The 57,671-nt window shown below is 65.4% G+C and carries 45 protein-coding genes and 1 pseudogene (2 of these 46 only partly in view); 26 read left to right on the top strand and 20 right to left on the bottom strand.

Translation table 11 applies throughout. The annotated features are described in order from the left end of the window. Nucleotides 1-934, top strand: the 3' portion of a protein-coding gene (locus ACQR07_RS12610; protein WP_434902597.1) for a putative DNA modification/repair radical SAM protein. The gene continues 305 nt to the left of window position 1, outside the view; 934 of the gene's 1,239 nt are visible here — the last part of the coding sequence; the start codon falls outside the window, past its left edge; it ends in the stop codon at nucleotides 932-934. Between the two features lie 127 nt (nucleotides 935-1,061). Beyond that, nucleotides 1,062-2,546, top strand: coding sequence for a UdgX family uracil-DNA binding protein (locus ACQR07_RS12615; protein WP_434902598.1), 1,485 nt, complete (start codon nucleotides 1,062-1,064; stop codon nucleotides 2,544-2,546). A 67-nt stretch (nucleotides 2,547-2,613) separates the two neighbouring features. On the opposite strand, the gene ACQR07_RS12620 is transcribed toward ACQR07_RS12615, so the two are convergent. Further along, complete coding sequence (locus ACQR07_RS12620) at nucleotides 2,614-3,783, bottom strand: M20 aminoacylase family protein (protein WP_434902599.1); 1,170 nt, start codon at nucleotides 3,781-3,783, stop codon at nucleotides 2,614-2,616. A 175-nt stretch (nucleotides 3,784-3,958) separates the two neighbouring features. Here ACQR07_RS12620 and ACQR07_RS12625 point away from each other — a divergent pair, with 175 nt between their 5' ends. Continuing rightward, on the top strand, nucleotides 3,959-5,578 hold the full coding sequence (locus ACQR07_RS12625; RefSeq protein WP_434902600.1) for a GMC family oxidoreductase: 1,620 nt from the start codon (nucleotides 3,959-3,961) through the stop codon (nucleotides 5,576-5,578). A 471-nt stretch (nucleotides 5,579-6,049) separates the two neighbouring features. Here ACQR07_RS12625 and ACQR07_RS12630 read toward each other — a convergent pair whose 3' ends face one another. After that, a complete protein-coding gene (locus tag ACQR07_RS12630) occupies nucleotides 6,050-7,312 on the bottom strand; it encodes an acyltransferase family protein (protein ID WP_434902601.1) in 1,263 nt (420 codons plus the stop codon). A gap of 131 nt (nucleotides 7,313-7,443) precedes the next feature. Here ACQR07_RS12630 and ACQR07_RS12635 point away from each other — a divergent pair, with 131 nt between their 5' ends. From ACQR07_RS12635 to ACQR07_RS12650, 4 genes are all read left to right on the top strand, one after another. Next, a complete protein-coding gene (locus ACQR07_RS12635; RefSeq protein WP_434902602.1) occupies nucleotides 7,444-8,388 on the top strand; it encodes a metallophosphoesterase family protein in 945 nt (314 codons plus the stop codon). Nucleotides 8,389-8,399: 11 nt separating this feature from the next. After that, entirely contained in the window at nucleotides 8,400-8,735 is a 336-nt protein-coding gene (locus ACQR07_RS12640) for a cupredoxin domain-containing protein (RefSeq protein WP_434902603.1), read from the top strand. Nucleotides 8,736-8,832: 97 nt separating this feature from the next. Next, nucleotides 8,833-9,387 carry a sigma-70 family RNA polymerase sigma factor gene (locus tag ACQR07_RS12645; RefSeq protein ID WP_434902678.1) on the top strand — a complete coding sequence of 185 codons (555 nt, stop codon included), beginning with the start codon at nucleotides 8,833-8,835 and terminating at the stop codon, nucleotides 9,385-9,387. Continuing rightward, on the top strand, nucleotides 9,384-10,169 hold the full coding sequence (locus ACQR07_RS12650; protein ID WP_434902604.1) for an anti-sigma factor family protein: 786 nt from the start codon (nucleotides 9,384-9,386) through the stop codon (nucleotides 10,167-10,169). The genes ACQR07_RS12645 and ACQR07_RS12650 overlap by 4 nt, the downstream gene beginning before the upstream one ends. Before the next feature lie 398 nt (nucleotides 10,170-10,567). Here the strand turns inward: ACQR07_RS12650 and hpnO are convergent, their stop codons facing one another. Beyond that, the gene (hpnO, locus tag ACQR07_RS12655) at nucleotides 10,568-11,959 is read right to left on the bottom strand and encodes an aminobacteriohopanetriol synthase HpnO (protein ID WP_434902605.1); all 1,392 of its coding nucleotides are present in this window, start codon (nucleotides 11,957-11,959) and stop codon (nucleotides 10,568-10,570) included. Between the two features lie 101 nt (nucleotides 11,960-12,060). Here hpnO and ACQR07_RS12660 point away from each other — a divergent pair, with 101 nt between their 5' ends. After that, entirely contained in the window at nucleotides 12,061-12,678 is a 618-nt protein-coding gene (locus tag ACQR07_RS12660; protein ID WP_434902606.1) for a DUF2147 domain-containing protein, read from the top strand. Between the two features lie 106 nt (nucleotides 12,679-12,784). On the opposite strand, the gene ACQR07_RS12665 is transcribed toward ACQR07_RS12660, so the two are convergent. Beyond that, the gene (locus tag ACQR07_RS12665; RefSeq protein ID WP_434902607.1) at nucleotides 12,785-15,373 is read right to left on the bottom strand and encodes an MMPL family transporter; all 2,589 of its coding nucleotides are present in this window, start codon (nucleotides 15,371-15,373) and stop codon (nucleotides 12,785-12,787) included. 493 nt (nucleotides 15,374-15,866) lie between these two features. On the opposite strand from ACQR07_RS12665, the gene ispH reads away from it, so the two are divergent. Together ispH and hpnH are read left to right on the top strand one after the other, a co-directional pair. After that, complete coding sequence (gene ispH, locus ACQR07_RS12670; RefSeq protein ID WP_434902608.1) at nucleotides 15,867-16,793, top strand: 4-hydroxy-3-methylbut-2-enyl diphosphate reductase; 927 nt, start codon at nucleotides 15,867-15,869, stop codon at nucleotides 16,791-16,793. A 34-nt stretch (nucleotides 16,794-16,827) separates the two neighbouring features. After that, the gene (gene hpnH, locus ACQR07_RS12675) at nucleotides 16,828-17,976 is read left to right on the top strand and encodes an adenosyl-hopene transferase HpnH (protein ID WP_434902609.1); all 1,149 of its coding nucleotides are present in this window, start codon (nucleotides 16,828-16,830) and stop codon (nucleotides 17,974-17,976) included. A gap of 246 nt (nucleotides 17,977-18,222) precedes the next feature. Here the strand turns inward: hpnH and ACQR07_RS12680 are convergent, their stop codons facing one another. The 5 genes from ACQR07_RS12680 to ACQR07_RS12700 all read right to left on the bottom strand — a co-directional run bounded on the left by ACQR07_RS12680 (nucleotide 18,223) and on the right by ACQR07_RS12700 (nucleotide 22,712). Continuing rightward, nucleotides 18,223-18,987 (bottom strand): phosphorylase, encoded by a 765-nt coding sequence (locus tag ACQR07_RS12680; protein ID WP_434868327.1) that lies wholly within the window; start codon nucleotides 18,985-18,987, stop codon nucleotides 18,223-18,225. A 308-nt stretch (nucleotides 18,988-19,295) separates the two neighbouring features. Further along, nucleotides 19,296-20,543: a hydroxysqualene dehydroxylase HpnE gene (hpnE, locus tag ACQR07_RS12685; protein ID WP_434902610.1), complete on the bottom strand. Its 1,248-nt coding sequence runs from the start codon at nucleotides 20,541-20,543 to the stop codon at nucleotides 19,296-19,298. Then, the gene (gene hpnD, locus ACQR07_RS12690; protein ID WP_434902611.1) at nucleotides 20,543-21,382 is read right to left on the bottom strand and encodes a presqualene diphosphate synthase HpnD; all 840 of its coding nucleotides are present in this window, start codon (nucleotides 21,380-21,382) and stop codon (nucleotides 20,543-20,545) included. The genes hpnE and hpnD overlap by 1 nt, the downstream gene beginning before the upstream one ends. Beyond that, nucleotides 21,379-22,257 (bottom strand): squalene synthase HpnC, encoded by an 879-nt coding sequence (gene hpnC / locus ACQR07_RS12695; RefSeq protein WP_434902612.1) that lies wholly within the window; start codon nucleotides 22,255-22,257, stop codon nucleotides 21,379-21,381. The genes hpnD and hpnC overlap by 4 nt, the downstream gene beginning before the upstream one ends. A gap of 221 nt (nucleotides 22,258-22,478) precedes the next feature. Continuing rightward, nucleotides 22,479-22,712 carry a hypothetical protein gene (locus ACQR07_RS12700; protein ID WP_015668062.1) on the bottom strand — a complete coding sequence of 78 codons (234 nt, stop codon included), beginning with the start codon at nucleotides 22,710-22,712 and terminating at the stop codon, nucleotides 22,479-22,481. A 489-nt stretch (nucleotides 22,713-23,201) separates the two neighbouring features. Between ACQR07_RS12700 and ACQR07_RS12705 the strand changes: the two genes are divergently transcribed. Further along, complete coding sequence (locus tag ACQR07_RS12705; protein ID WP_434902613.1) at nucleotides 23,202-23,696, top strand: hypothetical protein; 495 nt, start codon at nucleotides 23,202-23,204, stop codon at nucleotides 23,694-23,696. A 241-nt stretch (nucleotides 23,697-23,937) separates the two neighbouring features. Here the strand turns inward: ACQR07_RS12705 and ACQR07_RS12710 are convergent, their stop codons facing one another. Next, complete coding sequence (locus tag ACQR07_RS12710; protein WP_434902614.1) at nucleotides 23,938-26,295, bottom strand: efflux RND transporter permease subunit; 2,358 nt, start codon at nucleotides 26,293-26,295, stop codon at nucleotides 23,938-23,940. 406 nt (nucleotides 26,296-26,701) lie between these two features. Then, nucleotides 26,702-28,288: a B12-binding domain-containing radical SAM protein gene (locus ACQR07_RS12715; protein ID WP_434902615.1), complete on the bottom strand. Its 1,587-nt coding sequence runs from the start codon at nucleotides 28,286-28,288 to the stop codon at nucleotides 26,702-26,704. Between the two features lie 624 nt (nucleotides 28,289-28,912). Here ACQR07_RS12715 and ACQR07_RS12720 point away from each other — a divergent pair. From ACQR07_RS12720 to ACQR07_RS12760, 9 genes and pseudogenes are all read left to right on the top strand, one after another. Continuing rightward, nucleotides 28,913-30,649: pseudogene (locus ACQR07_RS12720) on the top strand (methyl-accepting chemotaxis protein). A 115-nt stretch (nucleotides 30,650-30,764) separates the two neighbouring features. After that, on the top strand, nucleotides 30,765-31,382 hold the full coding sequence (gene folE / locus ACQR07_RS12725; RefSeq protein WP_434902616.1) for a GTP cyclohydrolase I FolE: 618 nt from the start codon (nucleotides 30,765-30,767) through the stop codon (nucleotides 31,380-31,382). Between the two features lie 263 nt (nucleotides 31,383-31,645). Further along, complete coding sequence (locus ACQR07_RS12730) at nucleotides 31,646-32,191, top strand: sigma-70 family RNA polymerase sigma factor (RefSeq protein WP_434902679.1); 546 nt, start codon at nucleotides 31,646-31,648, stop codon at nucleotides 32,189-32,191. After that, complete coding sequence (locus ACQR07_RS12735) at nucleotides 32,188-32,838, top strand: ChrR family anti-sigma-E factor (protein ID WP_434902617.1); 651 nt, start codon at nucleotides 32,188-32,190, stop codon at nucleotides 32,836-32,838. Before ACQR07_RS12730 ends, ACQR07_RS12735 begins: the two co-directional genes overlap by 4 nt. Nucleotides 32,839-32,977: 139 nt before the next feature. Continuing rightward, entirely contained in the window at nucleotides 32,978-33,571 is a 594-nt protein-coding gene (locus tag ACQR07_RS12740; RefSeq protein WP_434902618.1) for an RNA polymerase sigma factor, read from the top strand. A gap of 22 nt (nucleotides 33,572-33,593) precedes the next feature. Then, entirely contained in the window at nucleotides 33,594-35,120 is a 1,527-nt protein-coding gene (locus tag ACQR07_RS12745; protein ID WP_434902619.1) for a cryptochrome/photolyase family protein, read from the top strand. Between the two features lie 108 nt (nucleotides 35,121-35,228). Next, the gene (gene nhaD / locus ACQR07_RS12750) at nucleotides 35,229-36,512 is read left to right on the top strand and encodes a sodium:proton antiporter NhaD (RefSeq protein ID WP_434902620.1); all 1,284 of its coding nucleotides are present in this window, start codon (nucleotides 35,229-35,231) and stop codon (nucleotides 36,510-36,512) included. A gap of 14 nt (nucleotides 36,513-36,526) precedes the next feature. Continuing rightward, complete coding sequence (locus ACQR07_RS12755) at nucleotides 36,527-38,566, top strand: PQQ-dependent sugar dehydrogenase (RefSeq protein ID WP_434902621.1); 2,040 nt, start codon at nucleotides 36,527-36,529, stop codon at nucleotides 38,564-38,566. A 142-nt stretch (nucleotides 38,567-38,708) separates the two neighbouring features. Then, nucleotides 38,709-39,638, top strand: a complete 930-nt coding sequence (locus tag ACQR07_RS12760) for an SMP-30/gluconolactonase/LRE family protein (protein ID WP_434902622.1) — start codon at nucleotides 38,709-38,711, stop codon at nucleotides 39,636-39,638. Nucleotides 39,639-39,669: 31 nt separating this feature from the next. Here the strand turns inward: ACQR07_RS12760 and ACQR07_RS12765 are convergent, their stop codons facing one another. The 5 genes from ACQR07_RS12765 to ACQR07_RS12785 all read right to left on the bottom strand — a co-directional run bounded on the left by ACQR07_RS12765 (nucleotide 39,670) and on the right by ACQR07_RS12785 (nucleotide 48,492). After that, nucleotides 39,670-40,341, bottom strand: coding sequence for a DUF2867 domain-containing protein (locus ACQR07_RS12765; RefSeq protein WP_434902623.1), 672 nt, complete (start codon nucleotides 40,339-40,341; stop codon nucleotides 39,670-39,672). Between the two features lie 913 nt (nucleotides 40,342-41,254). Continuing rightward, nucleotides 41,255-41,635: a hypothetical protein gene (locus ACQR07_RS12770; protein WP_434902624.1), complete on the bottom strand. Its 381-nt coding sequence runs from the start codon at nucleotides 41,633-41,635 to the stop codon at nucleotides 41,255-41,257. Between the two features lie 102 nt (nucleotides 41,636-41,737). After that, complete coding sequence (locus ACQR07_RS12775; protein ID WP_434902625.1) at nucleotides 41,738-42,616, bottom strand: transglutaminase family protein; 879 nt, start codon at nucleotides 42,614-42,616, stop codon at nucleotides 41,738-41,740. Then, entirely contained in the window at nucleotides 42,613-45,147 is a 2,535-nt protein-coding gene (locus ACQR07_RS12780) for a circularly permuted type 2 ATP-grasp protein (protein WP_434902626.1), read from the bottom strand. The genes ACQR07_RS12775 and ACQR07_RS12780 overlap by 4 nt, the downstream gene beginning before the upstream one ends. A 30-nt stretch (nucleotides 45,148-45,177) precedes the next feature. Beyond that, nucleotides 45,178-48,492 carry a DUF2126 domain-containing protein gene (locus tag ACQR07_RS12785; protein ID WP_434902627.1) on the bottom strand — a complete coding sequence of 1,105 codons (3,315 nt, stop codon included), beginning with the start codon at nucleotides 48,490-48,492 and terminating at the stop codon, nucleotides 45,178-45,180. 433 nt (nucleotides 48,493-48,925) lie between these two features. Between ACQR07_RS12785 and ACQR07_RS12790 the strand changes: the two genes are divergently transcribed. Then, nucleotides 48,926-49,123, top strand: coding sequence for a hypothetical protein (locus ACQR07_RS12790; protein WP_008964013.1), 198 nt, complete (start codon nucleotides 48,926-48,928; stop codon nucleotides 49,121-49,123). 182 nt (nucleotides 49,124-49,305) lie between these two features. On the opposite strand, the gene ACQR07_RS12795 is transcribed toward ACQR07_RS12790, so the two are convergent. The 4 genes from ACQR07_RS12795 to hpaR form a co-directional block, all read right to left on the bottom strand. After that, on the bottom strand, nucleotides 49,306-50,829 hold the full coding sequence (locus ACQR07_RS12795) for a UxaA family hydrolase (protein ID WP_434902628.1): 1,524 nt from the start codon (nucleotides 50,827-50,829) through the stop codon (nucleotides 49,306-49,308). A gap of 106 nt (nucleotides 50,830-50,935) precedes the next feature. Then, nucleotides 50,936-51,715: an HpcH/HpaI aldolase family protein gene (locus ACQR07_RS12800; protein WP_434902629.1), complete on the bottom strand. Its 780-nt coding sequence runs from the start codon at nucleotides 51,713-51,715 to the stop codon at nucleotides 50,936-50,938. Between the two features lie 133 nt (nucleotides 51,716-51,848). After that, nucleotides 51,849-52,934: a malate/lactate/ureidoglycolate dehydrogenase gene (locus ACQR07_RS12805; protein ID WP_434902630.1), complete on the bottom strand. Its 1,086-nt coding sequence runs from the start codon at nucleotides 52,932-52,934 to the stop codon at nucleotides 51,849-51,851. 168 nt (nucleotides 52,935-53,102) lie between these two features. Beyond that, nucleotides 53,103-53,618, bottom strand: coding sequence for a homoprotocatechuate degradation operon regulator HpaR (gene hpaR, locus ACQR07_RS12810; RefSeq protein WP_434902631.1), 516 nt, complete (start codon nucleotides 53,616-53,618; stop codon nucleotides 53,103-53,105). A 120-nt stretch (nucleotides 53,619-53,738) separates the two neighbouring features. On the opposite strand from hpaR, the gene hpaH reads away from it, so the two are divergent. The 5 genes in view from hpaH to ACQR07_RS12835 are tightly spaced (at most 21 nt apart) and all read left to right on the top strand, a layout consistent with a single transcriptional unit that may run on beyond the window. Next, nucleotides 53,739-54,545: a 2-oxo-hept-4-ene-1,7-dioate hydratase gene (gene hpaH / locus ACQR07_RS12815; protein ID WP_434902632.1), complete on the top strand. Its 807-nt coding sequence runs from the start codon at nucleotides 53,739-53,741 to the stop codon at nucleotides 54,543-54,545. 21 nt (nucleotides 54,546-54,566) lie between these two features. Further along, nucleotides 54,567-54,959 (top strand): 5-carboxymethyl-2-hydroxymuconate Delta-isomerase, encoded by a 393-nt coding sequence (locus ACQR07_RS12820; RefSeq protein WP_434902633.1) that lies wholly within the window; start codon nucleotides 54,567-54,569, stop codon nucleotides 54,957-54,959. A 15-nt stretch (nucleotides 54,960-54,974) separates the two neighbouring features. Continuing rightward, a complete protein-coding gene (gene hpaE / locus ACQR07_RS12825) occupies nucleotides 54,975-56,513 on the top strand; it encodes a 5-carboxymethyl-2-hydroxymuconate semialdehyde dehydrogenase (protein ID WP_434902634.1) in 1,539 nt (512 codons plus the stop codon). Nucleotides 56,514-56,525: 12 nt separating this feature from the next. Next, nucleotides 56,526-57,395: a fumarylacetoacetate hydrolase family protein gene (locus ACQR07_RS12830; protein ID WP_434902635.1), complete on the top strand. Its 870-nt coding sequence runs from the start codon at nucleotides 56,526-56,528 to the stop codon at nucleotides 57,393-57,395. Between the two features lie 18 nt (nucleotides 57,396-57,413). Further along, nucleotides 57,414-57,671: the 5' portion of a thiamine pyrophosphate-dependent enzyme gene (locus ACQR07_RS12835; protein ID WP_434902636.1), read on the top strand. It continues 1,368 nt past the right edge of the window; the window shows 258 of its 1,626 coding nt (coding positions 1-258); its start codon is at nucleotides 57,414-57,416; the stop codon falls past the right edge of the window.

A 57,671-nucleotide genomic window follows, 5' to 3' on the forward strand; every position in this document is an offset into this window, starting at 1 on the left:
CAACTACATCGAAGGGCTGTTCCTGTCGTCGGGCATCATCCGCAGCCCGGACTACACGATGGAGCAGGTCGTCTCAGTCGCGCGCAAGCTGCGCGAGGAGCATCGCTTCCGCGGCTACATCCACCTGAAGACGATTCCCGAAGCCGACGAGGCGCTGATCGCGGAAGCCGGCAAATATGCGGACAGGCTCAGCATCAACATCGAGACGCCGCTGGAGGAGAGCCTGACGCAGCTCGCCCCGGAAAAGGACCAGCGCGCGATCAGGCGCACCATGGGCCGGCTCCGGCTCAAGCTCGACGAGACGGCGGAAGCCAAGAAGACGGTGCGCCGGGCGAAGCCGCCGCGCTTCGCGCCGGCCGGCCAGAGCACGCAGATGATCGTCGGTGCAGACAGCGCGAACGACCGCGTCATCCTGTCGACCTCGGCCAATCTGTACGGCGCCTACAAGCTCAAGCGGGTCTATTACTCCGCCTTCAGCCCAATCCCCGATGCCAGCCGCGCGCTGCCGCTGCAGGCCCCGCCCCTCGTGCGCGAGCACCGGCTGTACCAGGCCGACTGGCTGATGCGGTTCTACGGCTTCGATGCCGACGAGATCGTCGAGGAGAGCGAAGGCATGCTGCCGCTCGACATCGACCCCAAGCTCGCCTGGGCGCTGCGTCACCGCGACCGCTTCCCGCTCGACATCAACACAGCGAGCCGCGAGGAGCTGCTGCGCGTTCCCGGCTTCGGCACCCGCACCGTGCAGCGCATCCTCGCCACCCGCCGCAGCACCACGATCCGCTTCGCGGATCTCGCGCAGCTCAACGTCATCAGGAACAAGGCGCTGCCGTTCATCGTTCTCTCCGACCACCGGCCATCGCCGTCCCTGCTCGACGGCACCAGCCTCAGAGCCCGGCTGCGGCCCAAGCCGCAGCAGCTGGGATTTGGATTCTAACGGAAGCCGTCATCGCGAGCGCAGCGACTTGTCCGTCATAGCCCGAAGGACGACGGCGGAAGCGATCCAGGGGCAGCACGAAAAGTCTGGATTGCGTCGCTTCGCTCGCAATGACGTGAGGAGACAGATGCACGTCGTAACCCTCGACAGCGACACCGATTTCGATGGTTGGCGCCAGGCAGCGCGGGCGCTGGCGATGGACGATGTCAGGCCGGCCGATGTCTCCTGGCGTGTGAAGGGCGCAGCGCCCGATCTGTTCGACGACCAGGCCGACACGACGCTGCCCGAGGTGCCCAAGGGCGCATTCTCGGTGCCGGCGAGTTTTGTCGAGCTGGCCGAGAGCGCGATCCTGCACAGCGATGCCAACCGCTTCACCTTGCTCTACCGGCTGCTGTGGCGCCTGCGGACCAACCACGATCTGATGGACATCGCGACCGATCCCGATGTCGCCCAGGCCAATGCGCTGGCGCGCGCCGTCCGCCGCGACGTTCACAAGATGCACGCCTTTGTCCGCTTCCGCGAGGTCGGCCGCGAGCGCGAGGCGCGCTACGTCGCCTGGTTCGAGCCCGAGCACCACATCGTGGAGCGCGCAGCGCCGTTCTTCGCCCGCCGCTTCGCCGACATGCCCTGGTCGATCCTGACGCCCGAACTCTGTGCGCATTGGGACGGCAGCCGCGTGTCGTTCACACCGGGTGTGAGCAAGGCTGAAGCGCCGACTGAAGACCGGCTCGAAGAGGTCTGGCTGCGCTATTACGCCAGCATTTTCAATCCGGCGCGGCTGAAAGTGAAGGCGATGGAAAAGGAGATGCCGAAGAAATATTGGCAGAACCTGCCCGAGGCCAAGCTGATCCAGCCGCTGATCGCGGCCGCCAGCCGGCGCACATCGATGATGATCGCCGATGAAGGCACCGAGCCGCACAAGCCGCAGAAACGCGTCGAGGAGACCGCGATGACCCGCAAGCCGAAAGCGCATGCGCCCGCCGCCGTTGAGACCTCACGTGATGTCGCGGCCGTCGATCTTCAGACCTTGCGTGAAGAGGCCGCCGCCTGCCGCGCCTGCCCGTTGTGGAAGGACGCCACGCAGACCGTGTTCGGCGAGGGTCCGGAGCATGCGCCGCTGATGCTGGTCGGCGAGCAGCCCGGCGACAAGGAGGACCTCGCCGGCCACCCCTTCGTCGGCCCCGCCGGCCAGATGCTCGACCGCGCGCTGGAGGAGGCCGGCATCGACCGGACCAAGGTCTACGTCACCAACGCGGTGAAGCATTTCAAGTTCGTGCCACGCGGCAAGATCAGGCTGCACCAGAAGCCGGCGACGCCGGAGATCAAGGCCTGCCGCCCCTGGTACGCGCGCGAGCTTGCCGCCGTCCGCCCTGCCCTGGTCGTCGCAATGGGCGCGACCGCCGCGCAGGCGGTGTTCGGAAAGATCACCCAGGTCACCAAGAACCGCGGCCACCTCGTCGACCTGCCGGAGGGTCCCCAGGCGATGATCACGGTGCACCCGTCCTATCTGCTGCGGCTGCCCGATGCGGAGGCCAAGGCACGGGAGTACGAGCTGTTCGTCAAGGACCTCAAGATCGCTGCGGCCGCGCTGAAGCGCGCCCACGCGGCCTGACACCGGCGTCCAAAATGCAAATGGCCGGGATCGAGCCCCGGCCATTCGACAGAAGGATGCCGCCGCCTCACGCCGCCAGCGTGTTCTCCACCACCTTGATGAAGAACGACGTGCCGTAGACGATCGCCTCGTCGTTGAAATTGTAGGCGGGGTGATGCAGGCCGGCCGAGTCGCCGTTGCCGACGAAGATGAAGGCGCCGGGGCGGGCTTCGAGCATGTAGGCAAAATCCTCGCCGCCCATCATCGGCGGCATCTCGTGCACGTTGGCATCGCCCGCAACCTCCTTGGCGGCACGGATGGCGATGTCGGTCTGCTCGGCGTGGTTCATGACCACCGGATAGCCGCGCGCATAATTCAGGTCGATCCTGGCGCCGGTCATCTGCGCGACGCCGGTGACGACCTCGCGCACCCGCCTCTCCATCAGCTCGCGCACCTTCGGCGTCAGCGTCCGCACCGTGCCGCGCAGCACCGCGCTCTGCGGGATGACGTTGCGGGCATTGCCGGCGTGGAATTCGCAGATCGAGAGCACCGCCGCCTCCAGCGGATCGACGCTGCGCGACACGATCTGCTGCAGCGCCGTGACCAGCTGGGCGCCGACCAGCAGCGAGTCGATGCAATTGTGCGGCTTGGCGGCATGGCCGCCATGGCCCTCGATGGTGATGTCGACGGCGTCGGTCGAGGCCATCAGCGGCCCCTGGCGGATCGCGAAGGCGCCGACCGGCAGGCCCGGGCCGTTGTGCATGCCGTAGACCTGGTCGATCTTGAAGCGGTCGATCAAGCCGTCCTTGATCATCGCCTCGGCACCCGCGCCGCCCTCCTCGGCCGGCTGGAAGATCACGGCGACCTCGCCGGCGAAATTGCGGGTCTCGGCGAAATAGCGCGCGGCGCCGAGCAGCATCGCGGTGTGGCCGTCATGGCCGCAGGCATGCATCATGCCCGGGGTCTTCGAGGCATAGGGCAGCCCGGTCGCCTCCTCGATCGGCAGCGCGTCCATGTCGGCGCGCAAGCCCAGCACCTTCACGTCGCCATGGCCAGGCTTGTTGCCCTTGATGATTCCGACAACGCCGGTCTTGCCAAGGCCGGTCACCACCTCGTCACAGCCGAACTCGCGCAGCCGGTCGGCGACGAAGGCCGCGGTGCGGTGCACGTCGTAGAGCAGTTCCGGATGCGAGTGGATGTCACGCCTCCAGGCCTGGATGTCGGGCTGCAGATCGGCGACGCGGTTGACGATGGGCATGGGGACTCTCGTAGCTCCAGACAGGAATTTGAGCTGTTTTAGCATGCAAAAGCCGCACCGCCCACCATCTGGGCTGCGCCTGCCTCATGGCTCGGTCAACCAGCCATGAACGCGGCGCTTGTCCGGCCCCGCCCCGGCTGACTAAAAGCCTTCCAACGATGGGAAGGAAATGCCGATGCCGCGTCAGCTCGAGGGCGAATACGACTATATCGTGGTGGGCGCCGGCACCGCCGGCTGCATCCTCGCCAACCGGCTGTCGGCCGATCCGAACACCCGGGTGCTGATCCTCGAGGCCGGCGGCCGTGACAACTGGATCTGGTTCCACATTCCGGTCGGCTACCTCTTCGCGATCGGCAATCCGCGCTCCGACTGGATGTTTCGCACCGAGGCCGAGCCCGGCCTGAACGGCCGCTCGCTGGCCTATCCCCGCGGCAAGGTGATCGGCGGCTGCTCGGCGATCAACGCCATGATATCGATGCGCGGCCAGGCCGCCGACTACGACCATTGGCGCCAGCTCGGCCTCGCCGGCTGGTCCTATTCCGACGTGCTGCCAGTGTTCCGGAAACTGGAGGACCACTTCCTCGGCGAGAGCGAGCACCACGGAACGGGCGGCGGCTGGCGGATCGAGGCGCCCCGGCTGTCCTGGGCGGTGCTGGACGCGGTGGGCGACGCCGCCGAGCAGATGGGCATCCGCCGCATCCCCGATTTCAATACCGGCGACAATGAAGGCATCAGCTATTTCCACGTCAACCAGAAGCGCGGCCGGCGCTGGTCGTCCGCGCGGGGCTTTCTCAAGCCGGCGCTGAACCGCGCCAATCTGCGGCTGGAGACCAACGTCCTGGTCGATCGCCTGATCGTGGAGAACGGCCGCGCCGTGGGCGTCCGCTTTCAGCAGAATGGCGAGACGATCGACGCGCGCACGAAAGGTGAAGTCATCCTGAGCGCCGGCTCGATCGGCTCGGTGCAGGTGCTGCAGCGCTCGGGCATCGGCCCAGCCGATTGGCTCGGCGAGCTCGGCATCGATGTCGTCATGGACAAGCCCGGCGTCGGGCGCAATCTGCAGGACCATCTGCAGCAGCGCGCGATCTACAAGGTGTCGGGGGTGAAGACGCTGAACGAGACCTACTACTCGCTGGTCAAGCGCGGCCTGATGGGGCTCGACTACGCTTTCCGCCGCCGGGGACCACTGACCATGGCGCCGTCGCAGCTCGGCATCTTCACGCGCTCGGACGGCACGCGCGACCGCGCCAACATCCAGTTCCACGTGCAGCCGCTGTCGCTCGACAAGTTCGGCGATCCCTTGCACCGCTTCCCTGCCATCACCGTCAGCGCCTGCAATCTGCGGCCGACCTCGCGCGGCACGGTGCGGATCAAATCGGCCAAGCTCGACGAGGCGCCGTCGATCGCGCCGAACTATCTGGCGACCGCCGACGACCGCCAGGTCGCCGCCGACGCCATCCGCGTCACCCGCCGCTTGATGAAGCAGAGCGCGCTCGCGGGCTACAGGCCGGAGGAATATCTGCCCGGCCCGTCGGTCGGCGATGACGACGCCGCGCTGGCCAAGGCCGCCGGCGACATCGGCACCACGATCTTCCATCCGGTCGGCACGGCGAAGATGGGCACCGCTGACGATGCGATGGCCGTCGTTGACGAACGGCTCCGCTTCCGCGGCCTCGACCGACTGCGCATCGCCGACGCCTCGATCATGCCGAGCATCACCTCGGGCAATACCAACACGCCGACGGCGATGATCGCGGAAAAGGCGGCGATGATGATTCTGGAGGATGGGCGGTAAGAGAGGCGCTGGAATCGTAGGGTGGGCAAAGCGACGCCGCAGGCGGCGCGTGCCCACCGTCTCACCACAATCGCGCCCGGCCATGGTGGGCACGGCGCGCGCGAGCTGATCGTGAACCATTGGCATCACGGCGCGCCTTTGCCCACCCTACGGACTGGCGCCGAGCTCTCGCGCCTGCATTTTGAACCGCCGATGGCTTGCAGAGACACGCTGTGAGATACAGCGCCCTCTCCCCTTGTGGGAGAGGGCATGTACGGCCCATCCGCGTTTGCGATTGGGTGAGGGGTATGCCTCCGCGAGCAAGACTCGTGGAAAGATACCCCTCACCCAACCGAGCTTGCTGCACCGTCTTACATGCCCTCTCCCACAAGGGGAGAGGACGCATCAATTCGCACTGCGCTTCGTATGTGATCTGAGAGTCGGGGGCTGCGATCAGCTAGGCGATTACTACCGTAGCCCGCTGTTGACGGATCAAATGATCCGCCTGACCAGCGGAATTCGCCGCAGCAGCTCGGCGGCCAGCCAGCTCACCGACAGCGTCCCCACCAGCACGATCGCGAATTTCACCGCGGCCGGCCAAGCCGGGTCGAACACCAGATATTGCAGCCAGAGCAGCGGCAGGAAGTGCAGCAGGTAGATGCCGTAGGCCGAGGGCTGCATGCGGTCCATCAGCGCCAGCGGCGCGTTTGTCCAGCGCAGGAAGAAGGTCGGCACGCCGAACGCCATCGCCGCGCAGAAGCTCGCCACGGCGCTGCCATAGGCCGCGCGCCACCACAGCGGCGGCGAGTCGAAGTCGGCCATCCAGTTGTGGTGGGCGTAGGCGAGAAACAGGATCATGGCGTAGCAGCCATAGGAGAGAGCGAACCAGAGCGCCCAGCGCTGCACCAGCGCGCCATCGGCGGCGAACGGTCCGGTCCGCAGGTCAGCCGCGCCGATCGCCAATCCGGCCACGAAGAACGTCGGATAGAGCAGCGCGCGGCTCGCCTGCAGCGGCAGCGGAAAATGCCCGGGCATGAACCAGAGACCGTCGCCGAAGCCGAGATGCGGCGGCAGATAGGCCGCGTTGGCAATGACGAGAAAGATCAGGAATCCCGTGACTGGCGAGCGCAGCAAGGTGCGGGCCCAGCGCCCGAGTGCGCCGATCGCCTGCGGCGCCCACGCTCCAACCAGCGTGGCCACCATGTCGAACATCAGCAGCACGCCGAGGAACCAGGCCGAGCCCGACGGCCATGGTCCCTCGCTGATCATGCGCCACCACACCGCGGTGAAGGTGTCCTCCGCCACGTAGTAGCGATAATAGGCGACCGGCATGATCGCGAAGATCGAGACGACATAGGGAATGCCGAGCCGCAGCACGCGGCGCCAGAGAAAATCAGGCGCCCCTCGCCGCGCCATGCTCGCAGGCACGAACAGGCCGGAGATGAAGAACATGCACGACATGAAGTAGCTGTCGTTGAACAGCGCGACCAGATCGAAGCCGAGCCAGTGCATGCGGTCGCCGCCCTGGCCGAAATAGGTGTAGTTGATCGCGGAGTGATAGAGCACGACCGAGAGCGTGATGAAGGTCCTGGCGCGGTCGAGCGGCACGATGCGGCCGGCCGCCGTCCCGGCTCCTTGCTGCTTCGGAGTCACGCGCTCATGCATCGACGTCGCATCCATGTCATCCGCCGCTGCCAGCGCAGCGCGCCGCTTATATTCCTCGCGTACCACTACGCCCACATCCTGCGTGAACATCGCAGCTGCCGGCCATTGCCGACATGATCACGAACACGTCATCGCTTCTTCATCGTCAGAAGCCGGGAATAAAACGGCGCCGCCACCGCTCTCCTCCCCGCACGCCCGACCATGGGCCATGGGAGAGTACGATGAGCCTGGACGATCATGACGAGAACGGCGTCAGCCGCCGCAAGGTGTTGGAATGCATGACATGGGCCGGCACCGGCGTGCTCTGGACCCTCACCGGCGGCGTGCCGCGCTCGCTGGGCCTGGTCGATGCGGCCAAGGCCGCCGAGCAAGCCGCCTCCGGCCTGACCTTCCTGCAGATCAGCGACAGCCATGTCGGCTTCGACAAGCCGGCCAATCCGAATGCGATCGGCACACTCGAAGAAGCCATCAACCGGATCAAGGCGATGCCGGTCAAGCCGGCCTTCATGATCCACACCGGCGACATCTCGCATCTGTCGAAGGCGGCCGAGTTCGACGATGCCGACCGCATCATCTCGCAGTCGCGGCTCGACGTGCACTACGTGCCGGGCGAGCACGATTTCCTCGACGAGGACGTCAAGCTCTACAAGGAGCGCTACGGCAAGGGCACGCGCGGCGCCGGCTGGTATTCGTTCGACGCCAACGGCGTGCACTTCATCGGGCTCGTCAACGTCGTCGACCTCAAGGCCGGCGGCCTCGGCAATCTCGGCGCCGAGCAGCTCGCCTGGCTCGAGCAGGATCTCAAGGGCCGTTCGAAATCGACGCCCGTCGTGGTGTTCGCGCACATCCCGCTGTGGACGGTGTATCCGGAATGGGGCTGGGGCACCGAGGATGGCGGCCGTGCGCTGGATTATCTGAAAGGCTTTGGCTCCGTGACGGTGCTGAACGGCCACATCCATCAGGTGATGCAGAAGGTCGAAGGCAACGTGACCTTCCACACCGCGCGCTCGACCGCCTTCCCGCAGCCGGCGCCGGGAACCGCGCCCTCGCCCGGCCCGATGAAGGTCGAGGATATGAGGCTGCGCAGCCTGCTCGGCATCGCCAGCATCGACTTCAAGGTCGGAGCGGAGCGGCTCGCGATCATCGACACGCCGCTCGCCGGTTGAAGGACTGCCATATGACGACGAAGATCGTATTGCCGGGTCGAGGCGTCCGCCTCGCCCTCACGGCCGCCCTGCTGATGCTCGGCACGACGCCGCTGCGTGCCGAGGCCATCAAGGTCACCATCGACAACTTCACCTTCACCCCGGCGGAAGTGACGGTGAAGGTCGGCGACACCGTGACCTGGACCAACCATGACGACATTCCGCACACGGTGGTGTCGGCCGGAAAATACAGGTCGAAAGCGCTCGACACCGACGACAGCTTCTCGTTCACCTTCGCTGCGAGCGGCGACTACAAATACTTTTGTTCGCTGCATCCGCACATGACGGGGATGGTGAAGGTTGAGTAGCGCCGTGAACCAGGGCATGAGAACAGCGTCGTGGCCGGGCCGGTATCGCGCCGCCAGCCCGGCCGTGATGCCGCGAACCGATCCGGAAGGAACCCCGGTGACACCATCGCCTGACGATCCGGAGAGGGCGCGGCGCTTCCGCGAGGCGGCGCTGCCCCATCTCGACGACGTCTATACGCTGGCGCGCTATCTGCTGCGCAATCCGGCCGACGCGGAAGACGCCGTGCAGGATTGCTATCTGCGCGCCTTCAAGCATTTCGACAGCTATCGCGGCCCTGCCATCAAGCCGTGGCTGTTCGCGATCCTGCGCAACGTCTGCCACGCCGAATTCGCGCGGCGCGCCCACGCGCCGGTCAAGGCGCTCGACGATGCGCCCGAGGCAGCCGAGCAGCCGCCGCTGTGGCAGGAGAGCACCGAGACGCCAGAGCGCGCCGTGCTGCGCGAGCGCGATGCCTCCGCCATCCAGCACATGATCGACACGCTCGCCGAGCCGTTTCGCGAGACGTTCGTGCTGCGCGAGATCAACAACCTGTCCTATCGCGAGATCGCGGAAGCCGCCGGCGTGCCGGTCGGCACCGTGATGTCGCGGCTGGCCCGCGCCCGCGCCATGTTGCGCACCGCCTGGCTCGCGCAGGAGGAGCCGAAGCCATGACCTGTGACGAAGCCGAGATCCTCATTCACGCGCTGGCCGATGGCGAGCTCGACGCCGGCCATGCCCGCGAGGTCGAGGCCCATATCGCCGGCTGCTCCCGTTGCGCCGCGGAGCTCGCCGGCATCCGCGAGATGAAGCAGATGCTGGCCGCCGCTGATCTGACGTTCAAGGCGCCCGCCGCGCTGCGCCAGTCGATCGACGCGGCGCTGCCGCCAGCCCAGCCGGGCAATGTCTCATCATTCACCGCGCCGAACCGCCGCTCGCTGCTCAGGGGATTTGCAATGGGCTCCGCGGTGTCGGCGCTGGCGGCCACCGGCCTGGTCGCGATCGTGCTGCGCAATGACGACCAGCAGCGGATCGAGGCCGAGATCGTCTCGGCGCATCTGCGCTCGCTGCAGGCCGGGCACTTGACCGACGTGATCTCGACCGATCAGCACACCGTCAAGCCGTGGTTCAACGGCAAGCTCGATGTCGCACCTCCGGTGATCGATCTGACGGCGCAGGGCTTCACGCTGGTCGGCGGCCGGCTCGACTACGTCGATGCGCGCGCGATCGGCGCGGTGGTCTATCGCCGCCGCCAGCACGTGATCAATCTGTTCGTCGCGCAGACATCGCGCACCGATCAACGGCCGGCAACGACCGGGACGCTTCAGGGCTTCAACATCCGCAGCTGGCGCGCCGGCGGCCTGAACTACTGGGCGATCAGCGATTTGGGCGCCGACGAGCTCGGCGAGTTCGGCGAGCGGTTCGAAACTGCGATGCGGGCCAACAAGGAGGGGTAGCGCTGACATGGCTCGCCGCGCGTGCTTCGATCCTGGAGCCCAGAGCCGGTCCGGCCTCAGATCTTGTCGCCGCTCGGCGGAGCAGAGGGCTGACCGGGCGTGCCGGGATAGGTCCGCTCGCAATAGTCGAGACAGCGCAGCCTGTTCTTCTCGACGACGACCCTGCACGATGGATTGAGAGGGAGCTCTGCACAGGACTGGCGGTCTGCGGCTGCGTTGCGTTCGCAGCGACCGCTGCAATCATCTCTTGGATCGGCGGCCAGCGGGGACGCAGGCGCCGTCAGCGCGATCCCGACAACCAGCAGGCGGTTCAGCTTGGACATTATCGGCCTAGTACGACAACTAATAACACTACCGTACGTAACGTCCATCATGGGCCGCCGATCCCACTGATCCGGCTACGCCGACTTCCTGATCGCGTTGTCCACCAGGGTCTTGCCGAGCGACCAGATCGCGCCGGGCACCTTGTGGCTCTGGGCGATCACGTCGTCGAAGGCGCGCTCGATCCAGGCGCAGTCCTCTTCCGTGATGGTCAGAGGCGGCAGCAGCTTGATGGTGTGCAGGCCGTGGCCGGCGACCTGGGTCAGGATCTTGTGATCCTTGAACAGCGGCACCGTGATCAGCTGGCAGAACAGGCCCTTGTTGGCGCTCTCCAGCACGTTCCAGGAGGCCTTCAACCGGAGCGATTTCGGCGGACCGAACTCGACGCCGATCATCAGGCCCTTGCCGCGGACTTCCTTGAGCAGCTCGTAGCCCGGCACCATCCGCGTCAGCGCCAGACGCAATTCGGCGCCGCGCTTGGCGGCGGCCTCGACCAGCTTCTCGGCCTTCATCACCTCGAGCGTCGCGATCCCTGCGGCCATCGCGAGATCGTTCTTGGCGAAGGTCGAGCCGTGCACAACCGCGCGATCCATGCGGTTGAAGATCTTGTCGAAGATCTGCTTGCGCGTGAGCAGCGCGCCGACCGGCACGTGGCCGCCCGACAGTGCCTTCGACAGCAGCACCATGTCGGGTTCGACGTTCCAATGTTCTACCGCGAGGAACCGCCCCGTGCGGCCCATCCCGGTCTGGATCTCGTCGGCGATGAAGATGGAGCCGTACTTCTTGCACAGCGCGGCAGCGCCCGGCAGGAACTCGTCGGAGGGCATGTTGACGCCCTTGCCCTGGATAGGCTCGACGATGAAGGCCGCGATCTCGCGCGAGGACAGTGCCTGCTCGAGCGCCGCGAGATCGTTGAATGGGACAGCGGTGCAACCCGGCAGCAGCGGCTCGAAGCCGCTGCGGAAATTCGGATCCTCGGTCAGCGACAACGCGCCGTAGGTCAGGCCGTGATAGGAGTGCCCGCAATAGACGATGCCGGGGCGGCCGGTCGCACCACGCGCGAATTTGATCGCGGCTTCCACGGTCTCGGCGCCCGAATTGGCGAAGAACACCTTGTCCAGGTATGGGACATATTCCAGCAGCCGTTCGGCAAGAACTCCCGCAAGGGTGGAGACGTCGAGCTGCACGAGATTCGGAAGGTCGCTGTCGAGCACACTCTTGAGGGCGTCACGAAGCGTCGGATGGTTGCGGCCGATTGCGAAGACACCAAATCCGCTCAGCAGGTCGAGATAGCGGGCCCCGTCGCGGTCATAGAGATATTGCCCTTGTCCCTTTTGGAACCCGACATCATATCCAATCGTCTTGAGAACGCGAACCAGCTGCTCGTTCAGATGCCGAGAGTGCATCGTGCTGCGCTGCGATTGGCGCTCCACAAACATCTCGGAAACGTCTAGATTTGGTTTTAGCATCAGCTACATACTTCGGTTGAGAGACGTTTCGTCAACTGAAAACGCGCAATGCGGCGTTTTGCCCTCATTCGCGCCATCAAAGCAAGCACGGGTTTCAGCCAATGTTGCATCGCTTCAAATACCTCACGCGGACAGTGATAGCATATTCGGGCGTTTTGTTCGCAGCAGGAATTTCTTCTGCGCTCGCAGCCGACCCGACCGGTGAGTGGCGGGTCGCCGACGGTGTCGCAAACATCCGAGTCGCACAATGCAACGGCAGCATGTGGGGCGTCGTCGCGTGGGAAAAGACCCCGGGCGGACGCGACAGCAGTAACCCGGATCCCTCCAAGCAGAGCCGGCCGACGCTCGGCATGCCGATCCTGATCGACATGAAGAAGAAGCCGGGCGCAGAGGTATGGGAAGGCCAAGTCTACAACGCCAAGGATGGCCAGCTCTACAGCTCAACCATCACCCCGACGGATCCCGACCATCTGGAGATCAAGGGCTGTGTGCTCGGCTTCCTGTGCGGCGGCGAAACCTGGACGCGTGTCGGCCCGCCGATCCCGTCGAGCCCCGTGAACAGCATGGCCAAAGGTACACAGAAACCAATCACGCCGGCCCCTGCTCCCGCCGCGAAAACGACGACTGGCACGGCCTCGGCCGCTGCGAAGCCTGGCCAGAAGCCCACCGATCAGATCGGCGACATCTGCCTGATTCCCGAGATCGCCCGCGCTCGCTGAGACGGCCGGCGCATCCATCCGCTGATCGGATGCACAAAACAAAAGCGGCCGATCGCTCGGCCGCTTTTTTCATGTCCGACGACGACCGGCTGAGGCCGGAACGCGTCTATTCCTTGACCTCGCGCGGCTTGCCCATCAGCGCCGGCTGGAACAGCAGCACAGCGGCGAGCGTCGTCACCAGCGACAGCGCCAGCAGCTTGCCCATGCTGGATGTGCCGGGATGGCTCGACAGCCACAGGCTGCCGAACGCGGTCGCCGTGGTGAGCGCACTGAAGAAGATCGCCCGGGTCAGGCTGGTCTGCAGCAGGTTGGTGCGGCCGCCGCGCCACGCCACCACGTAGTAGATCTTGAACGCCACGCCGATGCCGAGCAGCAGCGGCAGCGCGACGATGTTGGCGAAGTTCAGCGGCAGCTTGATCAGCACGCAGATCTCGAGCGTGACGGCGCCGGCAACCAGTAGCGGCACCAGCGTCATCAGCACGTCGGAGAAGCGACGCAGCGTCACCCACAGCAGCAGGCTGATCACGACCAGCGAGTAGATGCCGGCGTGAATGAAGGCCTTCACGATCGTGTCACCGGATTTGAGGATCGAGACCGGACCGCCGATCGCGTTGGGCTCGGCCGTCAGCACGGCATTGGCGAACCGCCTGAGATTGTCGTTGTCGTTCGGATCGCCCTTCGGCTGCGCCTCGACGCGAATCAGGCCGTCCTTGCTCTTCCACTGCGACACCAGCTCCGGTGGCAAATTGGCCAGCGTCACCGGCTGCGCCTGCAGGGTGGCGCTGAGCTGCGTCAGCGTGATCCTCCACGGCTCGACGAACACGTCCTGGGCCTTGTTGCGCACCGCCTCGCTGGCGCCTGCAAGCTTGGCGAGCGCGTCGGCCAGCCGCCGTGACGACACCGCGCCCGGGCCCTTGGCATCGCCTGCCGTACGCCGGAGATTGTCGACGGTCGAGTTCAGCGCCTCGACATTCTCCTTGTCGGTTGGCGCCGCATCGACCTGATCCGGATTGAGCGCGGGACCCAAAACCTTCGCGCCCTGCGCAATCAGCTTCAGCTTGGTCGGCTGATCCTCGGGCACGAAGCTGTCGAGCGACATCACGCGCGCCACTTCCGGCAGCTTCTCCAGCTTGGCCTCGATCGCCTTGGCGTCGGTCTCCGACCGGGTCAGCACGTCGATGGCGTTGGCCCCGGTGTTCGGATCCTTGCGCAGGTCGAGATAGGTCGCGATCGACTCGGCGTGCGGATTGCGCAGGTTCATCGGGTTGAAGTCGAACTTCATGTAATACAGCAGCGGCAGGCCGGCGATGACCAGGCCGAGCGTGCCGACGATGATCGGCACGCGGTGCTTCTCGAGAAAGTCATCGACCGGCGCCAGGAAGGCGTAGCCGACCGGCTCTTTCTCGCCCGGAGGATTGAGGATCTTCAACAGCGCCGGCAGCACCGTGATCGACGACAGGAAGGCGATCATCATGCCGGCGCCTGCGATGGCGCCGAGCTCGGAGATGCCCTTGTAGTCGGTCGGCAGGAAGCACAGGAAACCGGCAGCCGTTGCCATCGCCGCGAGCGACAGCGGCACCGCCGAGCGGCTGGCGGCTTCGGCGAGCGCCTCCGGCAGGTTGTCGTTCTTGAACCGCTCAGAGCGGTAGCGGACGCTGAACTGGATGCCGAAATCGACGCCGAGGCCGATGAACAGCACGGCGAAGGCGACCGACAGCAGGTTGAGCGAGCCAACCATCATCAGGCCCACTGCCGTGGTGATGGCAAGGCCGATGAACAGGTTGATGAACACGGCCGAGATGATCTTGGCCGAATGCAGCGCCAGCCACAGGATGATCAGCACCACCACCACGGTCCCGATGCCGTTGACGACGGCGCCCTCCTGCACGGTGGCGTATTCCTCGTTGGCGATCGGCACCGGACCGGTCAGCCTGACGCGAGCGTGGAAGCGGTTCGGGAAATCCAGGTCGGCTGCGGCCTGGCGGATCGCATCGGTCGCCGCCTTGCCGGGCTCCAGCGCCTGGTAGTCGAGGATCGGCTTGAACTGGATGAAGGCGCGCTTGTCGCTGTCGGTGAGCGGCTTGTCCGAGATCAGCTGGCGCCAGGAGAAGGTCGCATCGCCCTTGTCGAGCACGGTCTCGACGGTCTGCGAGATGTAGTCGAACGGGCGCGCGGTGCTGTCGAGCTGGACCTGGCCGCGCTTGACGCCGGCAAGGCCGGTCTCGAGCGCGCCGGTCAGGCCGCGGATCGAGGGATCGCCGGCCATGATCTCGATCAGCGGCGCCGCTGCGGCGAACTGGCCGGTGAGCTGCTTCACCTCCTCGGTCGGCAGAAACAGCAGGCCGTTCCTGGCGAAGAACTCGCCGCCGCCGAGCAGCTCGACCGAGGAGAAGTTCTTGGTGTCGTCCTTGAGCTTCTTGGCGAGCGCGTCGGCCGCAACCCCGGTCAGCTCAGGCGTCGCCGCCTCGACCACGCCGAGGATCATGCGGTCGCGATCGAACGCCTGCTCATATTGCTGGTCGCGCTTGCGCCAATCGAGCTCGGGGGAGATCAGCTTGTTGATGTCAGTATTGATGGCGAAATGGCCGGCCGTGTAGACCCCGGCGGCAACCGACAGAAGGAGGCCCGCAATCAACGTCGGCCACGCAAATCGTGTGCAGGCCTTGACGATGGAGACGACAATCGTTGTCAGCACTTCTTGTCTTTCTAATTTTCAGTGAGCTGGGCGGAAACGTCCGCGCCATGACGGAGTTCCCTGGCCAGAGCCGAGCTCGGGGCGCAAGTCCTAGGCGAGGTCCGACCCGCCCGTGAACCGTTTCGCGTGAGAACGCGGCTGGTCCGTGAACAACAAATCAGGTCGAATGATGGACGGAACCATCGAGGCGGCCTGATATAGCGGCTGTTCTCGGCGGTAAAGTGACGAACGAGTGAGAGCCTAACCTCCTCAATTAATTAATCTAAATTACAATTACCAAATTACCCCCGGCCAATTCTCGCTTATGTGTCGCCGATCACATGCGAGCGACTTGCAAACCGGCTTTCCTCCCTGCTCGATTTTTGACACAAAGCCCTGCGCTTCCATGCGTATGAGCGGGCGAATTGGGGCACGCGCCCTGGTGCGGATATTGCACCGCTCGCGCAAGGAGACGGCAGGTCGAAAGTGAGGCAACGTGGCTGATCGTCGTCCAATGCAGGTGTATCTCGCGCAACCGCGCGGCTTTTGTGCAGGTGTCGTGCGTGCGATCGAAATCGTCGAGCGCGCGCTGGAGAAGCACGGCCGGCCGGTCTATGTGCGGCACGAGATCGTTCACAACAAGCACGTCGTGGAGAGCCTGAAGGCCAAGGGCGCCGTTTTCGTCGAGACCCTTGCGGACGTGCCGCCGCGCGCCGTCACCGTGTTCAGCGCCCATGGCGTCGCCCGGACGGTCGAGGAGGAGGCCGCGGCCCGCGGCCTGCCCGTGCTCAATGCAACCTGCCCGCTGGTGACCAAGGTCCACAACCAGGGCAAGCGCTACATGTCCAAGGGCCGTACCCTGGTCCTGATCGGCCATGCCGGCCATCCCGAGGTCGAGGGAACCATGGGCCAGGTTCCCGGACCGGTATACCTCGTGCAGAACGTGGCCGACGTGGCCGCCCTGCCCCTGCCATTGGATACTCCGATGGCCTATATCACCCAGACCACCCTGAGCGTGGACGACACCAAAGACATCATTTCGGCCCTTCAGGCCCGCTTTACAGACCTTCAAGGTCCCGATATCCGGGATATCTGCTATGCGACACAAAACCGGCAATCTGCGGTAAGGGACTTAAGCAAGCTGGTGGACGTCATCCTGGTGGTGGGCGCCGCCAACAGCTCCAACTCGAACAGGCTGCGCGAGATCGGCACTGAGGCCGGCGTCGACAGCTATCTGATCGCAGATGGCAGCGAGCTCAACCCGGATTGGCTGAAGCAGGCCAAGGCCGTCGGCATCACGGCCGGCGCCTCGGCCCCGGAAGTGCTCGTCGACGACGTCATCATGGCCCTGCGGCGCATCGGACCGGTCGAGGTCGCGGTGGTCCCGGGGCGGGAAGAAAACATCGAATTCCGCCTGCCGACCGAGTTGGTCGCGGGCTGATCGCTCCTCGTTTGGTCCAGAAAGAAGAGACGTAATGGCAATCCCCTTCCATAAGGAACTGCGTATCGGGGCCTATCTGATGAAGCAGAAGCTTCTCGGCCGCAAACGCTATCCGCTGGTGCTCATGCTGGAGCCGCTGTTCCGCTGCAACCTCGCGTGCGCCGGCTGCGGCAAGATCGACTATCCCGATGCGATCCTCAACCGGCGCATGAGCGCGCAGGAGTGCTGGGACGCCGCCGACGAATGCGGCGCGCCGATGGTCGCGATCCCCGGCGGCGAGCCGCTGATCCACAAGGAGATCGGCGAGATCGTGCGCGGCCTCGTGGCGCGCAAGAAGTTCGTCTCGCTCTGCACCAACGCACTGCTGCTCGAGAAGAAGCTCGATCTGTTCGAGCCGTCGCCCTATTTGTTCTTCTCCGTGCATCTCGACGGCCTGCGCGATCACCACGACAAGGCGGTGTCGCAGAAGGGCGTGTTCGACCGCGCCGTCTCCGCGATCAAGGCCGCCAAGGCGCGCGGCTTCACCGTCAATGTCAACGCGACCGTGTTCGACGGCCACCCGGCTGAGGAGATCGCGAAGTTCCTCGACTTCACGACCGAGCTCGGCGTCGGCGTGACGATGTCGCCCGGCTATGCCTATGAGCGCGCGCCGGACCAGGAGCACTTCCTGAACCGCACCAAGACCAAGCAGCTGTTCCGCGACGTCTTTGCGCTCGGCAAGGGCAAGAAGTGGAACTTCATGCATTCCGGCCTCTTCCTCGACTTCCTCGCCGGCAACCAGGAGTTCGAGTGCACGCCCTGGGGCATGCCCGCGCGCAATATCTTCGGCTGGCAGAAGCCCTGCTATCTGCTCGGCGAAGGCTACACCAAGACCTTCAAGGAGCTGATGGAGACCACCGAGTGGGACTCCTACGGCACCGGCAAGTACGAGAAGTGCGCCGACTGCATGGCGCATTGCGGCTACGAAGCCACCGCAGCGAACGCGGCGCTGAGCAACCCGATCAAGGCGATGATGGTCTCGATGCGCGGCATCAAGACCGAAGGCCCGATGGCGCCGGAGATCGACCTCACCAAGCAGCGCCCGGCACAGTACGTGTTTTCCTCGGAGGTGCAGAAGCGCCTCTCCGAGATCCGCCGCGACGAAGCCGTCGAAGCGCAGCAGAAGGCCTCGACCGCGGCCTGAGCGGACGATCAACAAACAGCAAAAAGGCCGCCGAGCAATCGGCGGCCTTTTTTGTTTTCGCTTGTCCCACGTCGTCATGGCCGGGCCCGTCCCGGCCATCCACGTCGTTAGGCATACTGAGAACGACGTGGATGGCCGGGACAAGCCCGGGCATGACGGCGTAACCGATTGATGGGGGCGTTAGTCGCGACAGCGCGCAAATCAATGCGCGATAGGTCCTGCCACCTTTAGAAACTCGACGCTGCCTCAAGCCTCGGCCGCGGCCAACGTCTCTCGCTCGAGGAAATGCTCCGCCGCCAGCAGGCCGCTCAGCAGCAGATCGCGGGCGCCGCGGAGTGAGCGCAAAGCGCGGTTGAACTCGATGCCGGTCGAGACCAGACCACCCAGCACGGCCGGATTGCGCGCAACGCCGCGCAGGATCATCGGCAGGTCGATGTCGCCGTTCGGCTTGATCGCGTCCTTGGCGAGCGACGGCAAGGTGCGGTGGGCGGGATCGGAAATCACGCGCAGCGCGGCGAATGGCAGTCCGTATTCGGCGGCATAGGCGGCGGCGATGTGGCTCTCCATGTCGACCGCGGCAGCGCCCGTCTTCATGCGCAGCGCCGCCTTGCGGGCCTTTGCCACCACCACTTCCTCGGCGCCAGCGAGCACGCCACGCACCACGCGGCGCTTCTTCAGGGCCGCGCGGGCAATGTGCTCCTCGCGAAGAGACAATCCCGACAGCCAGCGGGCATCGCCCGCGGTGACCTCGGTGGCGACGACGATGTCGCCGGCCTTGAGGCTGGGATCGAGGCCACCAGCGACGCCGAAGCTGACGACGCCACGGATCGAAGTGGGATCGAACACGGTGAGCAGCGAGCGCAACTGTTTCGGGTCGCTCGAGCTGCAAATGACCATCATGCCGGGCCCCGCAGCAATGCGGGCTTCCTGCACCAGACCAGTCACGACCAAGACCGGCCGCGGATCAATGGGGCGATCCGCGGACATTTCGTCCCCCATCCCCAACTTCACAATCCGACCCCTGACACCTCTCGGGACGCCGTGTGCCGACGTCTCCGTCTCATGTTCCAAGCCTCAACCGCGGCGGCGCCAGAGCGGAAAGACCTTAGCAAACCGAGGATTACGCAGAAAAAATCCGCGAGGAAACCCCGTTTGCGCCGCACTGCACCCGCACACGACACGAATCTTTAACTGTGTTGCCATTTGGTCCCGCTGCCGCTGTTCCAGTCTGGAACGTCCCCGCATCAGCACCACTGACAGTGGAACCTTAAGCAAGAACTGCGCCATAAAACGGACGAATCGCCGATGGCCGGACGCGTTCAGCCGCGCCCGAGCAGGTGCTCCGCGGCGCGATCGCCGGAGCGGACCGATCCTTCGATCGTCGCCGGCAGGCCAGTATCGGTCCAGTCGCCGGCCAGCGCGAGATTGCCGAACGCCGTCTTCACGCCGGGACGGAGCGCGTTCTGCTCCGGCGTCGCCTCGAAGGTGGCGCGGCGCTCGCGCACGATCTGCCACGGCGGCAGCTCGGCCGAGATGCCTGCCGCCTTGCAGACATCCGCCCAGATCGCCTGGGCGAGCTCCTCGCGCGGCGTATCGACCAGGCGGTCGCCATTGCTGATGGTCACCGACAGCCGCTGCGGAAACGCGAACAGCCATTCGACCAGACCGCCGACCACGCCGAGCAGCGCCGGCGCATCCTTCGGCGGGGTGATGCGGAAGTGGGCATTGACGATGGCGCGATACTTGGTCGGTCCCGTCAGGCCCGGCAGCAGCGCCATCGCGGGCCGCGGCGGCACCGCCAGCACCACGACGTCGGCCGGCCCGAGCGCGACCGTCTCGTCGCCGAACTTCAGGCCGGTGACACGACCGCCTGCACTCTCGAGGCTGCGCAGCTCGCGGCCGATCCGGACGCTGCCGCCCTTGCCTTCGAGGAATTTGACGGCCGGGTCGATCAGCACGCCCGACAGGCCGTCGCGCGCGATCAGCGGCCGGCAGGCCTGGCCGCCGGCCAGCAGCGTCTCGCGCACGATCGCACCGGCGAGGCCGGCCGAGCCTTCCGGCGGATCGCAGTTCAGCGCCGCCAGCAGCAGCGGCTGCACCAGCCGGTCATACAGCGTGCCCTTGCACGGAATGGTGTCGCCGATCGTCTTGGAGGTCGCAGCCCAGATCAGCGGCGACAGCGCGAGGTAATCGCCGAGGCTGGTGTCAGGCACCCGGCGCTTGTCGTCGAACACCCACAGCGGCAGCCGGCTGCTGCCGAGGTCGAGCAGCCAGCGCTGTCCCGTCCTGATGTCGACGAAGGCGAATTGCGCATTCTTCGGGCCGACCAGCCCCGCCTCGGAGCCGATCGTGCGGGCATAATCCAGCACGTGGTGATTGGCGGACAGCAGCAGATGGTTGCCGTTGTCGATCACCAGATCGGTCGCAGCGTCGTAATAGGAGCGGCAACGGCCGCCAAGCTGCTGGGTGGCCTCGTGGACGTGCACGACGTAGCCCGCTTTGGCGAGCCGCACGCCGGCGGAAAGGCCGGACACGCCGGCGCCGATGATGTGAGCGGTCTTCTGCATCAGATGATTGCGTAACGGAGGATGATGCCGATCTTCGTGAGCTTGCTCACGCGGACGGGCTCGCGCGGCAGCGCGAAGCCGCGCTCGAGCAGCAACTCGAACACGGCGCGGTAGTATTTCGACATGATGCGCGGCGCGCGCACGGCGCGGCGGCGATTGCGCCGCATGATCTCGTCGGCCTTCTCGAAATGCGTCTTGGCCCGGACGGCCACCGAGTTGCAGACCTTCGGCAGCGCGCGCTCCTGGGTCACCTTGACCGGGTCGTCGCTGGTGATGCCGGCGAACAGCAGCGCCTCGCGTGGCAGATAGAGCCGGCCGATGCCGGCGTCCTCGTCGATGTCACGCAGGATGTTGGTGAGCTGCAGCGCCCGGCCGAGATGATGGGCGAGCAGGATGCCGTCCTCCTCGGGCATGCCGAAGATGCGCACCGAGAGCCGGCCGACCGCGCTCGCCACCCGATCGCAATACAGGTCGAGCGTGGCCAGATCCGGCGCGCGGATCTCAGCCGGCACGTCCATCTCCATGCCATCGATGATGGCGAGGAAGTCCTCGCGCTTGAGGCCGAACGTCTTCACCGAGGCGACGTAGTCGCGCAGCCGTGGCGGCGGATGGCCCTGATACAGCGCATCGATGTCGTCGCGCCATTTCTGCAGCGCCGCCAGCCGCTCGGGCCGCGGGCCGTCGGAATCGGCGATGTCGTCGACCTCGCGGCAGAAGCTGTAGACCTGGAACATCGCATCGCGCTGCGCGCGCGGCAGGATGCGCATGGCGGCATAGAACGAGCTGCCGGAGGCGGCCGTGCCGTGATCGACGTTGTCAGCGGTTGCTTCGAGGGTCATGCGCCGGCCGCCGATTTGGTCGCGGGATGACGCCCGGCCACGCGCCGGCCGATCTCGCCCGCAACGGACGCGAAGGTCAGGCCGAGCATCCCGGTGGGCGTCAGGTGCACGCGCTCGCTGAGCGGATCGCGCACCCTTAGCAGCGCCACGATGCGGTCGGCGAAAGCCTGGATCACCGCGATCTCCAGTCCGAAGCGGAAATCCTTGACGCCGCTGTTCAGGTCCCTGCCCTCCTCGAGCAGCGCCGCGTTGCGGACTGCGAGCTTCTGCAGGCAGGCCAGCAGTTGCGGCGAGGACTTGGCCGCGCCGAGCATCTCGACGGTGGCGCCAGCCTCGGCCAGCGCGTCGCGCGGCAGATATACGCGGTTGAGCGCGTGATAGTCCTTGCCGCAATCCTGCAGGTGGTTGTTGATCTGCAGGCCGGCGCAGATCGCGTCCGAGGCCGGCCAGGTCGCGGTCGACTCGCCGTGCACGTCGAGCATGAAGCGTCCGACCGGCATCGCCGAGTAGCGGCAATAATGGATGACCTCGTCCCAGTTCTCGTAACGTAGCTTGGTCACGTCCATGCGGAAGGCGACCAGCAGATCGAGCGCGTGGCGCGGCGGCATACCGCGCTCGGCCAGCGCCCGGCGCAGGCTGACGGCGACATCCTGCGTCTCGCCCGTCCCGGTCAGCTCGGCCTCGAGCAGATCGAGCAGCCGCAGCTTCTCATCGCCGGGCAGGCTCGGATGATCGGCGATGTCATCGGCAGTGCGCACGAAATTGTAGAAGGCGAGAATCAGCGCCCGATGCTCGGGACGGATGATCCACGAGGCCACCGGAAAGTTCTCGTCCCGGTGTGTCTTGCCGGATCGCAAATCGCTCGCGGTGGTCATGGACGAAACAGCTGTCAGGTTGAAAGGGCGCTACCGAAAACAATGCCCGCCGCTTCGCTCATGCGAACGGATTGCCAGCCCCATATAGGCGAAGATCCCGCCAAAACCAATGCAATCGATGTGGGGCAGCCAAAGCAATGCGGCTGCCGGCCGCGCCTGATGGGCGGGCGGGCAGCCGTTAACCAAAACAGTCCGAAACCAGCACTCCGGACGGCAACCGCTTACTGGTTGTGGGTCTTCAGCACCTGATCGCAGGCCGGGCTGATCTTGGGGCGGTTCTCCTTCAGGCACGCCAGGATGGTGAAGTCACCCTGATCGATGACGGCCCGGCAGAACTTCTGAACGTCACGCGTGCAAGCCGCCTGTTCCTCGGCAGTGCCGCGCGCACCTTGCGCGAACGCACCCGTGGACGCCGTCAGCGACAGCAGGGAAAGTGCCAGGAAAATCTTACGCATCGTGTTCCTTCATTTTGACAGCAGACATTTTGACGGCAGCGAAGCTCGCCCGGATCGCCAATGCTGTCCGGGAAACGGCTGTTTGATTCGGCAAGGACCGCAAGCCCCCCAGCGCCGGAAGTACGCTGCCAAATGTGGCCAAATTCGCGCCCGTGATGCCGAGCAGATCAACCTCGGGCATCAAAGCTTTGGCATAAACAAGGCGTTGATACTAGGGCGTTATTTTCGGAACACGAATTTCGCAATTGGCTGTTGCAAGCATGCAGCGCGGACCGTTAGATGCAACCGGAGCTGAAGGGACAGGCTCTACAGCCGTTTTCGCGAGAATGGCCCGCCGACTCGTTAAGGGGTCCGTGTCGGGTACGGATGTCATCCGGTCGCAGCACCGGAGCGGCCGTCATTTGAACCTAACGTTCGGCGAGAACACCAAGTGTTCGAAGCGGCGACATACGCCGGCATAACGGTGTCATTTTGGATGGGAAACTCGATATGAAACTGTTCGGCTCATTCTTCTCCGGACGCGTCGCCAAGGCCGCGGGTCTCGGCGTTGCCCTGATCATCTCGGCGTCGGCCGTTCATGCGCAGTCGGGCCCGTTCGCCGGCTTCGACGGCTCCTGGTCGGGCAACGGCACCGTCGCGCTGTCCGACGGCGCCACCGAGCGCATCCGCTGCAAGGCCAGCTACAAGGTCGCCACCGCCAATCTCAAGCTGAACCTGCAATGCGCCAGCGACAGCTATAAGTTCGAGCTGACGAGCGACGTGACCAGCCAGGGCGATCGTATCGCCGGCTACTGGAGCGAGGCCAGCCGCAACGTGAATGGCGACCTGCAGGGCACCGCCGGAAACGGCACGATCGACGTGTTCGTGCAGGCCGCCGGCTTCGCCGCCAACATCACGCTGAAGACCAACGGCACCAAGCAGGTCGTGCAGATCTCCTCGAAGGGCGAGATCCGCGGCGTCAACATCACGATGTCGAAGACCTGAGCAGGTCGATCAGCATCTGAATGCGCAAACGGCCCTGACGATGTCAGGGCCGTTTTTGTTTTTTGACTGCGGCTACACGAGAAGCTGAGCCTTCGAGCCTCGCTGTCATCGCCCGGCTTGACCGGGCGATCCAGTATTCCAGAGGTAGTTGAAATAGAACCGATAGGCCGCGGTGTACTGGATCGCCCGGTCAAGCCGGGCGATGAGAGTTGTGGGTTGGGCCTAGACCAAAACCCTCACCTCACATCGGCTTGCGCTTCAGCTTCAGGGCGAGGTTGATCAGGAACATCGCCGTCGGCCGCAGGATGAAGAGGTCGGCGAACAGCGCCGCCACCATCGAGAACGCGCTGAGCCAGCCGAACAGCCGCAGCGACGGCAGGTCCGAGAACACCGTCACGACCAGGCCGCAGGCCAGCACCACGGTCGTCAGGATGAGCGCAGGACCGACCAGCACCGTGGCGCGCTCGACGGCAACCGCGGCGCTGATCCCGGGCGCGCTCTCCATCCTGAGACGGTTGAGGAAGTGGATGGTGGCGGACAGGCCGAGCCCGAACGACACCGTCAGCGCGACCACGCTGGCGAATTGCAGCCCCTCCCCCATCGCCCACAGCACGGTGCCGGACATCACGACCGGGAAAATTCCGGGCAGGATGCAGGCGAGCATGACGACCCAGGAGCGGAAGGCGAGCCCGATGAACATCGCCACCAGCGCGAACTCGATCGTCAGCCCGTGGTTGAGCTTTTCGATCATGCCAGCGGAGTTGCGGGCGGCGATCGCCGCAAGACCTGTGACGGCGACTTCATAGCCCGGGTGCTTTTTTCTCACCGCTTCCAGTTCGCGGTCGAGCTTGTCGACCACCGGCAGCAGTTGGCTGGAATCGAGATCCGGTACCCGCCCCGCGACCACCACGGCATCCTGCTCCTTGTCTATGAAGCGGCGCACCAGGTGCTCGGGGATCAGGCTGACATACTCCTGCAGGGTGGCCGTATCAGATGAGCCGGCCTTCTCGGCCAGCCAGCGCCGCAGCGTCTCGACCGACCAGACGTTGCCGACGCCGGCAGTCTTCTCGACGGTGGCATGGACGTCGGCGATCGTCTGCAGGGTCTCCGGCGCATAGAGCGAAGCGCCCTTCGGAAACTGTATGAGCACGTTGACGGGGTTGGCGCCGGTCAGCTTGGCATCGAGCCGGTTGCTCGCCGCAACCGCCTGCTGCTTGTCCGGCACCTGGTCGGCGAGCCGATAGCGCGGCTCCAGGGTCGAATACACCACCGCGAGCGAGCCGACGAACACCACCGCGATCAGGCTGAACAGGCCGGGACGGCCGACCATGCGCACCGCGATCCAGTAGCAGAAATTGCGCAGCGCCTGGACGCCGGCATCGGCGCCCTGGAATTTGACCGCGAACGTCCTCTCGTTGCGTACCAGCAGCACGCCGAACACCGGCACCAGCGACAGCACCGCGACCAGCGCGATGACCGTGGCGGCGAGCCCCGCCTCGCCGAATTTGCGGATCAGGTCGCTGTCGGAGAACTGCAGGGCGATGAAGGAAATGCCGGCGGTGGCGTGGGTCAGCACGCAGGCGGGGCCGACCACCAGCACCGCGTTCTTGAACGCCGTCACCTTGTCCTGCCCCGCGATCAGGCGATCGCGCGCGGCGAAGGTGAGCTGCATCGAATCCGAGAAGCTGATGACCATGATGAGCGGCGTCATCACGTTCAGGAACATGTTGAGATTGAAATTGGCCCAGCCGAGCGCGCCGAGCGCGAGCAGGATCGCAATCAGCGGCGGGAACGCCGCCGCGATCATGAACGAGACCTTGCGGAAGAAGATGATGGCGATGATGCAGCCGGCGAGAATGCCGAGCACGTTGTAGGTCAGCCCGTCGCGCTCGACCGCATTGCGGATCTCGAGCTGCATGACCGGTACGCCGGAGAGCTGCACGTTCAGTCCCGTCCCGGCGAGGTCGTCGGTCATCAGCTTTCGGATCTCGCCGATCACCTTGCCGAGGTCGTTGGAGGCGACCACCTTCGGCTCGAGGGACAGCACGATCAGCGCCAGCGTCCCATCCTCGGACAACAGCTTGCCGCGGATGATCTCGTTGGATTTCACCGTCTCGATGAACTTGTCGTAGGCCTCGCCCTCCGGCAGGTCTGAGGGAAACAGCGCCGCTGGCAGCTTGCCCGGCGCAGGGGCCTGGCGGGCCGAGAACAGCGACACCAGCCCTCGGGTGCCCTCGACCAGCTGCAGGTCGGTGACGAAGTCGCGGAGCTTCTCGAGGTTCGGGCGGGCGAGCAGCGTCTTGCCCTCAACGACCACCAGGACGTCGAATTCCTCCGCCGGGAACTTCTTCGTGACCTCCTCGTACTGGTGGAACTCCTTGCTGTCGGAGCGGAACAGCTGGCTCAGCGAGTCGTCGATCTGGATGCGCTTGATGCCGAACACGGCGGCGACGATCAGCAGCAGCAGGACGATGCAGGACAGGATCGGCACCTTCACGGCGAACAGGCCCAGGCGCTCCAATCCGAAAGCGATGCTGTCGACCGGCCGCTGTTCGACCTTCTCGACATGAACTTCGTTGTCGTGCCTGACATCCAGCATTCGGGGGTCCAGTGGTTGGGGCGCGGCCCGGTAGTGAAGGCTCGAGCGCATAGGGCAGAAATAAGGCTGCTCAGCGAAGCCGGGATGACCGCATTGTGGCCCCGCAGCCAGAGCTAATCCTTGAAAACACGTCAAAATTCGTCGGGCGAGGGTCTAGCAGGGTTCACTCCCCAGCCGCAACCGCGCCCGGCCACACAACACGGCCAAGCAGTATCGAGGAGGATCACGCCACGATTCTGTCATTCTTGAAAAGGGTTTGAGCGGCCGCTGCGGTTGCGCGTGCCCGCCTCTCCACGATCGCGAAGCCTCACACACGCGCGGCTGAGCGGCATGTGGCATCCGTTGCCCTACATCCGCACCGTTGACACCGAGCGACGCCGAGTTCCCCGCCTCGGGAGAGCAGCCGTCAAGCCGCGGGGACCGCGGCCTCACGCAGGCGGAGCGAATAGTTCGATGCGTTCTGGTGGCCGCGGGAGGCAGCCCGGGCGAACATGATGAGGTGATGCGCGATCATCGCTACGGCGATGAAGTTCTCGATCTCGCCGCGCCGCAGCTGGCCCCAGGCGAAGCGCCAGAATGGCCGCTTGTAGTCGCCGAGCACGCCGACCTTCCAGAAGATCTTGCCCATCATCACCAGGCCGCGCCTGATGTTCGGCCAGCTCTTCATCTCGTCGCTGACCGGCACCTTGATGCGATTGGAATAGGTGTGGTCGCATTGATGCTGATAGCGGGCGTAGAGCCGCTCGGGCTCGTAGGCCACCTCCATGCAGCGCCGCCACGCGGTCACCACCTCGTCATAGGGCATCAGGAATTTGACGTTCGAATCGCGGCTGTCGTCCTGGACCAGCCGGCCTTCGCGTTCCAGGCGGTCCCACAATGGCGTCTTCGGCAGCGCCTGCAGCAGGTTGATGGTCAACAGCGGGATCCGGCTCTCCTCGACGAATTGCAGCAGCGCATCCGAGGTCTGCGGCGTATCGGTGTCGAGCCCCATGATGATGCCGGACACGACCTCCATGCCATAGCTGTTGATGGTCCTGATCCCCTCCAGGATCGGCACCATCATGTTGTGATCCTTCTGCATCGCGGTCAGCGCATCCGGATCGGGCGTCTCGATGCCGCAGAAGATGGTGATGAAATAGGCCTCCCGCATCTTCTCCAGGATCTCGGGGCGCTTGGCGATGTTGAGCGTCGCCTCGCAGGCGAGCCGCATCACATAGCCGGTGCGCTTCTGCCATTCGATCAGATGCGGCAGCAGATCCAGCGCGGCCTTGCGGTTGCCGATGAAATTGTCGTCGACGAAATAGACCGAGCCGGTGACGCCGCATTCCCTGAGCTTGTCGAGCTCGGCAATGATCTGCTGCGGCGTCTTGATGCGCGGATTGCGGCCGTAGAGGCCGGGAATGTCGCAGAATTCGCACTGATAGGGACAGCCGCTGGAATATTGGATGCTGCCGAGAAAATATTTGCTGACCTCAGCCAGTTCATAGGCGGGAACCGGAAAGTCGGTCATCGGCACGCGCTCGCCCGTGCGCAACACGATCTGGCTTGCAGGGCGCGAGACGTCAGCGGACAGCCGCTCGATCAGCAAGTCGGTCGCATCGCCGAGTTCGCCGACATGGAGATAGTCGAAGTCGGGATAATAGTCCGGACACGCGCTCACGGAGGGGCCGCCGAGCGCGACCGGCAGATCGAACTCATGCGCGCGGCGACAGATGTCGTTCATCTGCTGGCGCTGGATATGCATGCCGCTGACGAACACGGCTTCGGCCCAGGCGAAGTCCTCCTCGCGCGCCGGACCGATGTTCTCGTCGATGAAGCGGACCTGCCATGCGCGCGGCAGATAGGCGGCGATCAGCAACAGCCCCTGGGGCGGCATGAACGCCTGAACACCGTCAGTGAGCGGATAGGCGTGCTCGAAAGTGCCGAACGACGAGGTGTAGCGCGGGAACACGCAAAGAGTTCGCCGTACGGTCTCGATGCCTTCGAATCTCATCGACTACCCTCGCGATCACCTGCACAGGACACCACAATAGAAGCATGATTTCGGCTTCGCTACCCCTTCCGGAAAAGTTGAGCCGATCCCCTGTGGTCCTTGCTTGCGCATAGGAGGATTCGGCCACTCGTCCGCAGCGTCGCCGCGATCCACCGCACGGGCGATGACATTGCGGACAAAGGCGCCCGCGCGCTCATGGATCAGCCATCATCGAACGCCGGAGAGAGCAAACTCGCTCGGCCCTGTGAAGTTCCTGGAGATCGGCAAGCGCCGGGGCAGATCCGAAACTGCGGGCGTCATTGCTGCCGATCGATGCCAGCATGCTTGCGTGCGACATCGGAGACGTCAGGTCAGCATCAGCATACGATCTGCCGGCGTCACACGCCGAGACCAGTTGCAACGCAATCGCAGGGAACAATGCCACCGATGTCCGTAGTCATGCGGATGCCGCAGCGGCGCACCGTGTTCCGAACCCCGCCTAAGCGATTGAACTACAAAGCAAAGTGCGCAAGGGTTGCATAGTACTTATGGTGTTCATTTAACGCTTTCTCCATGAAGCTTTTGCATAAGTATTAATGAACGCATGCGTCTGCGTAGCAGCCAAACCTCGCGGTAATTCCCCTCATGACCTCACGTCCGACGTCAACGAAGACGACAACGCGCCACTCCATCGCGGCCAAGCTCTACGCGATCTTCGCGCTGTTTGCAGCGTTCACCGCTGCGATCACCTGGCTGTCGGACTACAACTCGCGCCGCGCAGCCGAACTCACGAGGGCGATCGAAACGGCCAACCTCGCAGCTCTCAACGTGCAGCGCGTCAATGGTCTCGTCTACGCGGTCGTGATGGAGTCGCGCGGCGTCTACATGTCGACCGATCCTGTGGTGGTCAAGAAGTAAGGCGACGGCCTTCTGAAGTTCAACGCCGACATCCTGGGCGTGGTGGACAAGTGGCAATCGATCGTTCAGGTCGACGACGCGCAGCAATTCGCGACGTTCAAGAAGCGCATCGAGCAGTTCGTGGACTTTCGCAAGGAGCTGGTCCGCCGCGCCAACGAGATCAGCCCCGCCGCCGGGCGCGAATGGGGCGACAATGACGCCAACCGCTCGGTTCGCTCCGCGCTGAACAAGGACCTCGACGAGCTCTCCAAGGTCTATCTCGAGCGCGGCCGCAAGATTGGCGAGGACACCGAGCTGAACCGCAGGCTGTCGCTGGTGCTGACCGGCCTCGGCGGCGTGATGCTGCTGCTCGTCGTTGCCGGCGTCGTGATCATTGCCCGCTCGGTCGCCCGCCCGCTGTCACAGATCACCGAAACCATCCGCAAGGTCGCAACCGGCACCGAGAACGTGGAGGTGCCGCATGCCGCACGCGCCGACGAGATCGGCGAGCTCGCCCGCGCCATCGGCATCTTTCAGCAGGCCATGGCGCACAACCGCGATCTCAACGACCAGGTGTCACAGGATTCCGTCGTCCGCGAGGCCCGTGCCCGCCACATCGAAACCGCGGTCGAGCAGTTTCGTACCGCCATTGGCGGCGTGATGCAGACCGTCACCGCGAACGCCGCGGCGATGCGCTCCACTGCCGAGGCAATCACGCGGCTGACGACGGATGCCACCGAGCGCGCGGTCACGGCGGCCGGCGCCACCTCGCAGGCGTCGAGCAACGTCTCGGCCGTCGCGAGCGCGGCTGAGGAGCTGTCTGCCTCGGTCGAGGAGATCGGCCGCCAGATTCAGCAATCGGCCGGCGCCGTGGAGCAGACCGGGCAGCGCACCGAGAAGTCGATCACCGAGATCGAGGGCCTCGCCGCCGCCACCCAGCGCATCGACGGCGTGCTGACCCTGATCCAGACCATCGCCGAGCAGACCAACCTGCTGGCGCTGAACGCCACCATCGAGGCAGCCCGGGCCGGCGACGCCGGACGCGGCTTTGCCGTGGTCGCCCACGAGGTCAAGGCGCTTGCTGGACAGACCGCCAAGGCGACCGAGGAGATCAGCCAGAACGTCAACTTGATCCAGGCCTCGACCAAGACCGCTGTCGATGCCGTCCGCGAGATCGGCGAGGCCGTCCGCGGCATCAACGAGATCACCTCGAACATCTCCAACGCCATCCAGCAACAGGATCAGGCGACGCGCGAAATCTCGGTCAATGCGCAGTCGACGGCCCAGGGCAACCAGACGCTGGTCATGAACATCGGCTCGCTGCGCGACGCCATCGGCGAGACCTCGACGGCTGCCGCCTCCGTTCTGTCGGCCTCCGGCGACCTCAATTCGATGGCGCAGACGCTGGCCAACGAAGTCGAGAAGTTCTTCCAGAACCTGCGCTCGGGCCCGACGGCGGGGACGCAACTGCGCAAGGCGAGCTGATCGCCGGACGGACGCTTCGGCGGCGGCTGAGACCTGCCGCCGATCGCGCCATTCGCAAGCGGGCGAGTGATCCACGGCATCGGGGGTTCCGTTTCCCTGCTTTCGGAGAGCCCCCGTGCGCAACACAGCCAAGAAACTCCCGTTCGCCTGCGATCCCGTGACGGTCACCCAGGACGACGTCGAGGACGCCATCCGCACCATCCTGACCTGGATCGGCGAAGACCCGTCGCGCGAGGGGCTGTCCGAGACGCCGGCCCGCGTCGCCCGCGCCTATAAGAGCTATTTCGCCGGCTACGACCAGAACCCCGAAGATTATCTCCGCAAGACCTTCGAGGAGACGGCCGGCTACGACGAGATGGTGCTGCTGCGGAATATCCCGTTCCAGAGCCATTGCGAGCACCACATGGCGCCGATCATCGGCCGCGCCTGGGTCGGCTACGTCCCCCGCAATCGCGTCGTCGGCATTTCCAAGCTCGCCCGGGTGGTCGAGGCCTATGCCGCCCGGCTGCAGATCCAGGAGCGCATGACCGCCGAGATCGCCAACATCATCGACGAGGTGCTGCAGCCGCAGGGCGTCGCCGTCGTGATCAAGGCCGCCCACCACTGCATCAGCTCCCGCGGCGTCAAGAAGCATGGCGTCGATCTGACCACCAGCCGCATGCTCGGCTGCTTCCGCACCGACCCGATGAGCCGTCAGGAGTTCCTTGCCATGGTCAATTCGGACAACGACTGAGGCCGATGGCGGCTGAGCCCGGACGGGTGACTGACATGGCCGCTTCGGACCAAGATACCGCACCGTCGAAAATCGTCCGGCCGGTGATCCGGCCGGGTGCGGCGCGCGTTTCGCCACATCGGGTATGCGCGTCGGGGACCATGACCACACGAATGAGAGCTGCTGGATTCGCGCGGTCGAACGTGGCATCGTCGCGCCCGAGGGTCGGACGTGCACCCGGTGCCGCGATCCGGATCAATGCGAGCAGAGGGCCGAAGGCGACTGTGGACTGGGCTGAATTGATTGGACGCGTCGCAGCCCGTGGCGATCGTGAGGCGTTCAGGGCCCTGTTCGACCACTTCGCTCCGCGCATCAAGGGGTTTCTGATCAAGTCGGGCTGTCAGCCCGACGAGGCCGAGGAGATCGCCCAATCGACGATGGTCGCGGTCTGGACCAAGGCGGCGCAGTTCGATCCGTCGACCGCGGGCGCGGCCGCCTGGATCTTCACCATCGCGCGCAATCAGCGGATCGACGCCGTGCGCAAGTCGTCGCGCGAGGGCCGGCTCAACCAGGAGATCGTCCTCGACGAGGAGGCTGACCCGACGCTCGCGGCCGACCAGATCGTTTCGCGTGTCGAGGATGCCACACGGGTGGCGGCCGCGATCGAAAGATTGTCGCTGGAGCAATCCACCGTGATCCGCTTGTCGTTCATCGAGGAACGACCCCATTCGGAAATTGCGGCGGTTCTCAAACTGCCGCTCGGTACCGTGAAATCACGAATCAGGCTGGCAATGAACCGCCTGAGAGAGCTGTTGGACGACGCGACATGACGATCAGCCATCACCCGCCGGAAGACCTGCTGGCCGACTATGCCACTGGTGCGCTCGACGAGGCCGAGCAACTGGTCACAGGCGTCCACGTCGCGGACTGCCCGCGATGCCGCCGTTTCGTGCGCGCGATCGAGCGGCTCGCCGGCGCCTCGCTGGAGGCAGCCAAGCCGGTCGCCATGGCCGCTGACGCCTTCGACGCCGTGATGGCCCGGATCGAGCGCCACCAGCAGCCTGCCCCGCGCGTGAGCGACGTGGCCAAGGTCGATCCGGAGCTCGCCGACCTGCCCGAGATGATCAAGCGCTGCAAGATCGGCAAGCGGCGGCGCGTGGCGCCGGGCATCAGCATGCGTCCGATCATGCTGTCCGGCACCGGCAAGTCGCGCGCCTTCCTGCTGCGCTCGGAGCCCGGCGCGCGGATGCTGGAGCACTCCCATTCCGGCAATGAGCTGACCTGTGTGCTGAAGGGCAGCTTCAGCCATCTCGGCGGCCATTACGGTCCCGGCGACTTCGACTATGGCGACGACGAGGTCGACCATCGTCCGGTGGTCGGCAACGAGGGCCCCTGCCTGTGCCTGGTCGCCATGACCGGTGACCTGCGCATGCATGGCCTGCTCGGCCGCATCATCAGCCCGTTCGTCCGTCTCTGACGCGTCAACGATACGGCCAGGAGCGTGATCGTCTGGACGATCCGCCACTTGCCCGTTTGCGGCCAGGACGGCACGCTGGCGGTGATCCGCATCGGACTCTGACCCGTTTCCGACCAAGTGAAACGGATGGAGGAGCGAGATGCGGTCAGCAAGCGCGGAGAAGAGGTACGGCGCTCGTCTCGTTGCCTTGCTGGAACGTGCCGGACGCCGCGACGAGCAAGCCTTTGCCGAGCTTCATGCCGCAACCATCTTGAAGATGCGCAAGACCGTGCGTGCCCTGCTGCCCTCCTCCGCCGACCTCGATGACATCCTGCAGGACGGCTACCTGAAGATCTGGCGCAACGCGGCGTCGTTCGATCCGTCGCGCGCCTCGCCCATCACTTGGATGTGCACGATCATGCGCAACACCGCGATCGACGCGCTGCGGGCCACCGGCGTGCCGACCTCGGAGCTCGACGAGGCGCTCGCCATCGCCGATCCCGCCGCCGAGCAGGATGATGAATTCGACTACGCGCAAGCGGAACCGATCGCCCGCGAGGCGCTTAAGCGGCTACCGGCCGAGCGCCGGCGGCTGCTGGCGCTGGCCTATCTCGAGGGCGAGAGCCGGACGCGGCTGTCGGAGCGGTTCGGCGTGCCGGTCGGCACCATCAAGACCTGGCTGCACCGCAGCCTGATCGCCGTGCGCAAGGATTGTCTCGGGCACGCCCACAACGTCACCGCCGCCGTGGCGTGACCTGCCGCATGATCTGGATACGATGACCAGCACACGTGCCGTGAGACATCTCGTTGTCGTGCTGGGCGACCAGCTCGACGCCGATTCGGCTGCCTTCGACGGCTTCGATCCGGAGCAGGATGCCGTGCTGCAGATGGAGGTCGACGACGAGGCGACCTACGTGCCGCAGCACAAGATGCGCATCGCCTTCTTCCTTGCGGCCATGCGCCACTTCCACGCCGACCTCGCGGGCCGCGGCCGCCGCGGCCATTATGTCCGGCTCGACGATCCGGCCAACACCGGAAGCCTCAATAGCGAGATCGCGCGCCATCAGGCGGCGCTGCAGCCGCAGGCGACGATCGTGCTGGAGCCCGGCGATTGGCGCGTGCGCCAAACGCTTGAAAAACTGCCGCAGCGGCTCGAATTCCGCTCCGACCGCCACTTCCTCTGCACCGCCGACGAATTCGACGCCTTCACCGAGCGCCATCCGCGGCCGATCATGGAGACGTTCTACCGCGCGATGCGGCGCAAGACCGGGCTCTTGATCGACGAGAGCGGCCGGCCGATCGGCGGCAGCTGGAATTTCGACACCGAGAACCGCAAGGGTTTCGGCAAGTCGCGCCCGCCGATCCCCGTCCCCCGCTCCTACGCGCCGGACGCGATCACACGCGACGTCATCAAGCTGGTCGCGGCGCGGTTTGCCAACAGTCCCGGCAAGCTCGACCGGTTCGACCTGCCGGTGTCGCGGGTCGACGCGCTGACCGAATTGTCGGACTTCGTCGCCTGGCGGCTGTCGCTGTTCGGGACCTATCAGGATGCGATGCTGACCGACGAGCCGTTCCTGTATCACTCGCGGCTGTCGGGCGCGCTCAACCTGCACATGCTCAATCCGCGCGAGGTGGTCGACGCCGCGCTTGAGAGCCGCAACGCACCGCTGAACGCGCTGGAGGGCTTCGTGCGCCAGATCATCGGCTGGCGCGAGTTCGTCCGCGGCATCTACTGGCAGCGCATGCCGCACTACGCCGAGGAGAATGCGCTCGACGCCAATCTGCCGATGCCGCGCTTCTACTGGACCGGCGAGACCGACATGCGCTGCCTGTCGCAGGCGATCGGCCACACCATCGACCACGCCTATGCCCATCACATCGAGCGGCTGATGGTGCTCGGCCTGTTCGCGATGCTGCTCGGCGTCAAGCCCTACGATGTGCACCTCTGGCACATGTCGATGTTCCACGACGCCGTCGACTGGGTGTCGCTGCCCAACACGCTCGGCATGAGCCAGCATGGCGACGGCGGCGTGGTCGGCACCAAGCCCTATGCGGCCTCGGGCCACTACATCGACCGCATGAGCGACCATTGCCGCAACTGCCGCTACGACCCGAAGCAGGCGACCGGCGACAAGGCCTGCCCGTTCACGACGCTGTATTGGAGCTTCCTCGCCAAGCACCGTCGCCGCTTCGCCAACAACGGCCGGATGCGCAACCAGTACGTCAACCTGGAACGCCGCAGCGCAGCGGAAATCCGCGCCATCCGCAACCATGCCGAGACGATCACCGCGACGATGGTCTGATCGCGTGCCCGCCTGAACGGCGCTCACGGCTTGCTGGCAGGCGGCCGATCGGTCATATCTTGGGCAGTTCCTTACCCTCCGCCGATCCCAGCCCGGAATGCCCCGCCCATGACCGCTGCCGTCGTCGCCGTCTTTGCGCTCGCCTATGCCGTGGTGGCGCTGGAGCACCCGTTCCGGATCAACAAGGCCGCCACCGCCCTGGTCGGCGCCGGGCTGATGTGGACGATCTACGCCGTCATGGGCGCCACGCCCGCCGCGGTGGCCGGCGAGCTCAACGAGTCCGTGGCCTCGACGGCGCAGATCATCTTCTTCCTGATCGGCGCCATGACCATCGTCGAGGTGATCGACGCGCATCACGGCTTCGAGGTCGTGACCTCGCTGATCGGCACCCGCAGCCAGGTGACACTGGTCTGGCTGGTTGGCTTCGTCACCTTCTTCCTCAGCGCCATGCTGGACAACCTCACGACCGCGATCGTGATGGTGTCGCTGATGAAGAAGCTGTCCGGCCGCGACGAGGACCGGCTGGTGTTCGCCGCGATCATCGTCATCGCCGCAAACGCGGGCGGCGCCTGGTCGGCGATCGGCGACGTCACCACCACGATGCTGTGGATCGGCGGCCAGATCACGCCGCTCGCGATCATGAAGTCCGTGTTCATCGCCTCGCTGTTGAACCTCGTGGTGCCGCTCGCCGCCGTGGGCTTCACCCTGCGTGGCAAGGAGCTGGAGCCGCCCGCGAGCGCGGGCCTCGCTTCGATCAGCCCGATCCTGCCGTTCGAGCGCAACCTGATGTTCTTCATGGGACTTGGCATCCTGGTGGCGGTGCCGCTGTTCAAGGCCGCAACCGGCTTGCCGCCGTTCATGGGCATCCTGTTCGGCCTCGGCCTGCTCTGGATGGTCGGCGAGATCATCCATCGCGAGAAGGCCTCCGAGCAGAAGCAGCGCCTCACTCTGGTGCATGCGCTGACCCGCATCGACATGCCCTCCATCGTGTTCTTCATCGGCATCCTGCTGGCCGTGGCAGCCCTCGAACACACCCATATCCTGCAGGCGCTGGCGCAATGGCTCGACCGCACGGTCGGCCGGCTCGATCTCATCGTCATCGTGCTCGGCCTCGCCAGCGCCGTGATCGACAACGTCCCGCTGGTCGCAGCATCCATGGGCATGTACAGCCTCAGCCAGTATCCGCCGGACAGCTTCCTGTGGGAGTTCGTCGCCTATTGCGCCGGCACCGGCGGCTCGATCCTGATCATCGGCTCGGCCGCAGGCGTGGCCGCGATGGGGCTCGAGAACATCCACTTCTTCTGGTACGTGCGCCGCATCAGCGGCATCGCCCTGCTCGGCTATTTCGCCGGCGCTGCCGCCTATATCATCCAGTATAATCTGCTGCACTGAGCGGACCGGATCACATGCGGGGGCGCATCCTTGCGGCTGTCGCGACCTTGCTGCTCGGCGCCGCCGGCAGCCATGCCGACGAGACCGCGATCCGAAGCGGTTACGCGCTGAGTTCGGCGAGTTGCGGCGATGCACCGCTCGCGTTCCCCCGGCTGCAGATCGACATGAAGGCGGGCCTCTGCGCCGGACTGGTCGCGAGCCGTGACGACGGCCTGAAGTTTCCGCGCAGCATCGTCCAGATTCCGGGCAAGCCGCTGTTCGTCGTCGCCGACATGGGCGGCTGGGGCCATGAGGACGGCCGCCTGCTGATCCTCGATCCCGCCGCGCCCGCGGGCCAGCGCATCCGTGAGGCCGTCACCCGGCTGTCCTACCCGTTCGGTCTTGCCGTCGGTCCCGATGGCAAGCTCTACGCCTCGACCGACACCACCATCTTCCGCTTCGATCCACTGGCCGCCAATCCACGCGCGACGATCGAGACCATCATTCGCGACCTGCCCGGACGCAAGCTCACCCTGCCCGATGGCACGCGCATCCCCGAGAGCGCGCATCCGCTGAAGGCCTTCGCGTTCGACCGCGCTGGGCGATTGTTCGTCAACATCGGCTCGCACAGCGACAACTGCCTGTCGCCGGGGCCGATCACAAAACCCTGTGCCGTCGCCGAGGGCGCCTCGCCGCTGGCATCGATCTGGCTGTTCACGCCGCCCGCGAGCGGCGTCTTTCCGGCGTTGAAAAACGGCGACACGACACCGCCGCACGAGGTGTTCGCGCGCGGCCTGCGCAACTCGATGGCGCTGGCGCTGCATCCGCAGTTTCCCGATCCCGGCAGCGCCTTTCTGCAAGGCGAGAATGCGCGCGACCTGCAGGACGTCTTCGCCCCCAACGAAGAGCTCAATGCGGTCGCGAAAGGCGGCCACTATGGCTGGCCTTATTGCTACGATCTCGCGACGCCGAGTCCCGAGTTCAAGCGCGTGCTGCAGTCGGGCGCCTACAAGAACTTCTGCAACACGTCCGCGCTCTACAGGCAGCCCTGGTCGCTGCTGCCGCCGCATGGCGCGCCGCTCGGCATGCTCTACTACACCGGCGAGCGCTTCGCGGATCTGAAGGGCCGGCTGCTGGTCGGACTGCACGGCTATCGGCCGACCGGCAGCCGTCTGCTCGCCTACGAGGTCGACGAGCACGGCTTTCCGAAATTGAGCCCGGCGCCGGTCCGCTATCACGTGAGCTGCGCCGCCGAGCCGACGCGCGCCTTCCAGACCGCGACCGGTCCGGCGCCGGCCGCGGCCTTCGACGAGCTCATCTCCGGCTGGCATCGCGTCAACGGCATCCGGCCGCAAGGCGCGCCGGTCGGCATCACCATGTCCGACGACGGCGCGATCTGGCTGGTCGAGGACAAGAACCAGACCGTCATCCGCATCGACCGCGCCGACACTGCCGCCGCCGACCCCCTGCCCTGCGACACCAGGAGCAACGCGCTCATCGAGCGCCTGGCGGCCTTCGTCGAGAGCGACGGCGCGAGCAGCACGCGGCTGACCACCGTGCGCAAGAACCTGATCGAGAAGCACTGCATCGGCTGCCATTCCGATTTCGGTCTCAAGGCAGGACAGTCGGAATTGGACAAGGACCGCGCCGTGCTGCGCTTCATGCTGGCGCAGGACGGCTGGGTCACTCCGGGCGATCCCGATTCGGGCCGGCTGCGGCAGCGATTGCGCGGCCTCGGCGCCGAACGACCAATGCCTCCGGGCGCCAATCTGATCAACACGGAACCAGGCTACACCAAGCTGCTTGACTTGGCCGACGCCCTCGTCGCGCGCATGGTCCCGGGAACCCGCATGCGCGTGAAACCGGGCGGCCCGCCGCATCGCAAGTTCTTCGCCGCCGACGGCCGCGAATGCGGCGACATTCCGTTCGGCAAGGTCGTCGTGGTGACCGAAAGGTCTGCCGTCAATAAGCCCGGCTTCAGCCGTTTCTTCCGGCCGGCCGACACCTATCTCAACGGCACCTGCACGGACGACAATGGTTATTACATCCAACAGCAGTTCCTGGTGCCGCTCTGACGACGCGGTCGTGACCCCCGGGGTGGGCAAAGCAATCGCCGAAGGCGATGCGTGCCCACCGGCCACGGGCGCCGGTGCCCATGATGGTGGGCACGGCGCGCACGCGACCGCGTTTCGACTCAGGCAGCATTGCCTTGCGCCTTTGCCCACCCTACGCATCTCGCGCCTTGCGGCAGTTGCGCTCCTGCTGGCGAGTTCGCCTGCCCTCGCCGCACCAAAGCTGTTCGAGAGCACGCAGCTCACGCCCCCAGGCGAATACACCTTCGGCATCGAGGGCCCCGCGGTCGATCGCGACGGCAATCTCTATGTCGTCAATTTCGGCAAGCCCGGCACCATCGGCAGGCTCGCACCTGAAGCGGCGGCGTCGGAGAAATTCACCGAGCTGCCCGAGGGCAGCATCGGCAATGCGATCCGGATCGATGCCGGCGGCACCATGTACGTCGCCGACTACAAGAAGCACAACGTCTTCGCGATCGCACCCGGCACGACCGCGCCGAGCGTCGTCTTCCATGCCGACGACATGAGCCAGCCCAACGACATCACGCTGGCGCGCGACGGTGTGATCTATGCGAGCGATCCCAACTGGAAGGCGCGCAGCGGCCGGATCTGGCGCATCGCCAAGGGTGCCGACGGCACGATGCAGGGCGCGGCGATGATCGCGCCGCGCGCCATGGGCACCGCCAACGGCATCGACCTCAGCCCCGATGGGCGCACGCTCTATGTCGGCGAGTCCAACAGCGGCGAGCTTTGGTCCTACGCGATCGAGGGCGACGCGCTGACACGGCCGAAGCAGATCGCGAAATTCGAGCCGAACACGATCGACGGCCTGCGCACCGATGCCAGCGGCCGGCTGTTCGTCGCGCGCATCCTGAAAGGCAATATCGCCGTGCTCGGCCCCGACGGCCGCGTCATCCGGGAGATCGCGCTCAAGGCCAAGGAGCCGACCAACCTCGCCTTCGGCGGCAGCGACGGCAAGACCGTGTATGTGACGCAGCGCCAGGGCGGCTTCGTCGAGTCGTTTCGCACCGATGTCGAAGGACGCGAGCATTGCCTGCAGCGACGAGCATGCTGAACCCTGCAAGCCACCGAGAGACTTCCCTCGATCAGAGCCGCCCGCCAGCGCGAGCGCGTGATATCAGCCACCGAAATCCGCGTGAGTGAAACGGCAGCACGGCTTTCAGATAGGCGACGCCAAACGCGTTGTGGGCATCACATACCGTCGAGATGACCATGCGGGCTTGCCGCATGGGATCGTCGCGCAAGAGGGACACCCGAAAGTCGAGATGCGCGTTGTTGCGCCCGACAATGAGCTCATCCGGCGTGTGGGCGAAGATCGTCCACCCGAGCAGGCTTTCGCCTTCCGCGTAGTCGGACTTCCGCGCGACCAAGAGAAGATCGCGGCTGCTGGTCACCTCCAACCCGAACGGGGCCACGAGCGCGTTGCGGACGATGAGGATCGCCTTCAACCATCCGGGCCGGTGACCGAAAATGGCGAAGAAGGCGTCGACGGGACACACATCAGGACGACTGAGATCGACGGCGATCGACTCGCGATAATTACATCGCAACAGCAACGCCTGATCGATCAGCGATACGATCGGAAACGATGTTTCCTGGATCGCGGTCGGGGATCGTCCATATCGCATCGGTCTCGTTCCCCGACGTTTGCTGGCAGACTCATACAAGCAATCGCGTTGTGCCGATACAAGCATGCCGAACCGCCACCCATGGCGATTTGACGCGCCGCCACGTCGCGAGGCGCCGACCTCCGACATGACGGCCCGGCTATTTCAGCAGATCCGTCATGCTCAAACTGCCCGTCGTGCCAGTTTGTCGCACACCTCTTCACTTGCCCCGTCGGGCAAATCAGGCCGATGTTTCCGCACATCCCGGGCTCGTGAGAGGGGCGGATCGCGATCGTCACGAACGTGGAGCCTGGGGAGCGGTGGGCGTATGGTGCTGCAGCGTGTTCAGTCGCGCCGACGAACAGCATCATGCGCACGGTGAAGTCGTGATGTCCTGACACCCCGACGCTGGTGTCAACCTGGCGCATACGATCGCGCTGGGGATGGTGGCCAGAAAGCCCGGCGCACCAGGGAGACCACGTATAAGTCGTAAAGCCATCGCGCAGGGAATGCCGGTTGACCGGCTTTGCCTGTGGTTCCTGCCGCCTGCATTTTTTTCGCAGGCGGGCCATGGGTGAGGCCCTCACCCGGCATTCCCTGCGCCCTCTTTGATCGGAGGGTCGAGCTATCGATCATGACTCGGGCACATGGTGTCGCGAGACCGCGGCCTCATACCCAGCGTCATGCCGTACAAGCGGGCATCCAGTACGCCGCGGCCTTTCCGTTCATCACCACTGCAGGTGGATACTGGATCGTCCGCTTTCGCTGACGATGACAGCGAGAAACCAATCAGATGCTGAGGTTGTGCAAATATCCAGCAACAAACACTACTGTCGTCCCGGACAAGCTGCGCCAACGCGACAGCGTTGGTGCGGCGCCGATCCGGGACCCATACTCCGCGGCGGGAGTGATATGCGATATGTTGCTAACAGCGTGCTTCCCAACAACCAGTTGGGGTTATGGGTCCCAGCGTTCGCCGGGACGACACCGGTTGTGAGGCAGGCAGCTTCCATCTCACGAGCGTCCGCGGAAGCGCACGAACGAAAGCTACCTTGTGAAACAACTACCGCCCGTACACCACCGGCGCGCGGCGGACGATGATCGGCGGCGGCAGGTCGCGCTGCCAGACGCGGCCGTCGTCGAACTGGATGCGCATGCCGTCGGGCGAATAGACCGCGCTTTCGTCACGGGCATCGATCCAGAGCCGGCTGTTGGGCGCATTCCAGTCCGGCCAGGCCTGCAGGGACTCGCCGGTCTCGGTGGTCAGGTTCACGGAATCACCGTTCTGGGTCACGAACGCCGGCGCGCCGATCATGCCGTCGCGGCACATCTGGATGCAGCGGTAGGTGCCGGTGAGGTTCGCGCTCGGCTGCGCCGAGGCAGCGCCGGCGACGCAGGCGCCGACGAGGCCAATCACGATTGCAATGCGCTTCATCTCGATCACTCCATTGCTCGATTGGGACAGCAAGCCCCCAGCCGGGCCCCTCGGGCGGATCAAGTGAGATACGGGAAAATTGTTCCGGCCGTTCCCGGCGATGGAACCGCGCTATTCGACCATCACGACGTCGACGGCGACGCCAAGCTTCTGCTTGGGCGAGCCGACGATGATGCCGTCGACCGGCGAGACGTCGGAGAAGTCGCGCCCGATGCCGAGAATGATGTGATCATTGCCGACCAGGAGATCATTGGTCGGATCGAAGCCGATCCAGCCGAGCGCCTCGCCACACCACAGCGACACCCAGGCGTGCGTCGCGTCGGCCCCCTGCAGCCGCTTTTGGCCTTCCGGCGGGATGGTGCGCAGATAGCCGCTGACATAGGCCGCCGGAAGACCGAGGCCGCGCAGGCCCGCGATCATCACATGGGCAAAGTCCTGGCAGACGCCATGACGATTGTCGAACACCTCGCGCAGCGGCGTCGAGATCACCGTCGCCTTCGGGTCGTAGCGAAACTCCGTGCGGATGCGCTGCATCAGGTCGGCCGCGCCCGCCAGGATGCCGGCATCGGGCGGAAAGCTGGCCGCTGCGTAGTCGGTCAGTGGCTCCAGCACCGGCACCAGCGCGCTGGCGAACACGTAGCCGATCGGCGACGACGGCCCGAGGCTGGTCGCTTCGAACGCCGCATCGCGCACGCTCTCCCAGGCGGCGCTTGCGGCGGTGCGCTCCGGCGGCTTGCGCGAGAGCTTCACGCGCGAGCGCGAATCGATGCGCAGATGCCGATGCTGCGTGTCGATGATGACGCTCTCGGTCAGCGTGCCGAAGAAGTCGCGCCGCGCGGTGCGCTCCGATGGGCGCGGCCGGATGTCGACGCTGTGGGAGATCAGCTCCTGCCCGTCGCCGCTCAGCGGCTCCAGCCGCAGCGAGCAGCGCGCGAAGCTGACCGCGCTCTCATACTCGTAGGTGGTGACATGGCGGATGTCGTAGATCACGCGAGGCCCGTCAGCTTTTCCGGCCGCGTCGCGTTCGGACCGTGCGGGAAGTAATGCTGGCCGATCGCCTCCGACAGATTGAGCAGGTCCTGCTCCAGCGCAAACAGCGTACGGCCGTCGAGATGCGCCGCCTCTGCTGCGGTCAGCCGCGCCCCGAGCGACACCGACAGCCGCTGCGGCCGCTCGATCAATCCGTTCTCCTTCAGCACCGGCAGGCCGGCGATGTGCTCGTTCAGCGTTTCGATCTGGAACGCGATCGAGCGCGGATTATACAGGTCGAGCACCACGAGATCGCGGATCGGCGCCAGCGACGGCCCGATCAGATAGCGCGAGCGATAGGTGATCTGGCAGTCGACCAGCGTGAGCAGGACGTCGAGATCCTCGGGCGTCGCCTCGTCATAGCCGAACTGGCGCGCGAAGCGCGCGGTGTTGATGGCGCGCTCGGCGCGGCGTCCCATATCGAGGAAGCGCCAGCCGGCGGCGCGGTTCATGTTCTCCTGGGCAAGGCCGGCGAAGGTCGCGAGCTTCTCGAGCGTCAGCTCGGCGATGCTGAGAATGGCATCCTCGTCCTCGGCCTCCTGCGCGAGCCGGCCCGGCATTTCGGTGATCACCTGCCAGGCGTCCGGCGACAGCCGCTCGCGCAGCGAGGTCGCGGTGCGCTGGGCCGACCGCAGCAGCGACACGGCGGAGCCGAACTGCTCCTCGGACTGCAAGGCCTCGGCCGCGACCTGCGGCCCCTTGGTCCGCGAGGTCTGCTCGATCGCGCCCCATGCCAGCAGCAGCCGCTGGATGCGCTCGGCAGTGTTGAGCTGTGCCGGCGAGCCCTTGCCGGGATCACGGTGCTGAGCCGCGAGCGCGCGGATCAGCCGCACGGTCGCCTCGGCGCGCTCCAGGTAGCGGCCGAGCCAGAACAGATTGTCGGCCGCGCGGCTCGGCAGCACGCCGGCGATGCGGCGGATGCGCACGTTATCGGAGCCCGGCAGCAGGCTGCGCGCCGCCACCGCCTTGTCGGCGACGACCCAGACATCGGCCGCCCGCACGCCGTCGCCCATCGACACCGCGCGCGCGTCGGGCTCGTCGGCGATGCGACAGAAGCCGCCGGGCATCACGGTCCAGCCGTCGGGAGTGGCCGCAGCAAACACGCGCAGCACGAACGGCCGCGGCTTGATCCGCCCGTCCTGCCAGACCGGCGTGGTCGACAGCCGCACGACCTCCTGCCCGACATAGTCGATGCCGCGCTGGGCGACCGCGTTGCGCAGCCGCTCGCGCTCGGCGGCCGAAAGCTCGCTCGTCAGCACCGGACCGGTCTCGGCAAAGCCCGGCACGGCGCGGCCATAGGCGCCCTCGATGGCGAACTCATCGAACCGCGACAGCACCTCGTCGCGCGCCGATTTCTGGCCGCACCACCAGGTCGCGATATGCGGGATCTTGAGATCCTCGCCGAGCACGCGGCGGCACAGGCTCGGCAGGAAGCCGAGCAGCGCGCGCGCTTCGAGCACGCCGGAGCCCGGCATGTTGGCGAGCACGACGCCGCCCTTGCGAACGACGTCCATCAGCCCGGCGACGCCGAGCCGCGAGGCCGCATCAAGTTCGAGCGGATCGAGCGAGTTGGAATCGAGCCGGCGCAGCAGCACGTCGAGGCGCTTCAGCCCGGCAACGGTGCGGATGTGCACGCGGTCGCCGCTGACCGCGAGGTCGTCGCCCTCGACCAGCAGGAAGCCGAGATAGCGCGCCAAGGTCGCGTGCTCGAAATAGGTCTCGCTGAAGGTGCCCGGGGTGAGCACGCCGATGCGCGGCTCGTCGCGATCGGCGCTGGCGCGCAGCGCGTCGCGAAACGCCTCGAAGAACGGCGCCAGCCGCTCGACATTCATCGACTTGTAGATCGACGAGAACGCGCGCGACAGCACCAGCCGGTTTTCGAGCGCATAGCCCATGCCGGACGGCGCCTGCGTCCGATCGCTGAGCACCCACCAGCGGCCGTCAGGACCGCGGCCGATGTCGGCGGCGTAGAGGCTGAGAAAGCGTCCGCCCGGCGGTTTGACGCCGCAGACCGGACGCAGATATTCGCTCGATCCGGCCACCGCGGCCGCCGGCAGCGCGCCGCTCGCGATCAGACGCCCCTCGCCGTAAATGTCCTGAAGGACGTGTTCGAGCAACTCGGCGCGTTGAGCGATGCCTTGCGACAGCTGCGCCCACTCGGCCTCGTCGATCAGCAGCGGCAGGTGGCTGAGCGGCCAGGAACGCTCGGCATTGTCGCCGGGCGAGCGGTAGGTGACGCCGGCCTCGCGCAGATGGCGATCGGCCGAGGCGAAACGGCGGTCGATGTCGGTCGGCGCCAGCGCGGCGAAAGTGTCGGCAAACCGGGTCCAGACCGGGCGCGGCTCGCCATCCGCGGCGATGAACTCGTCGGGGATTCCCGGCAGCCGGGCATAGTCACGCGCCCATTGCGCGACACGGCGCAACGCTGGGCGGGCCGTCACGGGCTGACCGGCGGGTCTTGCTCCCTGGTCCTTGCCGCTCGGGCCGTCCATTCCTCGATCCTCCGCACCAACGCGCCCCCATCAATGCAGGAGCGGCCTGCGCAAGTCGAGCGTCATCGGGAATTCATTTGTGCGTTCCTCCGGCGGCAGTGCGATTCGTCCGGGAGTGTGGCCGTGATCCTGGAATCGCGCGAGCCGCCGCGCCTCCGCCTCGTAGGAGTTGATCGGCTTGGTGTCGTAGTTGCGTCCGCCGGGATGCGCCACGTTATAGACGCAGCCGCCGAGCGAGCGGCCGTTCCAGGTGTCGATCAGGTCGAAGGTCAGCGGCGAATGCACCGGAATGGTCGGGTGCAGGCCGGACGCCGGTTGCCAGGCCTTGAAGCGCACCGCCGCGACCGCCTCGGCCGAGCGCCCCGTCAAGGTCATTGGCATTCTCCTACCATTGCAGGTGATGAGATGACGGCCCTCGACGAAGCCTTCAGCCTTCACCTGAAGCCGCTCGACCGAGCTGTCGACATAGCGCACGGTGCCGCCCGCCGCGCCCTCCTCGCCCAGCACGTGCCAGGGCTCCAGCGCTTGGCGCAGCTCCAGGGTCACGCCGCCATGCTGCACCCGGCCGAAGGTCGGAAAACGGAACTCGAGCTGGGCCTGGTACCATTCCGGCGAGAAGTCGTAGCCGGACGAGCGGAGCTCATCCAGCACATCAAGAAAGTCTTCCCAGATGAAGTGCGGCAGCATGAAGCGGTCATGCAGCGCCGTGCCCCAGCGCACGAACTTGCCCTCCTGCGGCTCGCGCCACAGCTTGGCGATCAGCGCGCGGATCAGCAGCTGCTGCGCCAGCGACATGCGCGGATCGGGCGGCATTTCGAGCGCGCGGAATTCGACCAGGCCGAGACGACCGGTCGGCCCCTCCGGCGAATACAGCTTGTCGATGCAGATCTCCGAGCGATGGGTGTTGCCAGTGATGTCGACCAGGAGATGCCTGAAGAGACGATCGACCAGCCACCGCGGCACGCTTTGTCCTGGGAACGGCACGTTGGCGAGCGCGATTTCGAGCTCATACAGGCTGTCGTGCCGGGCCTCGTCGATGCGCGGGGCCTGGCTGGTCGGCCCGATGAACATGCCGGAGAACAAATAAGACAGCGCCGGATGCCGCTGCCAGTACAGCACGAGGCTCTTCAGCAGGTCGGGCCGGCGCAGGAATGGCGAGTCCGGCGGCGACGAGCCGCCGACCACGACGTGATTGCCGCCGCCGGTGCCGGTGTGACGGCCGTCGATCAGGAAGCGGTTGGCGCCGAGCCGCACCTTGGCGGCGTCCTCATAAAGGCCGAAGGTGATGTCGACCGCCTGCCGCCAGCTCTGGGCAGGCTGGATGTTGACTTCGATCACGCCCGGATCCGGCGTCACCTTGATGACTTCGATGCGCGGATCGAACGGCGGCGCATAACCTTCGACATGCACCTTGAGCTGCATCGCCTCGGCCGTCGCTTCAACCGTTGCGACCAACTCCAGGTAATCCTCGATGTTTTCCACCGGCGGCATGAACACGCAGAGAATGCCGTCGCGGATCTCGACCGACAGCGCGGTGCGGACGCCGAGCCCGCCCCAGTACTGATACTGCACGTCCTGCTGCGGCTGCGGCGCGCGCTCGAGCGCCTTCAACGGCGGCACCTGCGGCACGATCACCGGACGCCCTTGGGTGTAGAGCGGCAGCGGCCCGCGCTCCTCCATCGGATCCTGCTCGTGAATATACGGGAAATCTTCCGGCGGAATGTAGGCCAGCGAATTGATCGGCAGCCGCAGGCCGAGCGGCGAATCGCCGGGAATCAGGAACAACCGCTTGCGCCGGAGACCCCAGCGCTCGCTGCGCCAGCGGCTCGGCCTTGCATTCCAGCGCTGGATCGGCAGCACGAAGCCGCGCGGGATATGCAGTCCTTCGTCGAATACCCGCGCCATCCGTGCGCGCTCTTCCGGGTCGTCCAGCTTGGAATCGAGCGCGTCGACGTTTTCCGGGAGTGCCGCCTCCTTCTGCAGCCAATGCGCCGGATCTTCGAACGCCGGCAGCACGTAGTCCGCCTCGAGCCCGAGCGTTTCCGCCGTCGTGTCGAGAAAACGCTGCGCGTCGACGATCGTGGCTACACGGGGGCCATCCACGCTCGCGATCAGATCCGGATTGCGCCAGATCGGCTCGCCGTCCTTGCGCCAGTACAGTCCGAACGCCCAGCGCGGCAGACTCTCGCCCGGATACCATTTGCCTTGACCATAATGCAGCAGACCGCCGGGCGCGAAGCGCGACCGCAGGCGTCTGATCAGTTCGTCCGCCAGTCCGCGCTTGGCCGGGCCGACGGCGGCGGTGTTCCACTCCGCCGATTCCATGTCGTCGATCGACACGAAGGTCGGCTCACCGCCCATCGTCAGGCGGACGTCATTGGCCGCGAGATCGGCATCGACGGCCTCACCGAGCCGGTCGAGCTTGTCCCAGGACTCATCAGAAAAAGGTCGCGTGATCCGCGGCGCTTCGCGGATGCGCCTCACATTCATCTCGAAGGCGAACGCGACCTCCGCAAATCCGGCACTGCCGCTGATCGGCGCGGCCGAGTGATAATGTGGCGTCGCTGCGACCGGGATATGCCCCTCGCCCGCGAGCATGCCCGAGGTGACGTCGAAGCCGATCCATCCAGCACCGGGCAGATAGACCTCGGCCCAGGCATGCAGATCAGTGAAGTCACTCTCGACCTCGACCGGACCTTCCACCGGATCGATATCAGGACGCAGTTGAATCAAGTAGCCGGAGACGAAACGGGCGGCGAGGCCGAGATGCCGCAGCGTCTGGATCAACAGCCACGCCGAGTCGCGACAGGAGCCTGCGGCCGACGACAGTGTTTCCTCAGGCGTCTGAACACCCGGCTCCATCCGAATGATATAACGAATCTTTTTCTGCAACTGTGCATTGAGATCAACGAGATAGTTGACCGTGTTGTCGGCCTCGCGGGGAATCGACTTCAAATATTCCGCGAACAATGGTCCAGGCGCGATCGTTTCCAGATAGGGCGCGAGTTCCACCTTGAGACCGTCGGGATAGGCGAACGGAAAACTGTCGGCATACGGCTCGATAAAGAAGTCGAACGGGTTGATCACGGTCATCTGGGCGATGAAATCGACCTCGATTTTGAGTTCGTTCACCGTCTCAGGGAAAACATAGCGCGCCAGCCAGTTACCCTGCGGGTCCTGCTGCCAATTCACGAAATGATTAGGCGGCGTGACCTTGAGCGAATAGCTCAGCACGGGCGTCCTGGTATGTGGTGCAGGACGCAGGCGGATGGTTTGCGGGCCCAGGGCGACCGGACGATCATACTTGTAATGAGTGACGTGATGTAATGCGACGTAGATTGACACGTGGGTTCAGCGCTCCAGCAACTTTTTTGAGCAGAACATTGCCATGCTCAGGGATCAAGCACTAACAAAGGGCAGAGCTGCCTATTGAACAATCCTAAGCCCGGAACACGGCATTCAGTCCGGGTTTACGTCTATCAGGCCTCGATCATGTGCCTCGGACTGCACGCAGTGGTCGTCTTTCCGGCGGACGCCCGCCCCATTCCGGGCTCGCAACAAGAACGAGAGCAGAACAAACAAGCCGTGGCGCCCCACTCCGGATAGTTGTCCACAGGCCATGCCGCAGACGCTCACAGAAGATTGACCAAGTTGGCAAAGCAGTGATTAACCCCTGTCAATGAACTAACACGAACTAATAGCGTTGCATTTGCCGCAATCGCTTGATAGCTCGACTACACGTGCTATTTAGAGCCCGCATTGCCCAAAGGAGAATCAAGTGGCGAAGACAGCTAAGAAGGCAGCTACCAAGAAGTTGGCGCGGAAACCCTACACCCCGGCCGACATCAAGCTGCTGAAGCAGCACTCGAAGTCCAAGACCCCGGTTGCCAAGATCGCCAAGGCGATGAAGCGGACCGAAGGCTCGCTCCGCCAGAAGGCTCTGGCGCTCGGCATCGGCCTGGGCCACCAGCGGTAAATTGCTCTGCGCCGCTGTCGCGCGCGCGTCAGCACGACCGGCCCACGGCGGCGCTCATCACCTGACATCTGATCTCAGTTGCGATCCAGTCTCAGCTACATCGCGATCTCAGCTGCGATCAGATGCCGGCGTGGAAACAGCCGGCAATACTATTCAACAGCCGAACAGCCGAGTTGGGCGAGCTACATCGTCGCCCCGATCACCCAGGGTGCGAACTCCGCCCCGCCGAAATCGAAGCTCTCGCTCTTGGTCGGCTGCCCCGAGGCGGTCTTCAGCATCAGTTCGAAAATCCGCTGACCGCACTCCTGCACCGTCTCCTCGCCGTCGAGGATGGTGCCGCAGTTGACGTCCATGTCGTCTTCCATCCGCTTGTACATGGGCGTGTTGGTCGCGAGCTTGATGGACGGCGCCGGCTTGCAGCCGAACACGCTGCCACGGCCGGTGGTGAAGCAGACGAGATTGGCGCCGCCGGCCACCTGCCCGGTCGCCGCGACCGGATCGTAGCCAGGCGTGTCCATGAACACGAAGCCCTTCCTGGTGACCGCTTCGGCATAATGCAGCACATCGACCAGATTGGTGCTGCCGGCCTTGGCCATCGCGCCGAGCGACTTCTCGAGAATGGTGGTGAGACCGCCGGCCTTGTTGCCCGGGCTGGGGTTGGCATTCATCTCCGCCCCCTCGCGCGCGGTATACTCCTCCCACCAGCGCATCAGGGAGACCAGCTTTTCGCCGACCTCGCGACTGACCGCCCGCCGCGTCAGCAGATGCTCGGCACCATAGGTCTCGGGCGTTTCGGACAGAATGACAGTGCCACCATGCCGCACCAGGAGATCGCTGGCGGCACCAAGCGCGGGATTGGCGGAGATGCCGGAATAGCCGTCGGAACCGCCGCATTGCAGAGCCACGGTCAGTTCGCTGGCCGGCACCGTCTCGCGCTTCACCTTGTTGGCGTCGGCGAGCGCCTCCTTGACGAACGCAATTCCGGCCTCGACGGTCTTGCGGCTGCCGCCGGCCTCCTGGATGTCCAACGCGCGCAACCGGCCGGCGAGCTTCTGCTCCTCCATCAGCCCGCCGATCTGATTGACCTCGCAGCCGAGCCCGAGGACGATCACCGCAGAGAAGTTCGCGTGCCGCGCGTAGCCGCCGAGGGTTCGCCGCAGCAGCTTGAGCGGCTCGTCCATCGTCATGCCGCAGCCGGTCTTGTGCGTGAGCGCGACGACGCCGTCGACATTGGCATAGTCGGCGAGCGGGTTGTCGCCGGTAAACGGATTCTTCTTGAAGACGTCGGCGACCACGCTCGCGACATGAGCGCTGCAGTTCACCGAGGTCAGAATACCGATGTAGTTGCGGGTCGCAACGCGACCGTCGGGGCGGCGAATGCCCTCGAAAGTTGCGGGGAGATCGAAATTGGGAGTCGGCTTGACGTCGGCGCCATAGGCGTAGTCCTTGGTGAAATCGCCCATCTCGCAGTTCTGCGTATGAACATGCTGACCCGGTGCGATCGGCACGGTGGCGAAGCCGATGATCTGACCGTAGCGACGGATCGGCTCGCCCTGCGCGATCGGGCGCACTGCGACTTTATGCCCCGCGGGAATACGGTCGACCGTGGTGACGCCATCGGCGACCGCGAGCCCGGGCGGCAGGCTCGCCCGCGCGATCAGCACGCTGTCCTCGGGATGAAGCCGGATGACGGGAGCGGGAGCCATGGCAGTCTCTTTCGTTTGGATAGATCAGTCGCGTGGAAATACGCGAATAGCGAGTGGCGAATAGGGTGAATCCCCTATTCGCTACTCCCTATTCGCAATTCGCGCCTTAGGCCTTGCCGCCGGAATCCTGCCGGGTCTGCGCAACCTGCTGACGGAGGTAGACCTGCATCAGACCGACCTCGTTCGACAGCGTCACCAGCTTGAAGCCCATGTTGATGGCACGGACCGCGCCTTCGGCGCCGCTGCAGTGGATGCCCGGATTGAGGCCGCGCTTGCCGCATTCCTTCACGATCTTCTCGTAGATCTTGAGGATCTCCGGCTCGTCACGGTCGAGCTTCGGCACCAGACCATAGGAGAAGCCGAGATCCGACGGGCCGATATAGACGCCGTCGATGCCCTCGACATCGAGGATGGCTTCCATGTTCTCGACCGCCGTCCTGGTCTCCATCATCGGCAGCAGCACGATCTCGTCGTTGGCCGTCTTCTGGTACTCGCCCGCGCCGCCATACATGCCCGAGCGGATCGGGCCGTTCGAGCGGACGCCCTTCGGCGGATATTTGGAGTAGGACACGAGGTTGCGCGCTTCCTGCGCCGTGTTGACCATCGGGCAGATCACGCCATAGGCGCCGCCATCGAGCACCTTGCCGATGATCCCCGGCTCGTTCCACGGCACGCGCACCATCGGGGTCACCGGATGGCCGTGCATCGCCTGGAAACATTGCACCATGGACAGATAGTCCTGCACACCGTGCTGCATGTCGACGGTGACGCTGTCGAAGCCGCACTGTGCGACGACCTCCGCGGAGAAGCCCGAGGGGATCGCGAGCCAGGCATTGACCACCGTCTTGCCTTCGGCCCAGAGCTGCTTGACCTTGTTGTTCGCCACGACTTCGTTTCCTTCCCTGGTTGTTCAGATCGATCTGACTTGTTGGAACTGGTTGTGACCGATGGCGTGACGCGATGCAATCCCGCCCGCCCTGCTTCCGGAGCGCTTTCCGCCGCCGGCCATCACACTGTGATCACGATGTCGCCCGCTGAATGCTCGCTTCGCTGACGCCGACTTCGCGGGCGGTATTCACGATCGCCGCCCAGGTGTCGTCCGGCAAGGGAACGCCGTTGGCCGTGCGCTCGGCCCGGGTCCTGCGCTCGGGATCGCCGGGCACCAGCACCTGCTCAACTCCGGCGCCTGGTTTCGTGGCCCGGATGAAATCGGTGTAGCGGGTGATCTCGCCATCGAAGACATCGGCGGGATCGACGACCTTGGGGTCAATGTAGATCGCCAGCATGCCATTGGCGAAGCGGCGATTCGCGGATGTCGCACCGGTGCCGGTCAAGGCGCCGCCGAGCAGCTCGCAAATGAAGGCGAGACCTGAGCCCTTATGCTCGCCGAACGCACGGATCGCTCCCGTTCCCTTGGTATGATCACGCGGCCCTTCCGTCTCATAAGGCCCATACAGCACCGCGGGATCCTCGCTGAGCGTGCCGTCGGCGTCGACCAGCGCGCCCTTGGGCAGCTTCTTGCCGCCGCGGCTGGCCACCAGCACCTTGCCTTCGGCAACGATCGAGGTCGCGAAATCGAGCACGATCGGATCCTGGCCATGGCGCGGAATACCGACACAATAAGGCGCCGTGGAGAACCGCTTTTCCACACCGCCAAACGGCGCCACCAGCAGTGAGCCTGCGGCGTTGACGAAATGAATCGAAACAAGCCCCTCGGCGGCAGCCATCTCGGCCCAGTCGCCGACGCGGCCGAGATGGCCGGAATTGCGCAACGCCAGAGCGGCCAGGCCGCTGCTCTTGCAGCGCTCGATGCCGATTTTCACGGCCTGCGGCGTGACGGTCTGTCCATACCCGAACTTGCCGTCGACCACCACCAGCGACGGGGTATCGACGACGATCTCCGCCGTCTGGTTGGGCACGACCGAGCCCATCTTCTGCCAGCGGATGTAGACCGGCACGCGGATCACGCCGTGGCTGTCGTGCCCGGTGAGGTTGGCGGTCGTCAGATAGGTGGCAATCCGGCGCGCCTCCTCCGGAGACGACTGGGCATGCTGGAATACGTCGGCAACGAAATCGATGAGGCGCTCGACCTTGATAGTGACCATGACAACTCGCGGGTTCGATCAGCATGCGAAAACAGAGTTAGCATGGATTGCCATGCCTGCGACGCACGCCATCTCCGCTCCAACGCATCGCTTCATATCAAACTGTTGAAGAGGCTGCCAAGCACGAGCGCCGTGACCGGGCTGAATTTGCGCACAGTTTGCACGTTGTCAGTCATCGCCGCCCTCGCCCGGCTCGAAATCGTCACCCATGCTGTCCTCGAGCTCCCCTAACATTTTGTGCAGCGCGGCAAGCTTACGTGCACCATAACGTGTGGCGATGGATGCGTAGATCGCCTCCGAGCTCGGCGCGACCTGCGCGATCAGCTTCAGGCCGCGGGGGGTGATCGACAACACGCCGCGGCGCATGTCGCGCGCGTCCACCTCGCGCTGGATCAGGCCGCGCGCCTCGAGATCGCGCAGGATGCGGGACAGGCTCGGACCGAGCAGGAACGCGACCCGCGCCAGCTCCGTCACCTCGATCACCTCGACCGCAGACAGCGCGCGCAGGATGCGCCATTGCTGCTCGGTCAATCCGTGCTGGCGCAAACTCGGGCGGAACTGCCGCATGACCGCTTCGCGCGCCCGCAGCAGAGCCATGGGGAGCGACTGCGAAAAGTCCCGCATCGGCACCTTGCGCGCATCCCTTGCCGTCGACCTGGCGCCTCTGGCCCTGGTCTCGCTCATTTCGTCACTCCCCGGCCGGCATCGAATATTTGCACTGCAACAAATCGCATTTCGGTTTGCCCGCGAAAACTTAACATGTTAATCATCGGCCGCCATCTGGTTTTTCCCGAGGGTTTGCCCATGCCCCTGTCGACCGAGCAGATTCACAGCTGCGCCCTGCGCCTGGATCAGGCCGAGAAGACCCGCCGTCAGATTCGGCAGCTCTCCCAGGACTATCCGGAGATCACGATAGCCGACGCCTATGCGATCCAGAAGGCATGGATCGACATCAAGGTCGGCGCGGGGCGGAGCATCAAGGGCCACAAGATCGGGCTGACATCGAAGGCGATGCAGAGCGCGCTCAACATCGACGAGCCGGATTCGGGCGCGCTGCTCGACGACATGTTCTTCAACGATGGCGGCATCGTCCCGCCCGGCCGCTTTATCGCGACGCGGATCGAGGCTGAGCTCGCCTTCGTGATGAAGCACCGGCTCTCCGGACCGGATTGCACATTGTTCGACGTGCTCAACGCGACCGACTTCGTTGTGCCGGCGCTGGAGATCCTGGATACGCGGATCGAGCGCGTCGATCCCGAGACCAAGGCCACCCGCAAGATCTTCGACACGATTGCCGACAATGCGGCAAACGCCGGCATCGTTCTCGGCGGCCGGCCGCTGCGGCCACTCGACGCCGACCTGCGCTGGATCGGCGCTCTCTGTTATAAGAACGGCCAGTTGGAGGAGACGGGACTTGCGGCCGGCGTGTTGAACAACCCGGCCGTGGCTGTCGCCTGGCTCGCCAACAAGATCGCGGCGCAGGGGCTCGCCCTGGAGCCGGGCCAGGTGGTTCTCGCAGGCTCGTTCATCCGGCCGATCGAGGCCCGTTCGGGCGACACCATTCAGGCCGACTACGGTCCCTACGGGACGGTGAGCTGCTACTTCGCCTGACGACAGACCGGAGCGCGCGACATGCCGCATTTCAGCATCGAATATTCCGCCAATCTCGACATCCGCGTCGACATGGCCGCGCTCTGCGAGGTCGTGCGCAAGGCTGCCGGCGAGACCGGAATCTTCCCGATCGGCGGCATCCGCGTGCGCGCCATCCGCTGCGAGCACTATGCGATCGCCGATGGCAAGACCGACTACGGCTTTGTCGCGATGCTGCTGCGGCTCGGCGAAGGCCGCGATCTGCCGGCACGCCAGAAGGCCGGCGAACACGTGTTCAAGGCGCTCTCAGCCTATCTCGAGCCGGTGTTCGCCGGCAGCAAATTCGCGCTGTCGTTCGACATGCAGATCAACGACGCCGCGACCAGCTGGAAACGCAACAACATCCACGACGCCCTGAAAGCCAAAACGCCCTGAAAGCGGAGGCATCCCATGGATAAGGCCACTCCCAAGACCGACGTCTACAAGGCCAATCTCGACCGTGCCGCTCCCCTGCTCGCCAGGCTGAAGGACGAGGGCGTCGGCCATTTCATCGACGGCAAGGTGGTGCCGGCGATCTCGGGCGCGACGTTCGAGACGCGGTCGCCGGTCGACGGCGCCGTGCTCGCCAACGTTGCGCGCGGCAATGCCGAGGACATCGATCGCGCCGCGACCTCAGCGGCGCTCGCCTTCAAGTCATGGCGCGACATGGCGCCGGCGATGCGGCGCAAGCTGTTGCACCGCGTCGCCGACGCGATCGAGGATCATGCCGACGACATTGCGGTGCTCGAATGCATCGATACCGGCCAGGCCTATCGCTTCATGGCGAAGGCTGCGATCCGCGCCGCCGAGAATTTCCGCTTCTTCGCCGACAAATGCACCGAGGCCCGCGACGGCCAGAGCACGCCGAGCGAAGAGCATTGGAACATCTCCACGCGGGTGCCGATCGGCCCCGTCGGCGTGATCACGCCCTGGAACACGCCCTTCATGCTGTCGACCTGGAAGATCGCGCCCGCGCTCGCGGCCGGCTGCACGGTCGTGCACAAGCCCGCGGAATGGTCGCCGATCACGGCGCTATGGCTGGCCAAGCTCGCCAAGGATGCCGGCATTCCCGACGGCGTGCTCAACACGGTCCATGGCTTCGGCGAAGACGCCGGCAAGGCGCTGACCGAGCATCCCGCCATCAAGGCGATCGGCTTCGTCGGCGAGAGCTCGACGGGATCGGCGATCATGGCCCAGGGCGCGCCGACGTTGAAACGCGTGCATTTCGAGCTCGGCGGCAAGAACCCGGTAATCGTGTTCGACGACGCCGATCTCGACCGCGCGCTGGATGCGGTCGTGTTCATGATCTACTCGCTCAACGGCGAGCGCTGCACCTCCTCCAGCCGACTGCTGGTACAGCAGAGCATCGTCGAGACGTTCACCGCCAAGCTCGCCGCGCGCGTGCGCGCGCTGAAGGTCGGCCATCCGCTCGATCCGGCGACCGAGATCGGGCCGCTGATCCACGAGCGGCATCTCGCCAAGGTCTGCTCCTATGCCGACATCGCGCGCGAGGACGGCGCGATCATCGCCGTCGGCGGCAAGCCGTTCGCCGGCCCGGGCGGCGGCCATTATGTCGAGCCGACGCTGGTGACCGGCGCGAGCCAGAGCATGCGCGTGGCGCAAGAGGAAGTATTTGGTCCGTTCCTCACCGTGATCCCGTTCCGCGACGAGGCCGAGGCGGTCGCGATCGCCAACGACGTGCAGTATGGCCTGACCGGCTATGTCTGGACCGGCGACATGGGCCGCGCGCTGCGCGTCGCTGACGCGCTGGAGGCCGGCATGATCTGGCTGAACTCGGAGAACGTGCGCCACCTGCCGACACCGTTCGGCGGCATGAAGGCGTCGGGCATCGGCCGCGACGGCGGCGACTATTCGTTCGACTTCTACATGGAGACCAAGCACGTCTCGCTGGCGCGCGGCACCCACAAGATCCAGCGGCTCGGCGCCTAGGAGAAACAGCCCATGACCTCCCCTCGCCTCGCTACCTATGCCGCCGATGGAACAGTCCGCTACGGGCTCGCGACCGACAAGGGTCTCGTCGATCTCTCGGCGCGCTTCGCCAAGGAGTATCCGACCCTGCGCGAGGTCATCGCAGCCGGCGCCTTGCCGCGGCTGATCGATGCCGGCACGGCGCTGTCGGCTGATCACGGCCTCGACACGATCACCTGGCAGCCGCCGATCCCTTCGCCTGAGAAGATCATCTGCATCGGCGTCAACTATCCCGACCGCAACGCCGAGTACAAGGACGGCCAGGACGCGCCGAAATATCCGTCGATGTTCATGCGCACGCCGCGCTCGTTCGTCGGCCACGAGACGCCGCTGGTACGCCCGCGCGCCTCGCCGCAGCTGGACTATGAAGGCGAGCTGGTGCTGATCATCGGCAAGGCCGGCCGGCACATTCCGGAAGCCACCGCGCTGGACCACGTCGCGGCGCTGACCTTGTGCAACGAAGGCACGATCCGCGACTGGGTGCGGCACGCCAAGTTCAACGTCACGCAGGGCAAGAACTTCGATTCCACCGGCAGCCTCGGGCCGTGGATCGTGCCCTACACCGACGAGAGCCAGATCGCCGACATCCGCCTGACCACGCGCGTCAATGGCGAGCTGCGCCAGGACGACCGGACGTCGCGGCTGATCTTCGGCTTCCGCTATCTCATCAACTACATCTCGACGTTCGCGACGCTGGTCCCCGGTGACGTGATCGTGACGGGCACGCCGACCGGCGCCGGTGCACGGTTCGATCCGCCGCGCTATCTCAAGCCCGGCGATGTCATCGAGATCGAGGCCGAAGGCGTCGGCACCCTGCGCAACGGCGTCGTCGACGAAGCTTAATAGAGACGGAATAGCAGCATGACCACCATGACCGGCGGCGAAGCGATCGTCAGCGGGCTCGTCGCCCACGGCGTCGATACCGTGTTCGGCCTGCCCGGCGCGCAGGTCTACGGCCTGTTCGACGCCTTCCACCAGGCGCAATTGAAAGTCGTCGGCGCCCGTCACGAGCAGGCCTGCGGCTACATGGCGTTCGGCTATGCCCGCGCCAGCGGCAAGCCCGGCGTGTTCAGTGTCGTGCCCGGCCCCGGCGTGCTCAATGCGGGTGCTGCGCTGCTG

The organism is Bradyrhizobium sp. HKCCYLS20291 (assembly GCF_051167715.1).
GTDB lineage: Bacteria > Pseudomonadota > Alphaproteobacteria > Rhizobiales > Xanthobacteraceae > Bradyrhizobium.

Bases quoted from the DNA above. Each gene is read 5' to 3' on its own strand.
- ACQR07_RS12615 (WP_434902598.1), top strand. From the start codon at position 1,062: ATGCACGTCGTAACCCTCGACAGCGACACCGATTTCGATGGTTGGCGC.
- ACQR07_RS12620 (WP_434902599.1), bottom strand. From the start codon at position 3,783: ATGCCCATCGTCAACCGCGTCGCCGATCTGCAGCCCGACATCCAGGCC.
- ACQR07_RS12625 (WP_434902600.1), top strand. From the start codon at position 3,959: ATGCCGCGTCAGCTCGAGGGCGAATACGACTATATCGTGGTGGGCGCC.
- ACQR07_RS12630 (WP_434902601.1), bottom strand. From the start codon at position 7,312: ATGTTCACGCAGGATGTGGGCGTAGTGGTACGCGAGGAATATAAGCGG.
- ACQR07_RS12635 (WP_434902602.1), top strand. From the start codon at position 7,444: ATGAGCCTGGACGATCATGACGAGAACGGCGTCAGCCGCCGCAAGGTG.
- ACQR07_RS12640 (WP_434902603.1), top strand. From the start codon at position 8,400: ATGACGACGAAGATCGTATTGCCGGGTCGAGGCGTCCGCCTCGCCCTC.
- ACQR07_RS12650 (WP_434902604.1), top strand. From the start codon at position 9,384: ATGACCTGTGACGAAGCCGAGATCCTCATTCACGCGCTGGCCGATGGC.
- hpnO (WP_434902605.1), bottom strand. From the start codon at position 11,959: ATGCTAAAACCAAATCTAGACGTTTCCGAGATGTTTGTGGAGCGCCAA.
- ACQR07_RS12660 (WP_434902606.1), top strand. From the start codon at position 12,061: ATGTTGCATCGCTTCAAATACCTCACGCGGACAGTGATAGCATATTCG.
- ispH (WP_434902608.1), top strand. From the start codon at position 15,867: ATGCAGGTGTATCTCGCGCAACCGCGCGGCTTTTGTGCAGGTGTCGTG.
- hpnH (WP_434902609.1), top strand. From the start codon at position 16,828: ATGGCAATCCCCTTCCATAAGGAACTGCGTATCGGGGCCTATCTGATG.
- hpnE (WP_434902610.1), bottom strand. From the start codon at position 20,543: ATGCAGAAGACCGCTCACATCATCGGCGCCGGCGTGTCCGGCCTTTCC.
- hpnD (WP_434902611.1), bottom strand. From the start codon at position 21,382: ATGACCCTCGAAGCAACCGCTGACAACGTCGATCACGGCACGGCCGCC.
- hpnC (WP_434902612.1), bottom strand. From the start codon at position 22,257: ATGACCACCGCGAGCGATTTGCGATCCGGCAAGACACACCGGGACGAG.
- ACQR07_RS12700 (WP_015668062.1), bottom strand. From the start codon at position 22,712: ATGCGTAAGATTTTCCTGGCACTTTCCCTGCTGTCGCTGACGGCGTCC.
- ACQR07_RS12705 (WP_434902613.1), top strand. From the start codon at position 23,202: ATGAAACTGTTCGGCTCATTCTTCTCCGGACGCGTCGCCAAGGCCGCG.
- ACQR07_RS12710 (WP_434902614.1), bottom strand. From the start codon at position 26,295: ATGCTGGATGTCAGGCACGACAACGAAGTTCATGTCGAGAAGGTCGAA.
- ACQR07_RS12715 (WP_434902615.1), bottom strand. From the start codon at position 28,288: ATGAGATTCGAAGGCATCGAGACCGTACGGCGAACTCTTTGCGTGTTC.
- ACQR07_RS12735 (WP_434902617.1), top strand. From the start codon at position 32,188: ATGACGATCAGCCATCACCCGCCGGAAGACCTGCTGGCCGACTATGCC.
- ACQR07_RS12740 (WP_434902618.1), top strand. From the start codon at position 32,978: ATGCGGTCAGCAAGCGCGGAGAAGAGGTACGGCGCTCGTCTCGTTGCC.
- ACQR07_RS12745 (WP_434902619.1), top strand. From the start codon at position 33,594: ATGACCAGCACACGTGCCGTGAGACATCTCGTTGTCGTGCTGGGCGAC.
- nhaD (WP_434902620.1), top strand. From the start codon at position 35,229: ATGACCGCTGCCGTCGTCGCCGTCTTTGCGCTCGCCTATGCCGTGGTG.
- ACQR07_RS12755 (WP_434902621.1), top strand. From the start codon at position 36,527: ATGCGGGGGCGCATCCTTGCGGCTGTCGCGACCTTGCTGCTCGGCGCC.
- ACQR07_RS12765 (WP_434902623.1), bottom strand. From the start codon at position 40,341: ATGTCGGAGGTCGGCGCCTCGCGACGTGGCGGCGCGTCAAATCGCCAT.
- ACQR07_RS12780 (WP_434902626.1), bottom strand. From the start codon at position 45,147: ATGGACGGCCCGAGCGGCAAGGACCAGGGAGCAAGACCCGCCGGTCAG.
- ACQR07_RS12795 (WP_434902628.1), bottom strand. From the start codon at position 50,829: ATGGCTCCCGCTCCCGTCATCCGGCTTCATCCCGAGGACAGCGTGCTG.
- ACQR07_RS12805 (WP_434902630.1), bottom strand. From the start codon at position 52,934: ATGGTCACTATCAAGGTCGAGCGCCTCATCGATTTCGTTGCCGACGTA.
- hpaR (WP_434902631.1), bottom strand. From the start codon at position 53,618: ATGAGCGAGACCAGGGCCAGAGGCGCCAGGTCGACGGCAAGGGATGCG.
- hpaH (WP_434902632.1), top strand. From the start codon at position 53,739: ATGCCCCTGTCGACCGAGCAGATTCACAGCTGCGCCCTGCGCCTGGAT.
- ACQR07_RS12820 (WP_434902633.1), top strand. From the start codon at position 54,567: ATGCCGCATTTCAGCATCGAATATTCCGCCAATCTCGACATCCGCGTC.
- hpaE (WP_434902634.1), top strand. From the start codon at position 54,975: ATGGATAAGGCCACTCCCAAGACCGACGTCTACAAGGCCAATCTCGAC.
- ACQR07_RS12830 (WP_434902635.1), top strand. From the start codon at position 56,526: ATGACCTCCCCTCGCCTCGCTACCTATGCCGCCGATGGAACAGTCCGC.